The following is a 57,671-nucleotide window of genomic DNA, read 5'->3' as shown; positions in this document are numbered from 1 at the left end:
GCGCTCGCACCGACGGGCGTGCGGCGGCGGCGCGTCTGGGGACACGCCTGCTCATCCCCCTGGGCGTGTGCACACTGCCCGCGTTCCTCCTGCTCGCCGTCGCACCGATCGTGCTGGGCCTGCTCCGCTCCGGCGTCATGCCCTGACGGATCCGTCCGATCGCCACGGACCTCAGGCTCCGGACCCCGTCCCGACCTCAGACGCTCGACCTCCGTCCCTGACCCCGTCCTCGTCTCCGACCCCTGAATCCGACCCTCGCCCTCCGTCCCTGACCCCGTCCTCGTCCCCGACCCCGACCCCGACCCCGACCCCGATAAGAAGGAGAACCCATGTCCGACCTCGACCCCCGTCGCCTCTTCGCACCCGACGCCTCGACGTTCCCCCTGCTCACCGGCGCCCGCGCGCGGCGGCTGCTGCTCGACGAGCGCGGTGCCGCCACCGCCGAGTACGCCGTCGCCACGATGGCGGCGGTCGCTTTCGCCGGGCTGCTCGTCATGATCATGCGCAGCGATGAGGTGCGCGGCATCCTGACCGACCTCGTCCGCCGCGCCCTGACGGTGCAATGAGAACGCGCGGCCGGCCCGGCGCCTCCGCACTCCCTCGCCTGGGGGAGCGCGGAGCGGTCGCCGCGGAGTTCGCGGTCACCCTCCCGGCTGTGCTGATCGTGCTGACGCTGGGGGTGGGAGTGCTCGGCACAGCCCTCACGACGGTGCGTCTGCAGCATGCGGCGACCGAGGGGGCGCGACTCCTCGGCCGCGGAGACGACGCTGGGGCGGCGGCCGCTCTCGCCGCCGCCGGCGGGTCGTTGACGGTGACACGCGGCGACGGTCTCGTGTGCGTATCGACGTCCGCGACGCGCGCTCTGCCGATCGCTCTGCCGATCTCGCCCGCTGCGGCGCGGGCATGCGCCCTCGACGGCGGCAGGTGATGGCGGGGAGCGTGACGACCGTCGGCGTCGTCGCGGTGGTCGCCGCGATGACCGTTGCGCTCGACGCGGTCGGCGGCGCGGCGGTCACCGCACGACGGGTCGCGGGAACAGCGGATGCGGCGGCGCTGGCGGCGGCCGACACGGTCAGCGGTGCGGTGCCGGGCTATCCGTGCGACGCGGCGGCCCGAGTGACGGTCGCGGCGGGGTGGGAGCTGACGGAATGTCGTCTCGACGGCCTCATCGCCACGGTCACCGTCGCCGGGGCGTACGGTGGAGTTCCCCTCGATGCGCGCTCGCGAGCCGGACCTCCCGATGTCTCGAGCCCGTGAGACCTCCCGGAACCCGAACAGGGAGGCGTGTGTATGGTGTGCATCGAAGAAAGGACCCCAGTGGCAAACGGAAAGAAGCTCGTCATCGTCGAGTCCCCGACGAAGATGAAGTCGATCCAGGGATACCTCGGCGACGACTACGAGGTGCTCAGTTCGGTCGGTCATATCCGCGACCTGGCGTCGAAGAAGGAGATCCCGGCCGACAAGAAGGCGGCGTACGGCAAGTACTCCATCGACGTCGAGAACGACTTCGACCCCTTCTACGTGGTCAACGACCGCAAGACGAAGACGGTCGCCGAGCTCAAGCGCGCCCTGAAGACCGCCGACGAAGTCCTGCTCGCCACTGATGGTGACCGCGAGGGCGAAGCCATCGCGTGGCACCTGCTCGAGGTCCTCAAGCCCAAGGTCCCCGTCCGCCGCATGATCTTCCACGAGATCACGAAGGACGCCATCCGCGATGCCGCGGAGCACACACGCGACCTCGACGTCTCCCTCGTCGACGCACAGGAGACGCGCCGCGTCCTCGACCGTCTGTACGGCTGGGATGTCTCGCCGGTGCTGTGGCGCAAGGTCGGCTCGGGTCGCGAGGGCACGGCGCTCAGCGCCGGCCGCGTACAGTCCGCCGCCACCCGCATGGTCGTCGAGCGCGAGCGCGAGCGCATGGCCTTCGTGTCGGCGTCGTACTGGGACGTCGAAGCGCTCGCCTCGCAGTCGGGCTCATCGTTCACCACGCGTCTGAACCGCCTCGACGGGGCGCCCATCGCGCGCGGTGGCGACTACGACGACAACGGCCGGCTCAAGAAGGCCGTCGTCGTCCTCGACGAGGCCGCCGCCCGCGCACTGGCCGACGCGATCACCGCCGCAGGTCGAGCCTCGGTCGCCAAGGTCGAGGCGAAGCCGGGTACTCGCAGCCCCCGCGCCCCGTTCACGACCTCCACCATGCAGCAGGAGGCCGGACGCAAGCTCTCGATGAGCGCGAAGCACGCCATGGGCGTCGCTCAGCGTCTGTACGAGAAGGGCTTCATCACCTATATGCGAACCGACTCGGTGGCATTGTCCGGGCAGGCCATCTCGGCGGCCCGCGCGCAGGCGGTGGCCCTGTACGGCGACAAGGCCGTGCCGGCCAATCCCCGCGTCTATAAGAGCAAGTCGAAGAACGCGCAGGAGGCGCACGAGGCCATCCGCCCGTCGGGCGACACCTTCCGCACCCCGGCCTCGCTCGCCTCATCGCTCGACCGCGACGAGCAGAAGCTCTACGACCTCATCTGGAAGCGCACCGTCGCCAGCCAGATGTCGGATGCCAAGTACGAGACGACGACCGTCACCCTGACGGTGCAGGCGGCGGCGCAGGTCGCCGAGTTCACGGCATCCGGAACCGTCTATACCTTCAAGGGCTTCCTCGAGGCGTATGAAGAGGGAGCAGACGAGAAGCGCAACGACGACGACGCGGACCAGTCGTTGCCCGCTGTCGCCGTGGGCGACGACCTCGCGATGAGCGACGTGGAGCCGAAGGGTCACAGCACCTCCCCCAAGCCCCGCTACACGGAGGCGAGCCTGGTCAAGGCGCTGGAAGAGAAGGGCATCGGTCGCCCGTCGACCTTCGCGAGCATCATCGGCGTCATCCTCGACCGTGGGTACGTCACCAAGCGAGGGCAAGCGCTCGTCCCGAGCTGGCTCGCCTTCAGCGTCGTGCGGCTGCTCGAGGAGCACTTCGCCGACCTGGTCGACTACGACTTCACCGCCGCGCTGGAGGACGATCTCGACGCCATCGCCCGCGGCGAGCAGCGCCGCACCGAGTGGTTGAAGTCCTTCTACTTCGGTTCCGACAAGCAGGTCGGTCTGCGGCACATCGTCGACAACCTCGGGGAGATCGACGCGCGCGAGCTCAATTCGACGCGGATCACCGACACCGCCACGCTGCGGTTCGGCAAGTACGGCCCCTACCTCGAGGTCACCGACCCGACGGCGGATGCCGACGCGAAGCCGCGCATCGTGAACATCCCCGAAGACCTCGCGCCCGACGAGCTCACTCCCGAGAAGGCGCAGGAGCTAATCGATGCGCCCGTCGCCGGCGACCGCGTGCTGGGGGAGAACCCCGAGAACGGCAAGCTCGTCGTCGTGAAGGACGGCCGCTTCGGGCCCTACGTGCAGGAGGTCGACGCCGAGGAGCCCGACGAGGTCGATCAATCCACGGGCGAAGTCGTCGACGCTCCGAAGAAGCGGGGCGCGAAGAAGGAGGCGGCCCCGAAGCCGCGCACGGCGTCGCTCTTCCGGTCGATGTCGGTCGACACGATCGAGCTTGATGCGGCCCTGCAGCTGCTCTCGCTTCCGCGCGTCGTGGGCGCCGACCCGGCGACCGGCGATGAGATCACCGCGCAGAACGGTCGTTTCGGGCCCTACCTGAAGAAGGGGACCGACTCGCGTTCCCTCGACAACGAGCAGCAGATCTTCGACATCACGCTCGAAGAGGCGCTCGCGAAGTACGCCGAGCCGAAGTACGGTGCGCGTCGAGCGTCGAGCGCGTTGAAGGAATTCGACGCCGACCCGGTCAGCGGCAAACCGATCAAGCTGAAGGACGGCCGCTTCGGGCCCTACGTCACCGACGGAGAGACGAACGCCACCGTTCCCCGTGGTGAGAACGCGATGGAGATCACGTTCGAGCGCGCGGTCGAACTGATCGCCGACAAGCGCGCCAAGGGCCCCGCGCCCAAGAAGGCGACCGCGGCCCGGAAGACGGCCGCGGCCAAGACGACGGCGACCAAGACGACGGCGGCCAAGACGGCTGCAGCGAAGACGACCGCTGCGAAGTCGACCGCGGCGAAGACCACGGCGACCAAGACCGCAGCAGCGAAGACGACCGCTGCAAAGACCGCAGCGACCAAGACCGCAGCAGCGAAGACGACCGCAGCCAAGACCGCAGCGACGAAGACGACCGCAGCCGCAGCCAAGACCACGGCGGCCAAGACGACCTCGACCACCCGCAAGGCCCCGGCGACGAACTCGTGACCGGCCTCGAGCCCCGGCCGCTGCATGCCCCTCGGGCGGCATCGGCCGGGGGCCCCGGTCTGTTCGTCACCTTCGAAGGTGGAGACGGGGCGGGCAAGACGACCCAGGCGTCGATGCTCGAGGAGTGGCTCGTCGCCCAGGGCCGCGACGTCGTGCGCACGCGCGAGCCCGGGGGCACCGAGGTGGGCGCGCGGATCCGCGAGATCGTGCTGCACCACCGCGGTCACATCGCCGCGCGCGCCGAGGCCCTGTTGTATGCCGCCGATCGCGCTCATCACGTGGAGACCGTCGTACAGCCGGCCATCGCCCGCGGCGATGTCGTCATCCAGGACCGTTACCTCGACTCGTCGGTCGCCTACCAGGGGGCTGGTCGCGTGCTCGATGCCGACGACGTGCGCGCGTTGTCGCTCTGGGCGACGGGGGGCCTGCTGCCCGACCTCACCGTGCTGCTCGACCTCGATCCGGCGGCGGCGCGTCAACGGCTGGACGCCGACGACAAGCCCTTCGACCGGCTCGAAGCCGAGAAGAGCGACTTCCACGCGCGCGTGCGGGCAGGCTTCCTCGACCTCGCGCGGCGAGAGCCGGGGCGCTTCGTCGTTCTCGACGCGACCCAAGCGCCCGAGATCCTCGCGGAGCGGGTGCGGGATGCCGTTGCGGCGCGCCTGCGCTGAGGCGGGGCGACACCGACAGTCGATGCCCAGCAGCGCTGTCCGACCCCGGGATTAGGGTGGAACGCATGTCCGTCGCGCTCGAGCCGTCTTCGCGGGCCGCCGACGCGGCCCCCTTCCCGTGGGACGCCGTATGGGGCCAGGACGAGGCCGTCGCGACGCTGCGCAACGCGGCATCCGACCCCTCGGCGCTCGCCCACGCGTGGCTCATCACCGGCCCGCCCGGCTCGGGTCGTTCCACCCTCGCCTATGCCTTCGCAGCGGCGCTCATCGCCGACCCGGGCGACGAACGGGCGCAGCATCAGGTGCTCGCGCGCACCCATCCCGACCTCACGGCTCTGCGCACGGAGCAGGTCGTCATCCGCATCGACGAGGCGCGTCGTCTCGTCGAGCGCGCCTCCTTCGCCCCGTCGCTCGGCCGACACCGTGTGATCGTCGTCGAGGATGCCGACCGCATGGCCGAGCGCACGTCGAACGTACTGCTGAAAGCGTTGGAAGAGCCGCCGGAGAAGACCGTCTGGGTGCTGTGCGCACCGAGCGACGCCGACCTTCTCCCCACGATCCGCTCGCGCGTCCGCGTCCTCCGGCTGCGCGAACCCTCCGTCGCCGACGTCGCCGGCCTGATCGTGGAGCGCACCGGGGTCACGCCCGACGTGGCCGAAGAGTCGGCGCGCCATGCACAGCGGCACATCGGCATGGCTCAGCGCCTCGCCACCGACGACGACGCGCGTGCCCGCCGCGCCGAGACCCTCGCGGCGGTGCTGGCCGTGCGGGGGATCGGCGACGCCGTCGAGGTCGCCGGACGGATCGTGCGTCTGGCCACCGACGACGCCAAGGCGCTCACCGCCACTCGCGACGAAGAAGAGCGTCGGGCCCTTCTCCGCATGCTCGGCGTGGCCGAGGGGGCCGCCGTGCCCCCGTCGGTACGAGGACAGGTGAACGCGCTCGAAGACGACCAGAAGCGGCGAGCCACCCGGAGCCTGCGCGACGGGATCGACCGCGTCCTCACCGACCTCCAGTCGCTGTTCCGCGACGTCGTGATGGTCCAGTACGGACGCGAGGCCGACCTGGTCAACGTCGAGCGTCTCGACGCCCTCCGAGCGCTGGCCACGCAGTGGACGCCCGCGCGCACCCTCGGCGTGCTCGACCGCATCTCGATGACCCGTCGCAACCTCGAACAGAACGCCGCGCCGCTGCTCGCGCTGGAGAGCCTCATGATTACCGTGGCGAACGGGTCCGCACCGTGAGCGTGCGCCGGCGCCTGACCGCGGTGGTCGCGGGACTCGCGGGTGTCGTTCTCGCGCTGACGGGCTGCCTCTACGCGCAGATCCCGCCCATGGCCCCCGACGGCGGCCGCTCGCTCGCCCCGCAGACGCAGGGCGTCGAAGCCGCTCTGCTGCCCTATTACGGGCAGACCTTGACCTGGACGGCGTGCGGGAGCGCCGGGTTCGACTGCACGACGGTCACCGCGCCGCGCGACTACTCCGACCCCTCGGCGGGCGAGCTCCAGCTCGCTGTCGTCCGCCATCGCGCAACGTCGGGCGAGCCCCTCGGGTCGCTGCTGACCAATCCGGGAGGTCCGGGCGTGAGCGGGGTCGACACGGTCCGCGACTCGCTGTCGTTGGTCGCCGACGAGGCGCTCACCCGGTCGTTTGACGTCGTCGGGTTCGATCCACGCGGGGTCGGACAGTCGACGGCGGTGTCCTGCTACGACGCTGCGGGGATGGATGCCTACCTCTACGACGTCCCGCCCGGAGCGCGCGGGAGCGACGAGCGCAACGCCGCCCTCGAGCAGCGACAGGCTGGTTTCGCGAAGGCGTGCGAGGCGGGGAGCGACGGCATCCTGCCCTACATCTCCACGGAGAACGCCGCACGCGACATGGACCTGCTGCGCGCCGTGCTCGGCGACGAGAAGCTGAACTACCTCGGCTTCTCCTACGGCTCCCTGCTGGGCGCGACGTACGCCGGGCTGTTCCCGGAACGCGTCGGGCGCATGGTGCTGGACGGCGGCATCGACCCGAGCCTCGCCTCGAGCGAGAGCGGCATCGCGCAGGCCGTCGGCTTCGAGAACGCGTTGCGCGCCTTCATGGCCGACTGCCTGCGGACCTCGGAGTGCCCGTTCTCCGGGTCGGTCGACGACGCGATGGACGATGTGGCCTCCATGCTGGCCCGCGCCGACTCGCGCCCGCTCGCAGCTCCCGACGGGCGCCTCCTCGGCGCCGACACCCTGCTCACGGCCATCGTCGCCGCGCTCTACAGCGATCAGAACTGGCCGTACCTTCGCGTGGCCCTCGCCGACGTGCAGAACGGCGACGCCTCTGTCGCCTTCCAACTCGCCGACTTCTACAACGGTCGGGTCGACGGGCAGTACACCGACAACACCATGCAGGCCCTGCGCGCCTACAACTGCGTCGACTACCCCCGCGAGGACGACGCCGACGAGACGGCGATCGAGCAGGAGCTCGCGCAGAAGGCCCCCGTCGTCGCGCCGTACTGGGTCGGTCCCGACGCGTGCGCAGCCTGGCCGGCCTCGCCCACCGGCCGACCCGCCGCCATCACGGCCCCGGGGTCGCCGCCGATCCTCGTGCTGGGCACCACGGGTGACCCGGCCACGCCTTACGCCGAAGCCCAGGCGCTCGCCGACCAGCTCTCCCAGGGCGTGCTGGTCACCTACGTGGGCGAGGGGCACCTCGCTTACAACAAGGGCGACGACTGCGTGAACACAGCCGTCGACGACTACCTCATCGACGACACCGTTCCCGCCCCCGACCTGCGCTGCGAGTAGCGCCGAGGCGCCCGCGTGCGCCTACGCTTGATCCGTCACATCCCGAGGAGACCCCTATGACCGCGCCCATCGCCGACCTGGCGAGCTACATCGACCACACCCTGCTCAAGCCCGAGGCCACCCGCGCCGACGTGGAGCGCGTCATCGCGGAGGGCGCCGAACTCGGCACCTACAGCGTGTGCCTGTCGCCCTCGTTCCTGCCGGTCGAGCTGCCCGAGGGGCTGAAGCTGGCCGTCGTGTGCGGCTTCCCGAGCGGCAAGCACCACGCCGAGGTGAAGGCCGCCGAGGCGGCGCTGTCGGTGGCGCAGGGCGCGCACGAGATCGACATGGTCATCGACATCGGAGCCGCCATCGAGGGACGCTACGACATCGTCGAGGCCGAGGTCCGCGCCGTCCGCACCGCGGCGCCGGCGCCGACCGTCCTGAAGGTCATCATCGAGTCCGCTGCGCTGTCCGATGACGCCATCGTCGCCGTGTGCGAGGCCGCTGTGGCCGCGGGAGCCGACTTCGTCAAGACGTCGACGGGCTTCCACCCCGCGGGCGGCGCCACCGTCCACGCGGTGCAGCTGATGAAGCGCACGGTCGGAGACCGCGCCGCGGTGAAGGCGTCCGGGGGCGTTCGTACGCGTGCCGCCGCCGAGGAGATGATCGCCGCGGGCGCCTCCCGACTGGGCCTGTCGTCGAGCCGCGACATCCTCGCCGACCGTTCCGCGAGCGGCGATTACTGACCGCGTACCGCACGGGCCGCTGGAGCATGTAAGATCGATGATCGTGCACGCGACAGCGCGCACATGCCGCCTTAGCTCAGACGGCAGAGCGATTCACTCGTAATGAATAGGTCAAGGGTTCGATTCCCTTAGGCGGCTCCGAAGGCCCCCACCCGCTTCCACCGGGTGGGGGCCTTTCTTCCGTCCGCGGGGCGGACGGCATCCTCGGGGTAGCCGAGTGCCCCGCCAGCACCCAGCGTGCGTCCGAATCCACGGGCCAGCTGTGTGACGGACGGCAGCGAACCCACGAGTCAGCGCCGCGCGGACCCGGGGCCCGACGCCCGAGCCGGCAAGGGTTCATTCGCGGCATCCCGATAGGCTGAACAGAACCGTTCCGCGATTGCGAGACGTGTCGTCAGCCCGCAGGAGCACCCGTGTCGAACGCCCTCGATGCCCTCATCGAGATCTTCACGTGGGTGGGTCTGGGCGGCGGGTTGCTCCTCGCGTTCGCGGCGGTGTTCCTGTTGCTGCTCGACGGCACATGGATGCCGACGAGGGCCGTGGTCGAGAGCGTGGACGGCGGCCGCGTCGTCCGGTGGTTCGACGATCGAGGCGGCGTCAACGAGGCTCCGCTGTCGGCGCACGACGACGCGAAGATCGGTTCGGCCGACATGGTCGACATCTTCTACCGCCGCGGGGTCGCGCATCGCATGCGGCTCACCCGCTCCTCGCCCGTGGTGCGCTTCGTCTCCCTGCTCGCCGCCGGCGTCCTCACCCTGGGCGTCGTCGCCTTCGCGGCCTCGATCGTGCTGCTGTTCGTGCGCGGCTGAGACGATCCCCGGCGCAGACCTGCGCAGCATCCGTGGAGGACGTCGCCGCGGAGCCGAACGGCGCGGAGTCGTCCGGCACGCGTAGGCTCGTCCCATGAGCCGGGCCCTGTTCATCGTCGACGTCCAGAACGACTTCACCGAGCGCGGGGCGCTGGGCGTCGAGGGAGGCGACGAGGTCGCCGCCCGCATCTCGCGCTACCTCGACGCGCACGCCGACGACTACGCGGTCGTGGTGGCCTCCCGCGACTGGCATCACGGCGACGACGACAACGGCGGGCACTTCTCTCCCACCCCCGATTTCGTCGACACCTGGCCCGTGCACTGCGTCGGCGGCACCTACGGCGCCGACTACGACGAGGTGTTCGACACCACGCGGGTCACCCACCACCTCAAGAAGGGGCAGGGCAAGCCCGCGTACTCGCTCTTCGAGGGCGTGTCCGATGACGGCGAGACGGCCGCGCAGATCCTCGAGGCCCACGGCATCCGCGACATCGACATCGTCGGCATCGCGACCGACTACTGCGTGCGAGCGTCGAGTCTGGATGCGGTGGCGGCGGGCCGCGACGTGCGTGTGCTCACCGACCTGATCGCCGGGGTCCACCCGGACTCGAGTGCCGCGGCGTTGCGCGAGATCGAGGCGGCCGGCGCGGTCCTGGCCCGCTCAACCGACTGAGACCGCGCCGGCGGCGGGCACGTCTTCGTCGTCGGCCCGGGGGATCGTCACCGTCACCGTGGTGCCGTCGCCCGGCGTGCTGCTGATGCGCATCGAGCCGCCGTGCGCGGAGACGATCCGCCGCACGCTCGAGAGTCCGATCCCCCGTCCGCCGTCCGTGTCGACCGCGAAGCGCCCCCGGCGGCCCTCCTCGACGATCGTCGCGAGATCGTCGGGATGGATGCCGCGACCGTGGTCGCGTACGCGGACCGCGGCGCCCTCGTCGGTTTCGAACGTGGCGATGTCGATGATGTCGTCGGAGTATTTCGCGGCGTTCTCGAGGACGTTCGCGATCGCGCGTCGCAGCCCCAGCACGTCGGCTCGCACCGGGACGGCATCCATGGTCCCGAATCGCACGCGGCCGAGATCGCCCGGGAGCACGAGGGCGACGGCGCCGCGCGCGACGAGGTCGAGGGTGGCGTGGCGCCGACCGCGCTCGCTCGCCGAGTCGACGTCGGACATGAGCGTCTGGGCCATCGCCACGATGTGATCGGACGCTTCGCCCGCGAGGCGCAGCAGGCGGTGGTCCGGCGGCATCTCCTCGGCGATGAGGTCCAGATACCCGCGGAGCGCGGTAACGGGGGAGAGCAGGTCGTGGGCGAAGGTCCGCTGCAACGCGGCCCGCTCATCGGCCGCCTGCTTCTCGCCGGTGAGGTCGCGCACGATCTTGACGAAACCGAGCACCTGCCCCTGATCGCTCCGGATGGCCGAGATGGTGACGCGAGCCCAGAACTCCGAGCCGTCACTGCGCACGCGCCAGCCCGTGTCCTCGACATGGCCGTCGCGTTGCGCCGCGGCGAGCAGTTGGTCGGGCACGCCGCGCCGACGCGCCTCTTCGCGGTAGAAGCGCGAGAAGTGCGACCCGAGGATCTCGTCCTCGGTGTAGCCCTTGATGCGCTCGGCGCCGAGGTTCCACCCCCGCACGAAGCCACCGCTGTCGAGCTTGACGATCGCGAAGAGGTCCACCTGCTCGTCCCAGTCGCGCGGGATAGAGCGGCGGATACTCGTCAAGGGGTGGGCGGGGTCGACGCCGGGCGCCTCGGGGAGGGTCGGCGGCTCATCCGGCACGGAGCTCATGCGAGGCTGTCGGGGTTCGGGATGCTTGCTGAAGGCATACGTCGATCATCCCGTGACCCGACCTCGATGAACAGCGATTGACAACGCGGCGTCGACCGACCGCCCGGGTCACGAGACTGTCACGAGCGTGCGCTGCCAGCCGCTCGACCCGTCGGGTGCGATCGGCGCCTGCTCCTGGATCTGCAGGTTGCCCTGCTTGTCGGTGGCGCGAACGGCGATGTAGTGGCTGCCGGCCTCGGCGGCCCACTCGAGGCGCCACTGCACCCACGACTGATCGTTGATCGGCGTCGACAGCTGCGTCTCCTGCCAGTCGCCGTTGTCGATCTGCACCTCGACCTTCTGCACGCCCACGGGCTGTGCCCAGGCCATACCGGCGATCACGACGGTGCCGGCCGGCACGGGTGCGCCGATCTTGGGCGTGTCCACGCGCGACGACAGCTTGATCGGAGCCTGCGCCGCGTAGCCGCGGGGCGTCCAGTACGCCTCGTCCTTGTCGAAGCGGGTGACCGTGAGCTTCGTGACCCACTTCGTCGCCGAGACGTAGCCGTAGAGACCCGGCACCACCATGCGCACCGGGAAACCATGCTCGAACGGAAGGGGCTCCCCGTTCATCGCGACCGCGAAGATCGCGTCGAGGTTGTCATCGGTCAGCGCACCGAGGGGAGTGGATGCCGTGTACCCGTCGACGCTCTCGGAGAGCACCATGTCGGCATCCGATTGGACGCCCGCCATGCGCAGCACGTCGCGGATCGGGACGCCCGTCCAGATGGCGTTGCCGACGAGGTCGCCGCCGACCTCGTTCGAGACGCAGGTCAGGGTGACGCCGTACTCGTTCAGGCCCATGTTCACGAGGTCGTCGAAGCTGAGCTCGACGGGGGTGTCGACCATGCCGTCGATCTGCAGGCGCCACGTCGTGGGGTCGACGTTGGGGACCGTCAGAGCGGTGTCCACACGGTAGAAGTCGCTGTTGGGTGTGATGATCGGGCTCAGCCCGTCGATCTCCCAGTTCGCGCCCTCGGGCACGGTGACCGTGGTCTGCGGCGCGGGCAGGCGCAGGGCGTCGCGCGCCGCGGCGACCGAGGAGGTCGTGGCGTTCAGGATGCGCGATCCGACGCCCACGACGACCGCCCCGACCGCGGTCAGTCCGGTGAGCAGCAGGAACTGGCGGCGACCGGCGCGCAGACCCTCGACGTCGCGGTCCTCGGCCGCGGCGACCCAGCGCTTCAGGCGCGCGATGGTGAGGATGAGCACGACGACGCCGCCGATCGTGCCCAGCACCGGCGGCAGCCACGCCAGGGCACCGGCGCCGGCGCGCGTGATGATGGCGGCGGTGGCGAGGACGCCACCGATGCCGAGGAGCACGGCGCCGACCGGACGGAACCGGTACTGCAGCACGCCGGCCACCGCGGCGGCGACGGCGGCACCGAGGCCGACGCCCACGAGGAGCGCGATCTTGTCGGTCTCGCCGAACAGCGTGATCGCGAGCTCCTTCAGCGGGCGCGGGACGATGTCGACGATGAAGGAGCCGACCGCGAGCACCGGGCTTGCCGAGCGGGCGACGAGGGCGGCGAACAACTCGGCGATGGCCAAGAGGGTCGCCGCGGACACGATCCCGGCCAGGGCCGCCCAGATCCAGGCGTGCGGGCGGCGCACCTTCGGGGTGTCGGCGGTGCGTGCCGCGGTGTCGGTGGTCATGGCATCCTCGTTTCCGGTGCCGCGCACGCGCGACCCTGCCTCATCCCTTCTTCGGAGCGGTCGGGTGATCGGATGGATGCCGCGATGCGGGCGCGATCAGGAAGGCGCCGTGGCCAGGCGGCGGGAAGGCGCGAGAGCGAAGCCGGCGACACCCGACACGATCAAGACCAGCGCCACGACGAGTCCGGCGGTGAGGTGCTCGCCCAGCAGGGGGACGGCCACCAGCGCCGTGAGGACCGGACTCAGCGCACCGGCCGCCGCCGGGATGCTGCTACCGAGGTTCTTCACCGCGACGACGTAGCACGCGGTCGAGAGCAGCCCCGTCCCGACGCCCTGCACCAGCGCGTAAGCCGCCCATGCGGGTGCGTCGACGGTTCCCTCGAACAGCTGCGAGGGCATCACGCCGGTGGCGGCGAGAGCGACCGCGGCGAGGAGCGAGACGACGGAGACGAGCGCGATGACCCCGACCGGGTCCAATCGCGTGCGCGCCAGCCCGACCGTGTACGCCGCCCAGACGAGACCGGCCGCGAGCAGGACCGCGATGCCCCCGGCATCCACGGCCCCGGTGCCGCCGATCAAGAAGGCGCTCGCAGCGACCCCGGCGATGATCGCCGCGAGGGCGAGGAGTCGGGGCCTCGACACCGTCGCGCGCCGATGCAGGAACAGCAGCGCGGTGACGAAGAGGGGCACCGTGCTGGGCACGAGCAGCCCGGTGAGCGCGGCCGAGGTGAGGTGGGCTCCCCACGCGAACAGCAGGAAGTGCGGCAGACCCGCGAGCAGCACGAGAGCGATCACCGTCCCGCGCTCGCCGCGGAGGCGGCGGAGGGTTCGGGGGATCCAGGGCGACAGCGCGAGGGCGGGGACGCCGAAGCGCACGATGGCGGCATCCCCGACACCCATTCCCGTCGCCTCGAGCGCCCGGGTCGACAACGCGAAGGACGACCACAGGCAGACCACCGCGGCGACGGCGGCGATCCCGACCATCGTCCGGCGGGTCACGGCGGTGGGGCGGGGGAGGGTGAACGTCGTCACAGCCTCGAGCGTAGAAAAGCTGGCACAGCACAGGATTGCGAAGATTGCTTTGATCGTCACGTGAGTGGCAGAATCTGCCACGTGGAAGCTCTCGATGCGATCGATCGTCTCATTCTGACCGAACTGCAACGCAACGGACGCCTCACGAATCAAGAGCTCGCCGATCGGGTGGGGCTGTCGCCCTCGCCGTGTCTGCGGCGCGTGCGTCGACTCGAAGACGCGGGTGTGATCTCCGGCTACCGGGCCGTCGTGTCGCCGAAAGCCGTCGACCTCGAGATCACCGCCTTCGTGCGCCTGCGGTTGGCGTCGCACGAGGGGGCGACGGTGGATGCCGTGGAGGAGCGCCTGCGCGCGATCCCGTCGATCGTCGAGGCCCACCTGCTCGCTGGCGACTGGGATTACCTCGTTCGGATCGTCACGCCCACCTTCGAGGCGTACGAACGTCTCCTGCGCGAGCACCTCCGGGCGATCCCCTCGCTCTCCTCGATCGACACCACGTTCGCCTTCGGGGTCACCAAGCCGCTCTCGCCGCTGCCCGTCGACGGCGGGGGCGCATCCCACGGCCGCTGACACGCGCCTCGCTACGATGTGACCACATGTCCGTGCGACACCAGGGCCCGGCCCGCCGAGAGGAGCCCGCGACGTGGACGACCTCGCCCGCTGGACGGCGGCGTTGACGACGATGGTCGGCCTGGGGGTGACGCTGGGACTGAACCCCGCGCTCTACGCCGCCACGGCCGATGCCCTCGCCCAGAACACCCGGGTGGCCGCCCGGGTCGGGTGGATGGTTGCGGGGCTGGCGACCGGCGCGACCGTGCTCTACCTCGTGCTGCAGAGCGTCGACCCGACCGAGTTCGTCACGGCCGCGGAGCGACGAACCACGGATGCGGTGCTCGATCGCCGCGTCGACCTCGCCGCCGGAGCGGTCTTCCTCGTCGGAGCACTCGCGATGGGCCTGTGGAGGATGCGCACACCCGGGCGGATGCCGCACCGCAAGGCCCCGTCGGCGCACGCTCACGGCTGGAGCTCGTACGTGCTCGGGGTCAGCTGCTCGATCGTCGGATTCACGACGCTGCCGATCATGTACATGACGGGCCGGGTGGCCGACGGGGTGAGCGACCACCCCCTGCTGCGATGGCTGGCGTACGCGGTGTTCCTCGTCGCCCTGGCCGCACCGTTCGTGCTCCTCGCGACGGCCTGGTCGCGGTTCCCCACGACGGCGGCACGGGTGAACCACGTCTACGTGCGCATGATCGATGCCGATCACCGCATGCTCTACGCGGTCGTCCTCGCCGTCGCGGGGGTCGCGTGCGTCATCCTCGGGGTCGTGCCCGGGAGGTGACCCGCGTCAGCGCGCCCGGCGCTGCTTGGCGAGCTTCGACACCACCCGGCGACGCACCTTCTGCACCTTCGGGTCGGTCCACACGCGGTAAGCCACCGTTCCCGCGGCCACCGCGCGGCCGATCGCCGTCCGTGCGAGCACCGCTCCCGCCAGTCCCACGGCCCCGGTTCCGATCCATCGTGCAACGCCCATAGCGCCTGCCTCCTTCTGTCCGCTGAACCTCCAGCAAACGCGACGGAGGGAGGGATGCCATGCCACTTGCGCCCCGGTCGGCGGTGTGCTGTCCGGGCTCAGGCGAAGCGTTCGCCCACGCCCGCGGCGAACGGCTCGAGCGCCGCGATGATGTCGTCGGACAGCGGCGTCGTGCTCGCCGCGACGGCGTCGTCGATCTGGCCGGTGCGCGAGGCGCCGATGATCGCGGTGGTGACGACCGGGTCGCGCAGCACCCACGCGACGGCGAGTTGCGGGATCGACAGTCCGGCCTCGCGGGCCACGCCGTCGATGCCGCGGATGCGCTCGAGGTAGTCGTCGGTGAGCGCCGAGGCGTCGAGGAACCGGCTGTCGGCCGCCCGCGAATCGGCGGGCACGGTGCCGTCGAGGTACTTCGCCGTCAACAGGCCCTGGGCGAGAGGGGAGAACACGGCGCTGCCCACGGCCAGCTCGCGCAGCACAGGGAACAGCTCCGCCTCGGGGGTGCGATCGAAGAGCGAGTAGCGCGGCTGGTGGATGAACAGGCGTACACCTTCGGCGGCGAGCAGCTCGTGGGCGCGACGGGTGAGGTCGGCGGGATAGTTCGAGATGCCGACGTAGAGCGCCTTGCCGCTGCGCACGATGTCGGCGAGGGCGTGCACGGTCTCCTCGATGGGCGTCTCGGGGTCGACGCGGTGCGAGTAGAACACGTCGACGTAGTCGGTGCGCATGCGGGTGAGGCTCTGCTCGAGGGAGCGCATCAGGTACTTGCGCGAGCCGCCGTCGCCATAGGGCCCGGGCCACATGTCGTAGCCGGCCTTCGTCGACAGGAACAGCTCGTCGCGGTAGCGCCGCAGATCGCTGTCCAGCACGGTGCCGAAGGTGGTCTCGGCGGCGCCGTAGGGCGGGCCGTAGTTGTTGGCGAGGTCGATGTGCACGATGCCGCGATCGACCGCGTGGAGCAGAATCTCCCGCTGAGAGTCGAGCGTGCGGGCCGTGCCGAAGTTCTGCCACAGGCCGAGCGAGACACGGGGGAGGGGGATGCCGCTGGCGCCGGCGCGCTGGAACGGCACGTCGTCGTAGCGGGTCGCGGCGGCCTCGAAGGGCGAGACGAGGCGGGGGTCATCGGCGGCGATGGGCATGGAACTGCTCCTCGGGAGGGGGTCGGCGTGATTCGACTCTCCCATAGCGATCCGCGTTGCGGCGGGATCACTCCCGCGTGCCGAGTGGCCGCGAATCGTCCGCTTTGCCTTGCGACGACGGGGCCAGAGCCTGACCGCCGACTCGTCCTGGACCCACAGGCTGGATCGAGCCGCCAGCGAGGCGGGCCGGCACACCGCGGTGTTTCCGGCCCGCTTCCGGCGTCAGCCGGCGAGTTCTTCGCGCAGCAGGGCGGCCCCCGCGGTCAGGGCGCTCACCTTGTCGTAGGCGACGTGACGCGGGAGCGGCGCCATTCCGCAGTTCGAGCTCGGGATGAGCTTGTCGGCATCCACGAATCGAAGAGCGCGGCGGAGGGTGTCGGCGACCTCTTCGGGCGTCTCGATGCGCTCGCTGGCGACGTCGAGGGCGCCGAGCATGACCTTCTTGCCGCGGACGAGTTCGACGAGCTCGATCGGCACGTTCGAGTGGTGGCTCTCGAGCGAGACGATGTCGATGCTCGAGCGCTGCAGCAGGGGGAACGACTCCTCGTACTGGCGCCACTCGGAGCCGAGGGTGGCCTTCCAATCGGTGTTCGCCTTGATGCCGTAGCCGTAGCAGATGTGCACGGCCGTCTCGGCGCGCAGGCCCTCCGCCGCGCGCTCGAGGGCCGCGACGCCCCAATCCTTCATCTCGTCGAAGAACACGTTGAAGGCCGGCTCGTCGAACTGGACGATGTCGACGCCCGCGGCCTCGAGCTCGCGCGCTTCCTGGTTGAGGATCGTCGCGAACTCCCACGCGAGCTTCTCGCGGCTGCCGTAGTAGCGGTCGGAGAGCGTGTCGATCATCGTCATGGGGCCGGGCAGCGCCCATTTGATCGGCCGGTCGGTCTGCGCGCGGAGGAAGGCGGCATCCTCGACGAACACCGGACCGCGGCGGCTGACGGCGCCCACGACCGTGGGCACGCTCGCGTCGTAGCGGTTGCGGATACGCACGGTCTCGCGGTTCTCGAAGTCGACGCCGTCGAGGTTCTCGATGAACGTGGTCACGAAGTGCTGACGCGTCTGCTCGCCGTCGCTGATGATGTCGAGGCCGCGGCGCTCCTGCTCCTGCACCGCGGCGCGCAGTGCGTCGTGCTTGCCCTCGACGAGCACGTCGCCCTCGAGCTCCCACGGCGACCAGAGCACCTCGGGCTTGGCGAGCCAGGCGGGCTTGGGGAGGCTGCCGACGGTCGAGGTGGGCAGGACAGTGGTCACGGTGGCGGATCCTTCGGCGGTCATCGAACGGGTGCGGCGTAATCGGCGGCCCACGCGTCGAGGATGTGACGGTGGGGCTTCACGAAGTGCTCTTCGGCGTAGCGGCCCTGCGTCACGGCGAGCCGGCTGCGCTCCTCGCGGTCGTAGTCGATGCCGGTGCGGACGAACTCGGGCTCGTCGAGCGTCGGGCGATACACCTCGCCCGCGGGGCTGATGGCGTTGTAGATCTCTGGCCGGTAGATCTTCTGGAACGTCTCCATCGTCGCGATGGTGCCCGCCAGCTGCAGGTCGGAGTACTCCGCGGTGAGGTCGTCGCGGAAGTAGAACGCCAGCGGAGCCACACTGCCGCGCGGCATGAAGTATCGCACCCGCAGGCCCATGCGCCCGAAGTACTCGTCGGTGAGCGAGAACGAGTCCTGCTCGTACTCGACGCCGAGCACGGGGTGCACGACACCCGTGCGCCGATAGGTGCGGCTGGTCGACACGCTGATGCAGATCACGGGTGCCTGCGCGAACCGCTCACGGTACGCGTCGGAGTCGAGGAAGTGCTGGAAGATCTTCCCGTGCAGGATGCCGAAGTCCTCGGGCACCGTGAAACCGGTGCCGCCGGCGTTGGCCGCCGGCAGGACCACGCTGAAGTCGTAGTCGCGCAAGTAGGAGGAGAAATTGTTGCCGACGATGCCGCGGTGGCGCTCGCCGCTGCGGGTGTCGACGATGCTCACGTCGAGCACCTCGATCACGGGGAACTCCTCGTCATCCGCCCCGTCTTCGAAGCGCAGGTGCACCGAGACGATGTCGAGCTCCACGCGATAGCGGTCGGCGTCCGCCTGCACCAGTTCGTTCAGTCGGTGGTTCATCATCGACAGGGCGTTGCGGAGGTTCTCCTGACGGCCCGCGCCGCGCGCCAGGTTGGCGAAGTTCGTCGTGACGCGCGAGGACTCGGCGGGTGCGTAGTCCTCGTCGAAACGGGTGGTGGTGATGCTGAACGTGATGTCGTTCGCCATGACGGGCCAATCGGGTGCGGGGGCCGGAGGGGCCCGCGGGTGGTGGTGCTCCCATCCTGTGTCTCGGCTTCGGTCATCGGGTAATTCCCGCCGTCTATGCGGCGCTATAGCCTCGACCTATGGCAAAACGTCCGAGCGGGATCACTCTGCAGCAGTTGCAGTACTTCATCGAGGTCGCGGCCGAAGGATCCATCTCCGCCGCCGCCGACCTGCTCTACGTCGCGCAGCCCACCCTGTCGGCCGCCATGAAGGACCTCGAGACGCGCGTCGGTCGCGACCTGCTCACCCGCTCGGCTCGCGGCGTCACGCTCACCAACGACGGCGTGGAGTTCCTCGGCTACGCCCGCCAGGTGGTGGAACAGGCGGAGCTGCTCGAGCAGCGGTACCTCGGGCGGCCGCCCTCCCGGCGCCTGCTGGGTGTGTCGGCGCAGCATTACTCCTTCGTCGTCGACGCGTTCGTGCGCATGGTGAACGCCTCGGATGCCGCGGAGTACGAGTTCTCCCTGCGCGAGACTCGCACCTTCGACATCATCGAAGACGTCCGCACCCTCCGCAGCGAGCTCGGCATCCTCTTCCGCAACGACTTCAACCGCGACGTGCTCGACAAGCTGCTGCGCGACTCCGGGCTGGCCTTCCATCCCCTGTTCGTCGCGGCACCGCACATCTTCGTGTCCCGCCGGAACCCCCTGGCATCCCGCTCGCGCGCGACGCTCGACGACCTCGTCGACCTTCCCCGCCTGACTTTCGACCAGGGCGCGAACAACTCCTTCTACTTCGCCGAGGAGATCCTCTCGACCCTGTCGAGTCGCCAAGAGATCCGCGTGTCCGACCGCGCGACCATCTTCAACCTCATGATCGGCCTCGGGGGCTACACGATCTCGACCGGCATCATCAGTGACGACCTCGACCCCGAGATCGTCGCGGTGCCCCTCGACGTCGACGAGCAGATCGAGATCGGCTGGATCGGGCGCACCGCGATCCCGCTCACCGAGCAGGCGCAGCGCTACCTCGGCGAGGTGCGCGCGGTCGTCGCCGAATTCGGCGTGGAGTTGCTCGACGAGGGCTGACGGATGCCGCGGCGCTCGCCGCATGCCGGTGCGGTGGTGCGGGATGCTGCACACTGACCCGCATGCACGGGGGAGCACGACGAGGTATCGGTTCGGTGGCCATCGGCATGTCTGCGCTGCTGGCGACGGGGTGCGGGGTGATGCCATCGCCGGAGACGGAGTTGCAGGACGCCCTCGCGCGCTCGGTGGACAGGGCACAGGACACAGGACACCTTCTGGCCCTACCGCGCCGACATCGTTTCCGATCCGGAGGCCGCGATCACCCGGATCGGATTCGTCTCTGACGTCCGGCCCGCGTACGTCGACCCCGCCTTCGTGCCGGCCGGGGGGTCGTACAAGCTCCTCGGGCTCTCGGCATCCGCTGACGGGACGTCTCTGGTCCTCGCGACGTCGGCCGGGGGTCGAGACGGGCGGCGGCTTCTTCTCCGACCAGCGCAGCGCGGCGGTCTGCTTCGAGCTGCGCTTCCCGGCCGGCGAGCGGAAGATCCACACCCTCGCCTCCGACTGCACCGACGGCGCCTGCCACGGTCTCGCCGACGTCGCCGACGTCGCCGACGTCGCCGACGTCATCGACTACTCGCGGTACGGGGAGCCGCAGTCGATCGACGGTCTCGACGCGCGACGCACGGTGACCGCCGAGGACTATCCGTCGCTGCCGTGCCAGCGCGCCAGCGGCGGGACGTGCGACTGCCCGGGCGGGTGACGCGGTCGGCGCGTGACACGTGGGCTCGATGATCCGCGTGTGTCCGACGCGTCGATGTGAGCATGGGGCATGGCATTCGGGATGACCCGCGACGTGTTGCGCCCCATGGACTCGTCGCGCGCGGATCGGGTGACGTACGTCGAGCTCTTCTTCGATCTCATGTTCGTTCTCGCGCTGATGCAGTTGTTCGCCTATCTCTTCGAATCAGACTCCGCTCGGCGCCTTCGAGGGCATCATCATGGTGTGCGCACTGTGGTGGGCGTGGGTGTCGACCACCTGGGTGACCAACTGGCTCGACCCGGTGACGCTCCCCTTGCGTGGAGCGGTCGTCGCGTTGGGCTTCGTCGCGCTGGTGATGAGCGTCTCGATCGCGGAGGCCTTCGGTGATCGAGCGTGGGCGGTCGCGATCTCGTACGTCGTTCTCCAGATCGGGCGCACGGGATTCATCGTGTGGGCGACCCTCCGTCACGATCGGCGGGTCGCGCACTCTTTCGCTCTGATCCTCGGGTGGACCGTCGTCGGCGGCGCGCTCTGGATCGTCGGCGCCGTGTTGCCGCACGCGTGGCAGCTGCCGTTGTGGACGGCGGCTCTGGCTCTCGAGCTGATCGGCACGATTCTCGGCTGCCGCGTGGCGAACCAGAAGATTGGAGGCCGCCGCGCGCACGGGGATGAAAGCAGTTTGCTAGATGTGGACCGGGGGAGTCCGCTCCTGACGATGGAACGCGTGGCATACGATGACGCCGGCCGCCCGGTAGAAGTCGGGCAACATTGCTACCGGCCCGACAGGTACAGTTTCGAGACCACCCTGGTGGCGCGGTGAAACGGGCGACCCTTACTTACTGGAGCTCGGACGAGGCCCGAGGGGTCTTCGGAGGCTCGACTATATCTGACGTCGCCGCAATCTCGTCGACGCGGAGACTACGCACCGTCAGGTTGCGGAAGACCGCGCGCCCTCCCTGTGCGTACAGCCGAAGATGAGTGTCGCCCTTGAGAGGGAACACGCGGTGCGAGTGGACTACCCTTCCCTGTCCGAAGAAGACCTCGACACTCGTCTGGTCGATGAGGATTCGGACCGGTGTTGCGCTAGACCCGAAATCGACCGACGTCCGCGTCTCACCGCCCGATGGGCTGATCGTGTTGCGTCGGTCGACGTAAACGTAGGCGTCCTCCAGGGATAGGCCCGCGCGGACGAACCGGCCCCCCTGGCGTGCTCTGCAGATTTCGAACCCGACGGCGCGGGGAGCAGTCTCGGCATCCCAGGTGATCTCGCACCTGATGTCCGCGGCGAGGGACTCGATGTCGAGGTCGAAGACGTCGGCCACTTCGACATCGCCGAGCACTCGCGTATCGCCGGCGTAGTCGTCGAGTGCGGCAGTGGGTGTCGAGGCGAGGAAGTACACGCCCGCGTCGGCGACCAGTCTCACATCGCGGACGATCATGTCGTCTCCGTTGTACCCATCGGTGACAAGGGTCGGGGTGTTATGCGGGTAATCCCAGAAGTTCGCCCACCCCAATGCATGGCGGAGCGTGTCGGTCTCGCGCCCCTCGTCGTCGTGGTGCGGATAGGTCACCGCGCCGTAGAAGTCGAAGCCGTAGTCCAGCCATTCCGGTTCGGTGCGGTCGGGGAGGAAGGATTCGCCGTCGAAGTCACCGGTCCAGTACGCGTAGGTGGCAGGGAGGCCCCGGTCCTTGCCGTTCGCGCTGGTCGCGAGAATCCAATGGCGCGTTCCATCGTCAGCGGTCATGCGGAAGATGTCGGGGCATTCCAGCAGGCCGATGTCCGTGCGCTCGAAACGCCCCACCTCCGTCCACGTCCGTAGATCGGTCGATACGTAGAACCCCAACTCGAAGCCCTCGGCGTTCACCATGAACCACCGATCGCGATCGGTGTCCCAGATCACCTTGGGGTCGCGGAAATCGGGCACACCGGGGTTGGCCAGCACCGGATCATCGCCGGCCGACGCGAACGTCGCGCCGCCGTCGGTGGAGTACCAGAGGTATTGGCCCTGCACGCCTCCCGGAGCCTGGGTGATCAGGGCGACCACCGCCCCCGCGCCGAAACCGGCCGTGTTGCGGTCGTCGACCACGAGGCATCCCGACCAGCAGTCGCCGTTCACGCCGGACTTCGGTACGGCGACACCGCGGTCCTGGAACGTGACGTGGTCGCGGGTCGTCGCCCGACGCCAGGAGGTGCCGATGCGCCCTGCGATGTAGTCGGCGTTGTAGAGGTAGTAGTAGTGGTATTCGCCGTCGAGGTAGATCGGCCGCTGGGGGTCGTTCTTCCAGTTGTCCGGCACGCTGAAGTGGTAAGTCGGGCGCATGGGGTCGTCCTTTCGCGGGCGAGGTTCGGGCGCGTCAGAGGGATGCAGACCGGCCCGTGGTGCCGAGTTCCGCAGCCCACGGAAGGTCGGCGCCGGGGCGCGAGACGGTGAGCGCGGCGGCGGTGGCGGCGCGGGTGCCGAGGACTCGGAGAAGCGTCGCGTCGAGCTCGCCCGTCGAGGCGAGATAGTCGTCGATGAGGGATGCCATGAACGTGTCGCCGGCGCCGATGGTGTCGGCGACGGAAGTGGTGACGCCGGCGATCTCGACACGTGAAGACGGTCCGAGGAGGATCGCGCCGTGCGCCCCGCGCGTGCCGACCGCCAGACGCGCACCGACGGCACGCGTTCGGCGCAGTGCCTCGTCGAGGGAGAGCTCCGGGTAGAGCCACGCGGCATCCTCGTCGCTCATCTTCACGAGCGTCGCCCGCGCCGCGAGCGCCTCGAACCGCCGGAGCGCCACCGCGTGGTCGGGCAGCAGCGCGGGGCGAATGTTCGGGTCGACCGAGATCACCGGCGCCCGAAGACCGTCGAGGAAACGGTCGAGTTCCGACGCGCCGGGGTCGAGAAACAGCGCCAGCGAGCCCGTGTGCACCAGGGCGGGGTTGAGGTCCGGGACGATGGCGGGCAGGTCCCACTCGATGTCGAAGCGGTAGGAGGCTGAGCCGTCGGCTGCGAGCGTGGCGCGTGCGGTAGAGGCCGCGCGGGCGCCAAAGGAGTCCGGCAGGACGTCGACGTGCGACTCCCGGAGGTGTCGGACGATCAGGTCCGACCGCGCGTCTTGGCCCAGCCGGGTGAGGAGCGCGACGGAGCGTCCCCGTCGCCCGAGGCCGAGCGCGACATTGGCGGGGCTCCCGCCGACGTGCTCGACCTCGGCGCCGCTCGCATCCACGATGTCGACCAGCGCCTCGCCGATCACCAGCACGTCGGGATCAGACACGGAAACCTCCCTCGGCGGTCAGTTCGGTGACACTCACGTGTTCCAGACGCGTGGGAGCCCCGTCGGCGACGATGATGATCGGCGCATCGCCGTAGTCGGCGAGCGTCAGGAGACTCAGAGTCACCGCGCCTCCGGCTGCGAACACCTCGATGGAGTTGGCGTCGATCCACACGTCGAGGTCTCGAGCGCCCGGGGCGTCCGGTGGGAGCGTGGCGCGTGCGGAGGACGGGAACGCAGTGTTCTTCGCCCCGCCCGCCATGTCGTGGCGTTCGAGGAGCAGCTCGTCTCCGGTGTGCGTGAGCTCCACCACCGTCGTGCCCTCCGCGGCGGCGGTCGCCCATCGCAGAGTGACGCGCCCGGAGCCTGCTCCGATCCGAAGACGCAGGCGTGCCGCCGTCGCCACCGCGTGGGAGGGGATGACCTCTCCCGTCGAGGGGACGTCTATGTCCGTCGCCTCGAACCGAATGATCTCGAGGGGGGCGACCGCGGGCGTCTGCACGACGCGGCCCTCGCGCAGGCCGATCGTGCGGGGGAGCGCCATGCTCCCGCGCCACGGGGCGTCCGGGAGGTCGTGGGCGTACGCCCAGTTGTTGAGCCAGGCGATCATGACGCGCTCGTCCAGACCGCTGAACGTCACCCCGGCGTAGTAGTCGGGGCCGTGGTCGAGCCATTGCCACCGATCAGCGGTGAACGTCACCCCGTCGAAGTCGCCGATGAAGGCGAGCATCCCCGAGCCCCCGGCGGGGTGCCCGGGGTTGACCGACAGCGTGATCACCCATTCGTCGCCGACGCGGAACAGGTCGGGGCACTCCCAGATCCCGTCGGTCGGACCCTGCGGTCCGAAGACCGAAAGCGGATGCCAGTGAAGGAGGTCGCGCGAACGGAACAGGTGCATCTGACGGTCTACGGCCTCGACCGTGATCATCACCCAGTGGTCGTCGACGCGGAGGACCTTGGGGTCGCGGAAGTCCGCCGTGCCGCGATCGAGGACCACCCCGTGCTTCGTCCAGGTGGCTCCGCCGTCGCTGCTCCAGGCGAGGGCCTGCGCCTGACCGTCCGGTGCGGCGGCGGTGTACAACGCGACGAGCGGCGCTCGACCGGCCTCGCCGAGACCCGAGCTGTTGTCCTCGTCGCAGACCACCGACCCGGAGAAGATCTGGGCGTCATCGTCGAAGAGGAGCGCCACCGGGTGCTCCGTCCAGGTCACGAGATCGATGCTCGTGGCATGGCCCCAGCTCATGTTCCCCCACTGCGTCCCGTGCGGGTTGTACTGGAAGAAGAGGTGGTAGACGCCGTCGTGAAAGACCAGACCGTTGGGGTCGTTCATCCAGTTGCGCTGAGGTGCGAAATGCACGACGGGACGCGTCGTCGGCACGACGGACGCGGGCGAGATCTCGGTCGTCACGGGGTTCTCCTGTGTTCGCGCGAGGGCGCGAGGTCGATGTGAAGGGGCGGGTCGGTGGTCACGCGTCGGCGAGCCCGTCGGGGCTGATCCAGTGCCGGGCCGACACGAAGCGTCGATCGCTACGGGCCTCGGCCGCGGCGCGCCGCTCGACGATCGCGGAGATCTCGGCCCGGGCGTCGGCTCGCTCCACGCGGTCGAAGGGCACGGCGCGCGTCGGGTCGGGTGCGGCCGAGAGCAGCAGCCGTGTGTATGGGTGTCGCGGGTGATCCATGACTTGGGCGCTGGGACCTCCTTCGACGAGGCCGCCGCGCAGCATGACGACGGTGCTGTCCGCCACGAACCGGGCGGAGGCGAGGTCGTGCGTGATGTACAGGATCGAGATCCCGCGTTCGTCGCGCAGACGCTTGAGGAGCAGCAGAACGCCCATCCGCACGGACACGTCCAGCATGGACGTCGGCTCGTCCGCGAGGATCACCTTGGGGTTCACCGCTAGAGCGCGGGCGACCGCGACGCGCTGGCGCTGGCCACCCGACAGTTCGTGCGGGTAGCGCTCCAGCAGAGCGGGCGACAGCTCGACGGATTCCATCAGCTCGCGGGCGGCGGCCCTGCGTTGGTCCGACGTCAGGTCGTGAAGGTAGATCGCGAGGGGACGCTCAAGGAAGTGGCTGATGCGTTTAGTGGGGTTGAGGGAGCCGAACGGGTCCTGGAACACCATCTGAACGGTGCCGCGGTAACGACGAGACGCTCGCCGGGGCTCGTCCCGGAGCACGTCGCGGCCATCGACGAGGATGCGACCCGACGTGGGGCTCTCCAGCCGCGCCAGGATGCGCGCGATCGTGCTCTTCCCGCTGCCCGATTCGCCGACCAGCGCCATGATCTCGCCGCTGTGCAGCGTCAGCGACGCCCGGTCGACCGCGGTCGTGGTGCGACGGCGGAACAGTGAGCCCTGGGTGAAGACCTTGGTGACGTCTTCGAGCACGACCACCGGCTCCCCGAACGGGGACTCCTCCTCGGCATCTGCGTCGTCGACGACCGACCGTGAGCGGATCGGGGGGAACGCCTCGATGAGGCGGCGCGTGTACTCGTGCTGAGGGTTGGCGTAGATCTCACGGGAGGGCCCGATCTCCAGGAGCCTGCCGTTGCGCATGACGCCAAGGTTCTTGGTGATCTCCACCATGAGCGAGAGGTCATGAGTGATGAAGAGGATCGCGAAGCCCAGGCGTGCCTGCAGCTGCGTGATCTCATGGATGATCTCCTGCTGCACCACGACGTCGAGAGCCGTCGTGGGCTCGTCCATGATCAGCAGCGACGGTTCCAGCGCGAGGGCTATTGCAATCACCGCCCTCTGCCGCATGCCGCCCGACAACTGGTGCGGGAAAGCCGTCACGCGATCCGGGTCGATGCCCACCAGCTCCAACAGTTCGCGCGCTCGAGAGCGTGCTGCCGATCGTGACAAGTCTCGGTGCGTGATCAGAACGTCGACAATCTGTTCCCCGATCGTGAGGACGGGGTTGAGGGAATTCATCGCGCTCTGGAAGACCATCGACACGTCGCTCCATCGGAACATGCGCAGCTGTTCCCCGGACAGCGCGCTGACGTCGGTGTCTCCGCAACGGATCGAACCGCCGACGATGCTGCCGTTGCCGCCGAGCAGTTGCAGGATCGCGTTCGCGATCGTGCTCTTGCCGCTCCCGGACTCGCCGGCCAACCCGAAGGTCTCGCCGCGGCGGATCGTGAAGGAGACGTCGTCGACGGCGATGACGGGGTCGCCCGCGGTCTCGTAGGCGATGGTGAGGTTCTGCACCTCGAGGACGATCTCGCCCCGTTCGCCGCGCCCGGGCACCGCCGCGGGCTGCTCGATCGTGTTCACTTGTTGCGACCCTTCTTCTTGCGCGACACCAGGCGGGGATTCGTGATCTCGTCGACGGCGTAGTTGACGAGCGCGAGCGAGAACGCCACGAGCGCGATCGCGACGCCCGACGGCAGGAACGTCCACCAGGTGCCCCGGATCATGGATCCTTCGATGCTCGACCAGTAGAGGTTGGTGCCCCAGCTGACGGCCGAGACGTCGCCGAGGCCGAGGAACTCGAGCCCCGCCTGTGCGCCGATGCCGAAGATCACGCAGGCGAGGAAGGTGCTCATGACGATGGATGCCATGTTCGGGAGCATCTCGCGCAGCATGATCGTCACCGGGCGCTCGCCGGTGACCACGGCGGCATCCACGTAGTCCTTCCCCCGGAGGGACAGGGCCTGTGAGCGGATGACACGGGCCGAGCCCGCCCATCCGGTGGCCACGAGGACCAGCACGATTGTGCCGGGGCCCGCGGGGAGGAACGCCGCCAGGATGATCAGGAGCGGGAGACCCGGGATCAGCAGGAAGATGTTGGTCACGACCGAGAGCAGGTCGTCGATGACGCGGCCGAAGAACGCCGAGGCGAGGCCGACGAGGAGCCCCACGATCGTGGCGAGCGCCCCGACGGTGAAGCCGATCCCGAGGGAACTGCGCGCCCCCCAGATGAGGAGCGCGAAGACATCTTCGCCCTTCTGTGTGGTCCCGAGCAGGTGCGCCGCGGAGGGCGCTTCGGATCCGTCGGCGACGGCATCACGCGGACTGCCGGGGGCGAGCAGGGGAGCGGCCAGGGCGACCGCGACGAACACGACCAGGATGATGATCCCGATCAGAGCGCGACGGTCGCGGAGGAGCCTGGCGACGAAGTGGTCGCGGAAGACGGGCGTGCGTACGGGCACGCCGGGCCGCGACATGGTGTCGGTGGAGACGAGAGTCGAGCCGGAATTCTGCAGAGACATGGGTCACCTCACTCGCACGCGCGGGTCGAGGCGCACGTAGACGATGTCGATCAGGAAGTTGGCGACCAGGACGGCCGCCGTGAGAGTCAGGAAGATGCCCTGCATCAGCGGGTAGTCCAGGGCCTGCACGGCGCGGAGCAGCTGGTAGCCGATGCCGGGGTACGCGAACACCACCTCGGTCAGCAGTGCGCCGCCGACGACGAATCCGATCGACATTCCGAACGACGTCACCGAGGGGAGCATCGCGTTGCGGGCGGCGTAGCGGTACATGATGCGCCCCTCGCGCAGCCCTTTCGCGCGCGCCATCGTGATGTAGTCCTCGGCGGAGGTGGCGATCATTGTGTTGCGCATCCCGAGCATCCAGCCCCCGATCGAGATGGCGACGATCGTGCCGGCGGGCAGGACCAAGTGCCACAGCACGTCACCGATGAACGGGAAGCTGAAGGACGGCGTCCTGCCCAGGGTGAAGGCCTGCCCGACCGGGAACCACTTCATGACCACCGCGAACAGGTACAGCGCGATCATTGCGATGAAGAAGTAGGGGAAGGAGCCGATGAACACCAGGAGCGGCGGGAACACGTTGTCCAGGACCCCGCCTCGTCGCCAGGCCGCCCAGATGCCGAGGAGATTGCCGGCGACCACGGCAATGATCAGCGCGGTTCCGCCGAGGAGCACGGTCCACCCCAGCTGATTTCCGATCACCTGCGAGACCGGCGTCGGGAACTGCGAGATCGACAGTCCGAGGTTGCCGGTGAAGACGTCGCCGATGTACTGCACGTACTGCAGCAGGATGGGGCGGTCGTCGAGGCCGAACAGGTGGCGGAACTGCTGCACCTGTTCGTCGGTCACCGACCCCTGCATCTGGCCGAGCATGCGCCCGACCGGGTCGCCCGGGATCAGCCGGGGAAGCAGGAAGTTGATGGTCAGCGACGCCCAGAAGGCGATGAGGTAGTACCCCAGTCGGCGGAGAACGAAGGCCATGTCGATCGCTCCTAACGGGGTGCGCGCTCGGAGCGGGTCGGGAAGGACCGGCCGGTGCCGACGGGGGTGTCCTGATACCAGTAGGCGACGGAGGAAACGTCGTCGGCCCGCTCCACGAGGTCGGGGCCGACCTGCCCGATCTGCTGGAGCGTCACACGCAGGTTCTCGTGGAAGTAGATGGGGTCGGGCAGGTGCCAGCGGTACATCCCGTGCAGCGGCGCCATGGCCGTGGCGTAGACCGCCTGCTTCGACGTATCGCGCGTGAGGTAGGTCGGGTAGCCGACGTAGGGGGCGCTGTAGGTCAGCACCTCGGGTTCGACCTCGTTCGAGAGGCGGTCCTGGAAGGCCCACGCTCCGCCGTAATAGTCCTCCGTCCCCGTGCCGCAGATAGTGGGGAGGTCGGTGTCGCCGTCGAGGAAGAACTTCATCTCGCCTTCGCCCCACCAGTAGCGCTCGAGCGCGACGATCGACAGGTACGAGCCGAGAAAGACCCCTCGCCCCTCCACGCCATCGAGGAGCGTGTAGTCCTCAGCGATCGTCGTCGGGTTCTCGCGCCGGAACTGCGCGTGGAACCGCAGATCACCGACGTCGGCGGCAGACGGACGCTCGAGATAGTCGATCTGGTAGAAGAACCCTTCGACGTCGCGAGGGTGCTGATTCTCGATGGTGATGCGAGCGCCGTCGGAGAACGGCATCGCGAAGTACGCGTTCATCCCGCTGGTCGGGGCGACGAGCACGACCTCGGATGTCACGAGGCTGCGCTGCCCGTTGCCGTTGCAGAAGAAGTCGCCGAGGGGGACTTCGACGGCGGGGACATCGGACCCGTCCCAGTACATGCGCAGGACGAGGTCGCGCAGCACGAATCCGACCGCCTCGGTGTGATCGGACACGGTGCACCAGATGTGACGGATCTCTCCCGCACCCGCAGCGTCGGCGAGCGTCACCGTCTCGCCCGCGGGCAGCGTGATGCACGGGCTCCCCTTTCGGGTCGGTCCGAGGATGGATGCCGAGCGCCCACCGGCGCCGACCTCGGCGCGGGGGTTCTCGGCGGTGAATGAACGGGAGCGCGTTCCCGACGCGAGGTCGGCGTGCGCAGTCGTCAGCCAGGAGGGGGCGGTCATCGGTCTTCCTTCGGGGTCTGCTGCAGGGGATGGACGGAGCCGGATTCGACGACCACGGCGCCCTCTTCGACGAAGACGCCGAGCTGGCTCCCCTGGAGGTCGTAACCGCGCAGCGTCGCGGCGACGAGTCCGTTGACGTAGACGACGGTGATCTCGCCATCGAACTCGAGGGCGAGGCGGAGAGGCCCGGCGGGGAGGTCCAGCGGGCGGTTGTCGTACGGTGCGTCGGCGCCGAACCGGTCGATGCGGTCGATGCGGAATCGCCGCAGCGCGGGTTCGAACGAGACGCGATAGCCGTGGGCGCGCTCGTTATCGGTGCGGAGTTCCAGGCCGAAAACCTTGGCATCCGGGTCCAGGGTGAGGTCTGCGAACCCGGCGTGCGGCATGGTCGCGAGTGTGTGCGTGGCGTAGCCGTACGCGGACCCGACTCGTGCTCCCGCGAATTCGACCGCGGGGCCGTCGGTGGATCGCTCGAGCACAGCCCGGGCCGCTGCGTTCTGGCGGACCGCGAGACGGCCGTCCGCGAGCTGGTGCAGTTCGTGGACGATGAGGTTGCCACCCCACAGCCACGAGGCGCCGTCGACACCGCCGGTGGCGTTCGGGCACCACCCCACGAGATAGCGGGTGGTTCCGTCGGTCACGGTCTTCGCCGCGTACAGCCCCAGTCCGTCCAGCTCGTCGTCGTCGGGGGCGAGCCACGGACCGTCGAGGGAGGATGCCATGCGATAGCGGGTGACGGTGCGGTCCGTGAGTGTGGAGTAGACGAGGTACCAGTACTCGCCGATCCGGAAGAGGTCGGGGCACTCGTGCGCCGAGAAGAGGCCCGGCGCCCACAGCGGATCGCCGATCTCCCAGTCCAGACCGTTCACCGAGGTCGCCTGAACGGTCGCGCCGCGGCGGTGGGCCGGTCCGTCCCTGAGCTCGCCGGCCACGAGCATCCGGTAGACGCCGGCCTCGGCGTCGTGGAACACGGACGGGTCACGCCATTCATTCGCGTCGTAGCGCTCGGTGTCGGCGACGAGCGCGAAGTCCTGGTCCTTCTCCCACGTGAGCAGGTCGGGGCTGCGCCAACGGAGGATCGTCTGATGTCGGGCTCCCTCCGACAGCGGCTCCCGCGCGAATCCGGTGGAGTAGGCGAAGAAGGTGTCGCCGATGCGGATGACGCTGCCGGTCGCGGCGGAGTAGTCCGCGTCGTCCGGTCCGCCACGGCGGACTGCCGTGCCGACTTCGTCGAAGGCGACGAAGTCGGTGGTCGTCAGATGCCACCAGTCCGTCTGGATACGGTCGTGGGTGTCGTCCGCGTAACGCTTGAGGTAGAACACGTGGAACACGCCGTCGTGGAAGTACGGGATGGTGTCGCCCACGCGAGCGTGATCGGGCTTGAAGAAGCGTTGCATGATCGCTTTCGTCCGGGGGAGGCGAGGAAGCGGGGGAGCGGGGCGGAACCCCGCTCCCCCTTTCCCTCAGCCGCGCGGGTGAATGGTGGTCAGGACGAGTACGGTGCTCGACCCGCTCGGGGAGAGCGTGGCGTAGGGGTCGTCCTCGCTCGGCCACCCGACGAAGTTGGTGCTGTTGTACGCACCCCACTCCGGCCCGGGGAACAGCGGGACCTGCGGCGCCGTCTCGGAGTACACGGCCTGCAGCTGGTTCATGATGTCGTGCTGCGCGGCCTCGTCGGTCGCGGCAGCGAACTGGTCCAGTAGCTGGTCCGCCTTCTCGCTGCAGAAGCGGTGGAAGTTCTGTGTCGCTTCCTCGCCCACCGGCTTGACCGTCTTGCACGACATCTGGCTGCGGTAGAACTCGTACGGCGTGACGCCGGCCGCGCTCCAGGCGATGTTGCCGGTGTAGGTGCCGCCGAAAAGCTCCTGATTGATCTGCGACCAGTCCTGCACGCGCAGCGGTGCGCTGATGCCGAGATCCTTCATGTCGTCGGAGATGACCTGGGCGACCGCGATCCAGTCGGTGGAGGCCGATCCGACTCCGATGTTGAACGTCAGAGGTGTGCCTGCCGGGGTCGTGCGCATGCCGTCCGCTCCGCGCGGGTAGCCCGACGCGTCGAGCAGGGCGTTGGCGGCGGTGACGTCGTAGGTCGTCCAGTCGCAGGATGCCACGACGCTCTGGTCACGCCACGAGTCGTACGCGTCGCTGAGGCCGGTGCAGTCGGAGGGGTGCGTGTAGCCGCTCATCCCCTTCTTCGCCACGGCGTCGCGGTCGATGCCCATGCTGACGGCCTTGCGGAGGTTGACGTCGTCGTACGGCGCCTGCGTAGTGTTGAGGCTGAGCGAAATGGTGGATCCCACCGCGGGGAACCAGTAGCCGCGGTGCTCCGGGTCGACGTCGACGTACGTCTTCTGGATGTCCTGGATGAAGCCCAGGCCGAAGTCGATATCGCCGTTGATGGCCGCGATGTTCGCCGCGTCGTTGCCGCCGTAGGCGATCACGCGGATGCCGCCGTAGTCGGCCTTGTCCTTCTGCCAGTAGTTCGGGTTGCGCATAAGGTCGTACGACTGCGCCGAGAAGTTCGCGACCTGCGTGAACGGCCCGGACCCGACGGGGTCAGGGTTCTGGTACGTCGAGGGGTCGTCCACCGTCTCCCAGACGTGCTGCGGAACGACGAGCATTCCGCCCAGTTCGTACAGTCCCGGGGTATACGGCCGCGTGAAGGAGAATTCGACCGTCGTGTCGTCCGGCGCAGAGGCGGATCCGACGTAGTCGTAGGTCGCGTCGCCGAGGACCTTGCGCGAGAGGTCGAACGTGTACACGACGTCGGCGGCGGTCAGGGGCTTGCCGTCGGACCACGTGGTCCCGTCGTTGAGGGTGAAGGTCAGCGTGAGCCCGTCGGCGCTCCACTCGTAGTTCTTCGCCAGCCAGGGCACGATCTCACCCTTGGCCAGGTTGGCCACCATGAGCGGCTCGTAGACCGCGCGCTTGGACATGTCGAGTGCCGTCGGCGAGAAGGGATTGAAGTTCCGAGTGAAGGAGGCGTTTCCGATGGAGGCGACCCGGAGGATCTGGCCGTCGGTGTTCTCACCGCCTCCCGGGGCACACGCGGACAGCGAACCGGCCAGGGTTGCCACCGCCGCAGTGGCAACTAACGCGCGCCAGAAACGACGCAGAGGTGTGCGGGACATGATTTCCTTTCGACATTGAACAGGCTGTGCAGGGCGAGGCGGCGTCGGGCCGCCGTCTGGAGCCGAGCTCGGATTACACCGAATCTCGGACGATGGGCGGGCACGGGACGACGATCTGCTCGAGATGGTCGCCGTCGTGGGTCCGGGTGAGAAGCTCTGCCCCGCGGCGGCCCATCTCCCGGAAGGGAAGCGCGACCGTGGAGAGGGCAGGACGGAGATAGGAAGCGATGATCTCCTGGTTGTCGAACCCGACGACGGCGAGGTCGCGCGGGATCGCGAGGCCAAGGTCGCGCGCGGCGTCGTACGTTCCCATGGCGATACGGTCGTTCGCGCAGAACACGCCATCGACCTCGTGTCGAGAAAGGAGGTCGTGCGCAGCAAGATAGGCCGAATCGGCTTCCGGGCCACTCGTGACGATGAGGTCTCGATCGGCCTCGATGCCTGCGTTCGTCAGAGCATCCTCGAACCCGTGACGGCGGCCGCGCGCGGCCACCATGTCGGGCGGCAGGTTGATCATCGCGATGCGTCGCCGCCCCGCGTCGATGAGCATCTGCGCTGCAGCTCGACCGCCCTCGACCTCGTCGGGCAGGACGGACGGGCGCTCGCCGCGCGCGTCGAAGCAGTGCACCAGCACAACGGGGACGTGCGCGAGGGACGAGGGGAGCTCGATTGCGCGGTTCCAGGTGGTCGCGAGAAGGATGCCACCCACCCGGTGTTCGAGCATCATCTCGATCGACCGCGCGTCGGGACGCTCGGGCGTGCTGGTTCCCGCGATCAGGAGCGACTTCCCGTGGCTCCAGAACCACTCCTGGGCGCCCGCGATCAGATCGCCGCCAAAAGGAGTCGAGACGATGTCTGTCACAAGGCCGAAGAGGTCGGTCTTCTGGCCGGCCAGAGCTCGTGCTCCGGCGTTGGGCCGGTAGCCGAGTTCGGCCGCCTTGGCGATGACGCGTTCACGCGTCTCCCGCGAGACCTGCGACTCGTTGTTTAGCGCGAAAGAAACGGCGGAGCGTGAAATGCCGAGGTCACGAGCGAGATCGCTCATTGTGACGGGCTTTCTTGTCTCCATCGACATTCAACTCTCATTAACGTAGCGCGATTCACCGGATACTAACGCGCGACAGAAGGGCCGTCAACTTCATATGTTCTATACCGCTACGCATCTCGCTGGCGTAGATGCGTCGCGGTCCGCCAGGCCCACCTCCCTGCCGCCGGCTGACGCCATCGCTGGTCAGCGGCAGCTCGAAGACGCCCCCGCGATGCACGGTTCCGATGCTCGGTGACAATCAGATGCGAGGTGGCTCGTCGAAGCCTTGTCCATGCCGGGGACGTGGAGACGCAGCACTCTCAGCTTGAGCGTTTCGGCTATGGGTGGGCAGGCGCCGCGGAACCTCTGGGGCCGTAGTCCCGCGGCGCCGCTGCTCACACGGGGGTCGCGAACTCGCGGATCGTGATGCCGGTGAAGGTGGCCGAACCCCCGTCCGAATAGAACGAGATGCCGGTGTCCGTGTCCAGGAAGTGGACCTGCTGCGAGAGCACCGTGTGGCCGGCGTTGACGAACACCTCGACGCTCTGCCGGTCGACGAAGATCCGCAGGTGGACCGAGCGAGCGGCCGGATCGATCGGGGCCGCGGCACGCGTGTACGGGACGAGGGAGTACCCGCTGCGATCCGACGGCGCTCGGTCGACGTAGAGGTCGGAGCCGTACTTGCCGATGTTGGTGTGTCGGGACCCGTCCGCTGAGCGCCCCACCGAGACGCCGACGTTCGTGGCGTTGGTCCACGCGATATCGAGTTCGAGTTCGTACGCTCGTCCGCTCCAGGGGAGGACGGTGCTGCCGTTGACCGTGCGGTCGGGCAGGGTCACGGTCGACGTAGCGTGCGTAGCCAATGTCGAAATCGGACTGCTCAGCAGCGTGTATCGGCCGTCTGGCTGGTGCTCGAGACGGAGCTCCCGGACGATGGAGTTCTGACCGTTGTAGCCGTCGGTCGCGTCGGTGGGGACGTTTCGTGCGGCGTACTTCCAGTTGTTCATCCACGCGATCGCGAGGCGACGGGTGTTGGGTGCCTCGATGCTCGGCCACGTCACCGCGGCGTACCAGTCCCATCCCCAGTCCAGCCACTGGGGGGTGAGGTCGTCCGCGAGGAAGTGCGTGCCGTTCCACGTGCCCGTCCAGTACGCGTAGGTCATCGGGAGGCCGACACCGTACGCGTCCATGCTCGCCCCGATCACCCAATGCGATGTGCCGTCGCCGGCGGTCATCTGGAAGATGTCGGGGCATTCGATACCGCCGAGATCGTGATTCGGGTAGTCGAAGTTGCTCCGCCACGTCCAGTTCCGCAGGTCGGGCGACGTGTAGATGCCGGCGTATCGCGCGCGTCCGAGGATCAGGACCCATTCGTTGCGTCCTGCGTCCCAGTGCACCTTCGGGTCACGGCACCACTCGGCGTTGTCGATCTCGGCGGGGGTTTGCGCGGTGCGGCCGTCGTTGTTGACGAGCACGGGGTCGGGCAGCATCGTGAAGCTGAACCCGCCGTCGGTCGACCAGTACAGGTACTGCTCCTGGTACTTGCGGACGTTGTTCGTGGGACGCGTGGCGAGCGCGATCACCGCACCGGCACCGAAGCCCGCCGTATTGGCCGTGTCGACGACGAGGCAGCCCGACCAAACGGGCACGCCCCCCGAAATCGGCATCACGGTGCCGTGATGCGTGAAGCTCACACCGTCGGTGGTCGCGTGATCCCACCCGCCCGGACCGTTGTTGATGTTCGAGTGCAGGTAGTAAAGCTGATACTGGCCGCCCGAGACGATCGGGCGCTGCGGATCGCAGAGCCAGGCCGTCGGCGGGGTCATGTGGTAAACGGCACGCTGCGACACGGTGTCGGCGCGAGCCGCCGCGGGGCCAGCGGCGGTGAGAGCAAGGCCGAAGGCCCCGGCTCCTGCGCCCTGCAACAACGTGCGACGAGAGATCTCGAATGACATGATGCTCACTTCCTCGTTCGGTGGCGGGCGCGTCGAACTGCCCGCCGGGTGGCCCGGCGGTGGAGAGGAATCGGATCAGACGGTCGCCGGAACCGCCCGACCCTTCTGGACGACACCGTCGGAGACGACGAGGCGCACCGGGGGAGTACCCGTCCCGGTCTGGACGTGGGTCGACACCGTCACGGGGGCTGAGCCGAGGGTCACGAGGTGCGAGAGCACGGTCGCTCCGTCGTCGGCGAAGATCTCGAGGAGCGGTCCGTCGAGGATGGCAGTGATGACGCCCGTCCGGCCGTCGATGAGCGGGGCGACACGGGTGCCCGCGAAGTCGGGGTGCAGAGAGCGGGCGGCAGACCCGTCCCTCGACACGGAAAGGGTGCCAGCGGCGGGGTCATGGACGATCTCGATCGTGGCATCCCCCTCGCCCTCGAGGGTGAGTCGCAGGGCCCCGGTCACCGACGGGTCCCAACGGACATCCACGAGGGCGTGCGGCTCGAGCGTGAGCGGAGCCTCGACCGCATCCGAACGGTCGTCTCGGAGGTCGACGGACGGTCGTTGCACGAGACGCAGCTCCCCGTCGACGTCGCGGAGTCCGAGGGTGCGCGGGATCGACATCGCGCCCCGCCAGGGCGAGGAGGGGACGACATGGGCGTAGCGCCAGTTGCTCATCCAGGCGAGCATGACCGCCGCTCCGCCGGGCGCGTCGTGGAAGGTCACGCCGGCGTACAGGTCGCGACCGTGATCGAGGGGTAGGAGGGCGTCGTGATCGGCGCGGAATGTACCGTCGATGAGGTCGCCGACGACGTAGTGCATCGCCGAGCCTGCGGGGTCGGGATCCTCCCCGACGGGGTTGGTGCTCAACAGCAGCACCCACCGCTTACTGCCGGGCCGCCCTTCCACGGGAAGGAGGACTAGGTCGGGGCACTCCCACACCACGCCGTCGACACCGATCGGGCCGAAAGATCCCGACTCCCGCCACGAGAGCAGGTCGTCGGAAGCATAGAACACCACGCGTCGCTCGACCGCTTCGACGGTCAGCATGAGCCATCCGCCGTGCGGCAGCCGCACCACCTTAGGGTCGCGGAAATCGGAGCTCCCTCGGTCGATCACCGGGTTGGCGGCATCCGGGATCCAGGTCTCGCCCCCGTCGACGCTGGTCGCACGGGACTGTGCCTGAATGCCATGGGCGTAGGCGCTCGTGTAGAACGCCGTGAGCGTTCCGTCGGCGTCGATGACGGTCGAACCCGAGTAGATCTGCTCGCCCGGTCGGTACGGAAGGGCGACGGAATGCTCTTCCCACCGCAGGAGGTCGCGGCTGGACGCGTGGCCCCAACTCATGTTCCCCCAGTCGTTCCCCTCGGGGTTGTACTGGAAGAAGGCGTGCCAGCGACCATCGACGAAGACCAGACCGTTGGGGTCGTTCATCCAATTGCGGACGGGGGCGAGGTGGAACCGGGGCCGGGGAAGGTTCACAGCGACTCCCGGGGAACGGAGGGGCAAGAGATCAGCTGGCGAGCGCCCACGGCCGGAGCATCAAGTCCGAGCAGCGTCCGCACGCCGGCAGCGCCGAGTTCATAGTGCGGCAGCGCGACGGTCGACAGGGGCGGTCGGAGATGCGCCGCGATGACGTCCTGGTTGTCGAAGCCCATGACAGCCATGTCGTCGGGGATGCGCAGGCCGCGGTCACGGAGCCCGTCGTAGAGCCCCATCGCGACCCGGTCGTTGTGGCAGAAGACCCCGGTGGCGCCGGAGGCGAGCACTCCTTCGACCGCTGCGTAGCCGCCCTCCTGATCGGGAGCGGTTTCGAAGGTGAGCCCGGCGTCGAAGGTGATTCCGGCCTCCGCGAGCGCCGAACGGTAGCCGGCGAGCCGTCCGTCCCGAGCGGGCGAGGGCGTCGTGGTGTTCAGGAATGCGATGCGGCGATGCCCCGCGGCGAGTAGTTCCTCGGTCGCCGTGCGACCGCCCTGTTCCTCGTCGGGGACCACCGCCGGGAACGAGTCGTCACCGGCGAAGCAGTTCACCAGCACCGTTTCGGTGTGCTGCAGGGGCGGCGGAACGTCGATTTCGCGGTGATACCAGGTGGAGTACAGGATGCCGCGCACCTGGTGCTCCAGCATCATCGCGATCGCGTCGTTCTCAGCGGCGGCGTTGCCCTCGGTGTTGGCCACGAGGAGGACGAAGCCGTGGCGCCACGCCTCGTCCTGCGCACCGTGGATGATCTGCCCGGCGAAGGGCGTGGTGGCAATGGCATCCGCCACGAGTCCGATGAATCGAGAAGTGCCTTCGGACAGCGTCTTGGCGAGAGCGTTCGGTCGATACCCGAGCGCCGCGATCGCCTCGTGCACGCGGCGACGGGTATCCTCGCCGATGCGCGCGCCGGGCTTGTCGTTGACGACGTGCGACACGGTCGCAACCGAGACGCCGGCCGCCTTGGCGACATCGCGCATGGTGGTGGTCATGAGGGGATCCTCGCGTTCATCCCTTGGTGGCTCCGCTCTCGAGGCCGGCGATCATCGCCTTGTTCAGCACCAGGAAGACCAGCAGCAGTGGCGTCACCGTGACGCACACGGCGGCGAACGTCGCTGTCCAATCGGTGTTGCCCATCGCTCCGATGTAGTTTTGCAGGCCCAGCGGGATCGTCTTCAGTCCGTCGGACAGCACGAAGGTGTTCGCGAAGACGAAGTCGTTCCAGATGAAGATGCTGTTGACCAGCACGACGGTGATGATGGTGTTCACCGACAGCGGCGCCGTGATCTGCAGGAAGATCCGGTACGGACCGGCGCCGTCGAGCGAGGCCGCCTCGTATAACTCCCGCGGGATGTACTCATAGAACGACGAGAAGAGGTAGACGCCCATCGGGAGTGAGAACGCCGCCAGCGGCAGGATCATCGACAGGTGGGTGTCGAGCAACCCCACCTGCGAGTAGTCGACGAAGAGGGGGACGAGCGCGATCTGCACCGGCACGATGATTCCGAGCAGGAATAGCGCACGGACGAGCCCGCTGAAGCGGAACCCGAGCACCTGCAGGGCGTAGGCGGCCATCATCCCCGCCACGACGATGAGGGCGCTCGCGCCGAGGGTGACGATGAAGCTGTTGCCGATGTTCAGCGCAAGGTTGCCCGTCGCGAACGCACGCGCGTAATTGTCGAGCGTCCACTCCGTCGGAAGGGCGAACGGGTCGCCGCCCGCGAAGTCCGAGGCCGTACGAAAGCTGGTGAGAAAGAGCCACAGCAGCGGGTAGACCTGCACGACGACGATCAGGATCACGGTCACCGTGAGAAGCGTGCGCTGGACCCGCAGGCGCGGCGAGTGGTGCACCGGCCGGGGTTCAATCTCGGGATTGCGGGGGGCGGATGCCGCGGGCGCGGGGGCGAGAGTCGCGGTCATCACGCGTCCTTTCGACGGAGGAGCAGGAAGATGAGACCGACCGCGACGAGGCATTCCACCACGATGAAGACGGAGAGTGCGCTGGCATAGCCGTAATCGGTGTGCACGAAAGCGGTCTTGTACATATAGGTCGTGAGGAGCTCGGATGCCTGCCCCGGACCACCGTTCGTGAGGAGGTACGGGATATCGAATCCGCGCAGCGCGAAGGTGGTCGCCATCACGGTCGTGGTGATCCAGACGGGACGGATGTAGGGGAACCGGATGCGCCAGAACGTCTGCCACCACGATGCGCCGTCCAGCCGCGCGGCCTCCTCGAGCTCCCTCGGCACGGCGATCAGTGCCGCGTAGATGATGAGCATGTAGAGGCCCGTGAAGCGCCACCCCTCGGGAATGGACACGGCGGCCAGCACCGTCTGAAGGTTCGACAACCAGGCGGTCTGAAGTCCGTCGAGGCCGACGAAGGCGAGCAGCTGGTTGATCAGGCCCACCGGTTCGAGCGAGTAGATCCGGAGGAACAGGAACGCGATGGCCACCGTGGAGATCACGGCGGGCAGCAGGTACAGCGTCTTCACGAGCTCACGTGCGCGGGGAAGCGCGGTGAGGAGACCCGCGACGGCGAGGGCTCCACCGAGCTGCAGGACGAGGCAGATGGCGAGGTAGCCCAGCGCGTTGCCGAACGCGGTCCAGAAGACGTCGTCGCGGGTGAACATTTTCACGTAGTTGTCCAGGCCCACGAAGGTGAGACGGGTAATGCCATCCCACGAGAAGAGGCTCAGCACGAGCGACTGCACGATCGGCAGCAGAACGGCGGCCCCGTACAGGAGCAGCGGAGGCACGAGGAAGACGGCCACGGCCAGCCCGGACCGGCGGGGAAGCATCGAGGTGCTCATGGGCCGACGACGGGTGGGCCGGCCGGCCCCGGTCACCCGGGGCCGGCCGGACGTCAGGACATCAGCCACCGACGTTCTCCTTCAAGGCGGCATCCATCGTCCCCACGAACTCGTCGGGCGTGATGTCGCCCTGGACCAGCAGGGTCAGCTCCTGCTGGAGACGCGTGTTCGTGGCGGGGTCCAGCTGCGTGTCCCACGGCATTGCAATCTTGGTTCCCACGTCGCCGGATTGCGCGATCGCCCGGTCGTACAGAGGCGTCGCGTTGGACGGGATCGCGGTCTGGACATCGGTGGTCGGCGAGAGCGCGCCGGATGCGGCGACCTCGGCCGGGTAGCGCTCGAGCGCGAACTTCAGGAAGTCCCGGACCAGGGGGTCGTACGTGGCGGTGTTCACGGCCATCCCGATTCCGGAGGGGGTGACGTACTCGTTGTCGGCCGTGACCGCCCCGGGGAGCGTCGGTAGCGTGAAATAGTCGACCTTGTCGCGGACGCCCGCGTCGAGCTTGTCGGTCGCGAGGTTTCCGAGTTCCCACGTGCCGATGTTGTACACGGCCGCTTTGCCGGACGTGAACTGCGCCTGCGCGTCGGCGTATCCGGTGGAGGAGAAGCCCTCCTGGAAGCAGCCGGCCTTACCCAGCCCGGACAGCCACTCGGCCGCGGCGAGGCCGGGGGCGTCTGAGAACTTCGCTTCCCCGGTCTTGAGCTTCTGCACGTACTCGGGGCCGACCTGGCGGAACGGGTAGTACGCCATGTACCGCTCGAGCGGCCATCCGTCAGCGCCGTCCAGCGCGATCGGGGTGATGCCCTTCGCGCGAAGCGCCTGACACATCGGCGCGAAGTCGTCGAGAGTGGCCGGAACCGTGACCCCGGCCTGCGAGAGGAGATCACGGTTGTACCAGAAGAACTCGAGCTGGAACTCGAAGGGCACCATGTACAGCGAGCCGTCGTCGAAGCGCTGGTAGTTCAGAGCAGCTTCGCGGTAGGTGTCGGCGAGGCCGAGGTCCTTCAGCAGTGCGTCCACGTCGATCATCCGACCCTGCTGTGCGAGCTTCTGAGCGAACGGGGTGGCATCCGTGTCGAAGAGTTCAGGCAGCTTGTTCGCTGCGGCCAGAGTCTCGTACTTCTGGATGTAGCTTGGGCGATCGGGCGTCGTGATGAGGTTCAGCGAGAAGCCCGGGTGGTCGGCGGCGTATTCGTCGGCGATCTTTTGCATCGCGGTGATCACGCCGCCGTCGGCCGGACGCGACAGCAGCCACGAGATCTCGCGGGGTTTGATCTCCCCCTCGGGGTGAACGTCGGTCGGGTCCGCGCCGCCGCTGGAAGCGCCGCAGCCCGACAGAACGAGGGCAACGGCAGCAGCGAGGGCGACCCAGGATGCCGTGCGTGTGAGGTTAACCATAGGAATCTCCGTTGATGTGTGGTTCGGGTGGTGGGGAGAAAAAGAACGAATCAGGAGGACGCGACCAGGAGGTCGTCGCGCAGGGGGTCGATGACGTCGGGGGTCCGCGCGGACACGTCGAGTTCGAGGACGGTGACGGTCCCCTCCCCGACGAAGGCGCCGACCGCTCCCTCGGCGCGGTCGTAGAGCCGTGTACTGAGCGTCACGGCACCGTCGACGGTCGCCACGCACAGGTCGTCGTCGACGACGACGTCGAGCCGATGCCGGCCGGGCTCCAGGCGCACGGGACGTTCGAGCTCGATGGCGAACGGGACGTCGCCCGAGATCTGCCACTGCTCACCGCCGGTGCGACGGCGCGGCCAGCGATCGAAAACGAGGCGGTTGCGGCGGGGTTCGAGGCGCAGTACGTAAGCCTCGTCACCGTCGGCGCTCGCCCGCAGCAGGAGCCCGCATTCGGTGGTGTCCGGGGCGATGTCGAACTCCGCCTGGGCGCGGAAGGTGGTGGGCGCGGTCCCCGGGAGAACGAGGTCGGAATATCCGTCAGGTGCGGACAGAACGGTCGTGGATGCCAGTCCTCCGACGCCGCGATCGAAGGTCTGGAGTAGCTCCCGTGGAGGGTGGAAACGCAGGGTCCCGTCGGAATTCTGCTCTGCCTCCAGGACGGAGAGAGTACCGGCCCACTGCCAATCGCCGTCGTCGGTGGAGCCCTCCCGCGAGGAGATCCACCCGAAGAAGAAGCGGCGTCCGTTGCGGGCGGCCGATTTCGCCGCGTAGTACGCGCGCCCGTCGAGGGTGTCGTTCTCGGGCACCCTCCAGGGGCCGTGCAGGCTGCGCGAGACGCGGTAGCGCGTGGTGAAGGACTCGCTGAATTCGGAGTAGACCAGGTACCACCACCCGTTCCATTCGAACACTTCCGGGCATTCGTGCGCGAGATAACGCCGAGGATCCCAGAACGGATCGGCCGGCTCCCAGGACCGGAGGTCGTATGAGACGCACTGCGCGATGACACCGCGGCGGCGCTCCGGGCCGTGCGCGTGACGGGCGGTCACGAGCATGCGCCACAGCCCGGCTTCCTCGTCACGGAACACGAAGGGGTCGCGCCAATCGGCGGTCTCGTAACCCGCTGTGGCACCGAACGTGTCTTCCGGATGACGTTCCCAGGTACGCATACCGTCCGTGCTCGTCGCGTGCAGTACGAGCTGGAGGGGGAGCCCGTCGTTCCCGAGGACGTCCGGATTCTGTCCGGTGTAGAAGACGTGGTGGATGCCGTCGGCCACGACGACGCTTCCTGTGTAGACGTTGAAGTCGTCGGCATCGGGTCCGCCGGAGGCCAAGGCCGGGCCGGATTCGGTGAAGCTGACGAGGTCGTCGGTGACGACCCGGTGCCACGGCATGCCGATCTTGGGGGTGCGACGCGACTCGTGCAGGTAGAAGAGGTGGAACCTGCCGTCTTCTTGCCACGGGATGACATCACCGACCCAGGCTCCGGACGGTTGGAAGAACCCTCTTTGGTCCATATGGATGACTCCTCAACGAGACCTCGTATCCGATGAACCCGGCATGGTTAATCGGTTACTCAGGACGATAGCAGGGGCCGAGCGCTAAGGTCAATCGGTTAATCACACCACTCGATATCGTCACGGCACGACCCCGCTCCACCACTCCGCTGGCTGACCGAAGGGGACAGGGGATGTCCCTCGATGGCACAACGAGACCGTTCCCGCCCTCGTTGGGTGCCTCGACGGCACCAGACCCCGCAGTCGGCTTCCTCAGCCCGTGCGCCCGCGGAAAGCCTCCGATCTTCCACCCGCGGGCAGGTGTTCCCGACAAGGCGTAACCCGTCGATCGCGTCGTTCTAGCCGGAGCTGAAGAAAGTCGACCAGGCGCGGCCTACGGGAACGCCAGCGACAAGGTTCATCGACCTATGGATTAGGGGCTGCACCGGCGCGCCTATGTGGAAGCTGAAGAGGTCAGGGGAGCAGAAACATCGCCTTGCAGGACGCTTCGAGTAGCCGCCACAACTGTGGGCCCGGAGGGGCTCGAACCCTCGACCCGCGGATTAAAAGTCCGATGCTCTGCCAACTGAGCTACAGGCCCTGATGCCTCCAGCCTACCGGGACGCCCGCCCCCGGCGTGCTCATCGGCGTGAGCGGGTGACGATCCAGAAGAGGTACGCCCCGCCGACGACGCCGGTGAGCAGCCCCACCGGGATCTGCAGGGGCGCGAGGGCGCGCTGCGCGACCACGTCGGCGACGACGAGGACGGTCGCGCCGGTCAGTGCCGACCCGCGTCGCGCGACGGCCACGTTGGCGGTCACGACGCCTTCCGGATGACGAGCCACAGCAGCAGCGGAGCGCCCAGGAACGCCGCGACGATCTCCGCCTCGATCTCGCCGGGAGGAGCGATGACCCGCCCGAGGATGTCGCTCGCGAGAGCGAGCGCGGCGCCGCTCACGGCGGCCAGGGGAAGGGAGGAACGCACGTCGACGCCGATGAGTCCTCGTACGAGGTGGGCGACGAGCAGTCCGATGAAGGCGAGGGGTCCCGCGGCGGAGGTGGCCGTCGCGCACAGCAGCGTTATTGCGGCGCCGACGACGACGAGGGTCGGGGACACTCCGAGCGCGCGCGTTCCGTCCTCGACACCTGCTCGCCGCCGTGACGTCGGTGGTCCTGCTGACACTCACCGGATGCGTGGGAACCGCCGCCCCCGCGGCATCCATCGACTTCGAGGCGGGTGCGACCGGCGAGTGGGCCGTGGCGCGCGACCTCGAACCCGGGATGGGGTCGAGTGAAGCCGACGGAGTTTTCCCTCGGCGGCCCGTCTCGTGCAGACCGAGATCGTCCGTTCTCTGGAAGAAGACTGAAGAACGAACGAAAGCGAGCGCCGGACCCCCTCGCCTGGGGTCCGGCGCTCGCCGTCAGGTCCGATCGGTCATCGATCGGTCGGAAGCGTGATCACTCACGCTCCGAGGACTTACATCGGGGGCATCAGCACCGAGTCGATGAGGTACACGGTCGCGTTGGCGGTCTGGACGCCACCGCAGATGACGTTGGTCGAGTCGTTGACGGTGATCGAGTCACCCGAGCCGGCGACGGTGAGGTCCTGGCCCTCGACCGTGGCGTGCGTTCCCTCGATCTCGTCCGGGGCGATCTGGCCGGGGACCACGTGGTACGTGAGGATCTTGGTCAGCGTGTCGGTGTCGGTCTTCAGCGATTCGATCGTGGCGGCGTCGATCTTGGCGAACGCGTCGTCGACCGGAGCGAAGACCGTGAATTCGCCACCGTTGAGGGTGTCCACCAGGTTCACGTTGGGGTTCAGCTGGCCGCTGACCGCCGCGGTGAGCGTGGTGAGGAGCGGGTTGTTCGAGGCGGCGACGGCGACCGGGTCAGCGGCCATGCCCTCGACCGAACCGGCGCCCGAGGGAACGGCGGCGGCGTAGTCGGCGCAACCGGGGCCCACGAGGTTGGCGGCGGGGTCCATCATCGACGACGACGCCGACGCGGAAGGCGAAGCGGCCATGGAGGGAGCCATGGAGCTGCTCTCCTCGGTGGTGCTGCCCGAGGTGGTGCCATCCGAACATGCGGTGAGAGCGAAGGCCGAACCCAGAACGAGGGCGAGACCGGCGACGACAGGCTTCTTGTTGGTGAGCATGACATTCCTCCGAAATCGTTCGGATCGCGTCTGCGACCCGTCAGGGACACCCCGGTGCGAGGGGCGGTTCGCCGTGAAGCGGCTTACACAGGGTCTTCGGGACCCCTCGGGGATCGGATTGCGGAATATTGCGAATGGGCGCCCACCGGCACCCATCTCGGGGTGAAAACTCCTGGTCAGGGCGTTCTAAATATTCTCAAGAATATTTTCTGAACCGGCCCTCGTATGGGTGCACCTGCCGTGTCCGACCCTCACTAGCCCAACCGCGACGCGCGCGCACGTGCGTGGGACTCCCGGCGTCGGTAGGGAATGATGGATGCCATGGTGATCGACGGTTTCGACCTGCCCGAGGATGGGTCGGGAACTGTCGACCAGATCGGAAGCCTTCTCCTGCGTGTCGCCGCCGGCGACCGGGCGGCGTTCGCCGAGGTCTACGACGCTCTCTCCGCACGGGCGTTCGGACTCATCCTGCGCGTCCTCGTCGACCGCGCGCAGAGCGAGGAAGTGCTGCAAGAGGTCTTCCTGGAAGTCTGGCAATCCGCTTCCCGTTTCACTCCGAACAGAGGACAGGGAAGGTCGTGGGTTCTCACGATCGCGCATCGACGAGCGGTGGACCGCGTGCGGTCGTCGCAGTCGAGCTCGGATCGCGATGTGCGCGCGGGCTTTCGAGATATGGACGTCGCTTACGACGACGTCTCCGAGAGAGTCGAACTGAAAATGGAAGGGCGGCGCGTCGTCGATGCATTGGCGGCGCTCCCCGATGCCCAGAAGGAAGCGCTCACACTCGCCTATTTCGGTGGGTACAGCCAAAGTGAGATCGCTACCCTCGTCGGGGCGCCGCTCGGTACGGTCAAGACCAGGATGCGCGATGGGTTATCGCGCTTGAGGATGGAAATGGGGGTGGACAAGTGAACGAGAGGGATTTCGCCGACCTCGCCGTCGGACACGCGATGAACGCGTTGTCAGAGGCGGATGAACGCGCGTACCAGGAGGCGCTGGCGGGCAATCCGCACTGGGACCACCACGTCCGCGATGCGAGCGACGTCGTCGCCGCCCTCAGCGCTTCTGTGCAGCCCGTCGAGCCACCGCCGTCCGTGCGCGAAGCGCTCTTCGCCCGCATCTCGGAGCTTCCTCAGGAGACGCCTCCGCAGAACTCATCCTCCCGCGAACCATCCATCGATGGCACCCTCCCGACCGTCGACGACGAAGACTTCGCCGCCCTGGGCGCCGCGCCCGTCTCTCCCGAACGGGAGACCGTTTCGCTCGGTGCATCCGCGGCATCCGGATGGGGACCCCGCCGGTGGTTCACGCTCGCGGCCTCGTTCGCGGCCGTGCTCGTGCTCGGCTTCGGCGCCGTCACGGTGAGCCAGATCTTCTCCCCGCCGCCGGCGGTCGTGGCCCTCGAGCAGATCGAGGACGCCCCCGACGCGCAGTCGGCGACCGCGACCATGCCCGACGGCACCGTCGCGACCGCGCACTGGTCACCCTCGACCGGTCAGAGCGTGCTCGTCACCGACGGCATGCCGGCCCCCGAGGAGGGCAAGACCTACGAGCTGTGGTTCGTGCGCGATGAGACCCCGATCGCTGCGGGGACGTTCAAGCCGGATGCCGACGGCAAGGCCACCGCGGTCCTGCAGGGCGAGATGCACAGCGGCGACGTCATCGCCGTGACCATCGAGCCCGACGGGGGATCGCCCGACGGCACCCCGAGCACCGCACCCGTGGTTGCCGTCGCGACTGCCTGACTCGACGCGACCGCGGGGGCTTCGCCCCGGGGAGGGCGTCCGGGCCGTGTGGGGCGGCCCGTCCGCCCAGGGGCACGCCCTAGCCTGGAATGATGAGCGACTCACCCCGCGAATTCCACAAGCCCGTCCGGCGCCCCGCCGAGCTCTTCGACCGCCTCTTCTCGGCCGAAGACCCCGCCGAGGTGTCGAGGGTCGCGCACAGTACGGCCCAGGCGCTGCTGTCGCGTGTGCGCGCGGATCCGAGCGTCGACGTGGTGGAGCGGCTCGTCGCCTTCACCGATGATCACGGCATCGACGACATCGCCGAGCTCTGGTCTCGCTCGCCCGCCCGGTCCCTGCCGGGAGCCCTGTGGCGCCTCTACCTGTTGCAGCTGATGATCCACGACGACGCCGCCACGGCCGCACTGCTGTACGAGCGGGGTCGGGTGGAGATGTCCACCGTCGACGCGGTCGTCGCCGGTGCACCCGCGCCGGCCGGGCCGGAAGAGCTCGTTCAGCTCATCGACACCATCCTGCGCGGCCTGTTCGAGGGGGACTTCGCAGTCGCCCTCGATCGTGCAGCCGCCTTCTGCCGCGTCCAGGCCGCCGGCTCGACCCATCTCGCCGACGACTACGAGAACACCGAATCCGAGCGCGCGTCGGCGCTCACCACCCGCGCACTGCGTTTGGCCACCTACGCCGACGACCTCTCGGCCGCGGCGTCGCTCTGGCGCCGCGACGCCCTCACGTGAGCCGGACCCGCCGCTGGGACCCGGTCGCTCCGTCGGCGCCCCCTTTCCTGTCGAGTGTCCAGGACACGCCGCGAGCTCGCGGGGGGCACGGCGTGTGTTGGACAGTCGACCAGGATGCCGCGGGGAATGGGATGCGCGGGGGAGAACGGAGCGGTGGGGGCGCACGGGTCATGCCCTCGTCGGCGACGGACGCCGGAAAAGATAAGTGCCGGACCGCAGAACGCCTCTCGGCGCAAGGCCGCTCATAGCGGCAGAAGATGGAGCCCGGGGTTACTGCGGCCCGGCTATGAGAGTGTAACAAGACCGCCCCCGAGACATTCCCTCCGCGGCGCCCGTTGACAAGGCCCGGGCGTGTCGGATGCGCGTCGTAGGCTCGCTGCATGGCCTGGCGTTTCGCACTCATGATCGACCCCGCGGCATCCGCGCAGGAGAGCGCCGACTTCTCCCACTCCCTCCGCGTGCTCGATCCGTCCGTCCCGGCGCTGGAGCTCGGTGAGCTGAGCGCGCAGCGCGGCGACGGGGTCTTCGAGTCGATCGGCGTGGTCGACGGCCACCCCCACGAGGTCGGCCCCCACCTCGAACGGCTCGCGCACTCCGCGGCCCTGTGCGACCTTCCGGCACCGAACCTGGCGCAGTGGCGCGCCGCGGTCGAGCGTGTGAGCGCTGAGGCGGGACCGGGGGAGAGCGTCATCAAGCTCATCCTCAGCCGTGGCGTCGAGGGACGCCCGGCCCCCACCGCCTGGGTCACCCTCGCGACCGCGCCCGACAACGCGTCGGCGCGACGCGACGGCGTCCGCGTCGTGACCCTCGACCGCGGTTACCCGCTCGATGTGCCGGGGCGCGCGCCGTGGCTGCTCCTCGGGGCGAAGACCCTGTCGTACGCGGTGAACATGGCCGCCATCCGTGAGGCGAAGCGCCGAGGGGCGGACGACGCCCTGTTCGTCACGACCGACGGCTTCCTGCTCGAGGCGCCCACGGCATCCGTGCTCCTGCGGATCGACGGCCGCTTCGTCACTCCCGCGCCGAGCGCCGGCATCCTGCACGGCACGACCCAACTGAGCGTGTTCGCGCACCTCGAGCAGCGTGGCTCGTCGACGGCGTACGAGGACGTCCCGGCTTCCGACCTCAAGCGAGCGGATGCCGCGTGGTTGCTGTCGAGCGTGCGTCTCGCGGCGCCGATCTCCGCCGTCGACGGCCGCCCGATCGTCGTCGACCATGGGCTCACGGACGAGCTGAACGGCTTCCTGCTCGGCCGCCGCGGCTGACATCCCCGCTTTGAACGACGAAGGCCCCCGCCGGAGCGGGGGCCTTCATCGCGTGCACGAGTGCTTATCCGAAGCGACCGGAAACGTAGTCCTCGGTCGCCTGAACGGTCGGGGCGGTGAAGATCGTCGAGGTGTCGTTGTACTCGATGAGCTTCCCGGGCTTGCCGGTGCCGGCGATGTTGAAGAACGCCGTCTTGTCGCTCACGCGCGAGGCCTGCTGCATGTTGTGCGTGACGATGACGATCGTGTAGTCGTTCTTCAGCTCGGAGATGAGCTCCTCGATCGCGAAGGTCGAGATCGGGTCGAGAGCCGAGCACGGCTCGTCCATCAGCAGCACGTCGGGCGACACGGCGATCGCGCGCGCGATGCACAGACGCTGCTGCTGACCGCCGGAGAGGCCGCCGCCGGGCTTGTCGAGGCGGTCCTTCACCTCGTTCCAGAGGTTGGCGCCCTGCAGCGACTTCTCGACGAGGGCGTCGCCGTCGCTCTTCGACAGGCGCTTGTTGTTCAGGCGCGCGCCGGCGAGGACGTTCTCGCGGATCGACATCGTGGGGAAGGGGTTGGGGCGCTGGAAGACCATGCCCACGTGGCGACGCACGAGCACGGGGTCGACGCCCGGGCCGTAGAGGTCGTCGCCGTCGATGAGCACGCGGCCCTTGACGTGACCGCCGGGGATCACCTCGTGCATACGGTTCAGCGTGCGCAGGAACGTGGACTTGCCGCACCCGGAGGGGCCGATGAAGGCGGTGACGGAGCGAGGCTCGATGTCGATCGAGACGCCCTCGACCGCGAGGAAATCGCTGTAGTAGACGTTGAGGTCCTGGACCTCGATGCTCTTGGACACGAGAGGTGCCTTTCTGAACTCAGCGCGCCTTGGGCGCGAACACCGCCGCCACGATACGGGCGATCAGGTTGAAGATGACGACGAGGACGACGAGGAGGAACGCGGCACCCCAGGCGTTGGCCTGCGACGCGTCGATGTCCTGGCCGGGGAAGCTGTACGCGGTGTACGCCATGACGGGGAGGGTCTGCATCGGCCCCTCGAAGGGGTTCGCGTTGAAGTTGTCGGTGAAGCTCGCCGCGATGAAGATCGGCGCGGTCTCACCTACGACACGGGCCACCGCCAGCACGACACCGGTGATGATGCCCGAGGCGGCCGTGCGCAGCACGACCTTGATGATGGTCGCCGAACGCGGTACGCCCAGGGCGAGCGAAGCCTCGCGCAGGTCGGCGGGCACCAGGCGCAGCATCTCCTCGGTGGAGCGGATGACGATGGGGATCATCAGCACCGACAGGGCGATGGATGCCGAGAACCCGCTGAACGCCTTCGGGCCGACGATCAGGCTGAACAGCGAGAACGCGAACAGACCCGCGACGATCGAGGGGATGCCCGTCATGACGTCGACGAGGAAAGTGATCGCGCGGCGCAGCGGATTGTTCGGCTGGGCGTACTCGACCAGGTAGACGGCGGCGAGGATGCCGATCGGCACGGAGATGAGTGCGGCGATGCCGGTGATGATCAGCGTCCCGGTGATGGCCTGCCAGGCGCCCGCCGTCGCGACGACCTCGAGGGTGTCGGGGTCGAATGAGGAGCCGCCGACCTGCGTGATGAACGGCAGGTTCACCACCGCGAGGCCCTTCGAGACGACCGTGTAGAGCGTCGAGATGAGCGGGGCCACGGCGAGCAGGAAGGCCGCCGTCACGAGGCCGCGGACGACGCGGTCGACGGCCTTGCGGCGGTTCTCGACGATGGCCGAGCCGACGCCGATGGCGATCAGGTACAGCACCGCGGTGAGGATGAGCCACGCCGCGAGGTTGAAGCCGCCGAACAGCAGCTGCAGACCCGCGACGACGATCGCGACGCCCACGAGCACCATCGGCTCGATGAAGCGCGGCAGCTGACCGCTGGTGAGGGCCAGCGGCGCGGAGGGGGCCGTGACGGTCATGAGCGCTTGCCCTTCTTGCGACCCTTGGCGCCGGGGCCCGTCGCGCCGATGATGTAGCGGGCGAACATGTTGACCGCCAGCGAGATGACGAACAGCATCAGGCCGGTGCCGATGAGCGCGGAACGCTGCAGATCGGTCGCGATGGGGAAGTTCAGCGCGATGTTGGCCGCGATGGTCTGCGAGTTGTAGCCGTCGGTCAGCAGCAGCACCGAGTAGATCAGGCTCGGCGAGATGATCAGGGCGATCGCCATGGTCTCACCCAGCGCGCGACCGAGACCGAGCAGCGTGGCCGAGACCATACCGCTGCGGGCGTAGGGGAACACCGACAGGCGGATCATCTCCCAGCGCGTCGCGCCGAGGGCAAGGGCGGCCTCTTCGTGCAGCCGCGGGGTCTGCAGGAAGATCTCGCGGGTGATCGAGGTGACGATCGGAAGAATCATCACCGCGAGCACGACGCCACCGGTGAGCATCGTGGAGCCGGTCGACGACACGGGACCCTGGAACAACGGGATCCAGCCGAGGTACTGGTTGAGGAACTCGCCGACGGGCAGCAGCAGCGGGCGCATGACGATGATGCCCCACAGGCCGAACACGATCGAGGGGACCGCGGCGAGCAGGTCGACCACGTATCCGAGGGCGCCGGCGATACGGCGGGGAGCGTAGTGCGAGATGAACAGCGCGATGCCGATGGCCACCGGGGTGCCGATGATCATGGCGATGAGCGCAGCCCACACGCTGCCGAAGAGGAGCGGGCCCACGTACTCCCAGAAGTTCGACCACTGCCCGTTCTGGTAGCCGGCGAGGTCGCCCTCGCTCCAATTCGCCGTGATGGCGGGCAGGCCGCGCAGGATGAGGAAGACCGCGACACCCGCGAGGATGATCATGATCGACACGGCGGCCGTCGTCGACAGGCCCAGGAAGACGGAGTCGCCGACCCGGCGCTTGCCCACGATGCTCGTGCGGGCGGGGGCCGGATCGGTCGGACCGGTCGGTGCGGACGGGGCGGTCTCGGTGTCGGAGACGGTGTCAGTCACGGGGGACCTCACGCTCGGCACGGGTCATGGGTGCTCCTCGGTCGGGTGTTCTCTGAGGATTCGGCTCAGCGGAGCGTTCGATCTGGTCGACCGTTCCGATCAGCCCGGCCCGACCCGCACGCGAGGTGCGGGCCGGGCCGAAACCGGAGAGATGTTTACTTGATGGCGGCGAGCGTCTCGGCCGCGGCCTCGAGCACCGAGTCCGGCAGCGGGGCGGAGCCGGCGTTCTTCGCGGCGACCTGCTGGCCGAGCGAGCTGGTGACGAAGCCGAGGTACGACTTCACGAGCGCGGCCTGCGCGGCGTCCTTGAACGTGGTGCAGGTGATCGCGTACGACACGAGCGGAATCGGGTAGGTCTCGGCGGTGAGCTTCGAGTAGTCGAACTTCTTCGCCAGGTCGCCCGCGACGCCGGTGGAGGCGTCGACGGCCGCGGCCTCGAACGTCGCGGTGACGGCCTCGGCGCTGTAGGCGACAGCGGTGCCGTCCTGGATGATCGATGCGGCGTTGAGGTCGCCGATGGCCGAGTGGTCGGCGTAGCCGATGGTGCCGGAGCCGGCCTTGACGGCCTCGACGACGCCCGAGCCGCCCTTCTGCTTCGAGACGTTGCCCTCGATCGGCCAGTCCTTGCCGGCGGGCGAGGTCCACACAGACGACTGGGTCGCTGCGAGGTAGTTCGTGAAGTTCTGGGTGGTGCCCGAGCCGTCCGAGCGGGCGACGGTGGTGATGGTGCCGGCGGGGAGCGCGGTGCCGTTGTCCGCGGTGATGGCCGGGTCGGACCAGTCGGTGATCTGCAGAGCGAAGATCTTCGCGATGGTCTCGCCCGAGAGCTTCAGGTCGGTCACGCCGGGGATGTTGAAGATGATCGCGACGCCGTCGAGGTAGACGGGGATGTTGACGCCGCCCTCGGTGCACAGCGCCTCGGACTGCGCGGTCTGCTCGGCGTTGAGGGGGGCGTCGGAGCCGGCGAAGTCGTACGCACCGCTCAGGAAGTTGGTGACGCCGCCGCCGGAGCCCTGCGACTTGTCGTAGTTGATCGTGACGCCCTTGGCCTGTGCGTTGTAGGCGCTGGTCCACGCGGCCTGCGCGTTGGACTGGGCGCTGGAGCCGCCCGCGGTGATCGTGCCCGACAGGTTCGGGTCGATGCTGAACGCCACGTCGGACGACGAGGGCGATGCCGCGGAGCCCGCGGCGTCGCCGGAGCCCGAGGTGCCGGCGCAACCGGCGAGAGTCAGGGAGGCCACGGCGGCCACGGTGCCCAGCTGGGCGAGTCGGGAGAGCTTCACGATGTGAATCCTTCGCATGTTTGGGGACGGAACCCGGTGCAGGGTTCGTCGGGAACGGTAAACAGCGACTCTTAAGAGTCTGCGTTGCGCGGGTGAACGGAAGGTGAACCAGGAGGGCCCGTCCGGGGTGTTTCCCCGGGCCTTGTACTGTTCACCCCCGTGACGACCTCCGCCTCCGCAGCCCAGGCTCCGCTCGATCGAACGGATGCCGCAGCCCCCGCGCGCACGCTCATCGACCTGCTGTCGGCGGTGGCCGCGCGGCATCCGGAAGCATCGGCGATCGACGACGGATCGGGCGCCCTCAGCTACCGGGAGCTGCTGGCGCGCGTCTGGAGGACGGCGGTGGCCCTGCACGATGCCGGTGTGCGCCGCGGCGACCGCGTCGGCGTGCGCATGCCCTCGGGGTCGAAGGAGCTCTACGTCTCGATCCTCGCGGTCATGGCCGCGGGCGCGGCCTACGTGCCCGTCGACGCCGACGACCCCGACGAGCGCGCGCGGCTGGTGTTCGGCGAGGCCGGAGTGCGCGGAATCGTCGCGGGCGACGGGGAGTTCGTGCCGGGCGACGGGACAGGCGACCTCGTGCGGCTCTACGACGCTGAGGCGCCCCACCCGAGCACGAGCGCCGTGCCGATCGTGGCACCGCCCACCGTCGACGACGACGCGTGGATCATCTTCACCTCGGGTTCCACGGGGGTGCCGAAGGGGGTCGCCGTCTCGCACCGCTCCGCGGCGGCGTTCGTCGAGGCCGAGGGACGCATCTTCGTGCAGGACGAGCCGCTCGGCCCGGGAGACCGCGTGCTCGCGGGTCTGTCCGTGGCCTTCGACGCGTCATGCGAGGAGATGTGGCTCGCGTGGGGCCACGGCGCGTGCCTCGTGCCCGCTCCTCGCTCGCTGGTGCGATCCGGAGAAGACCTGGCGCCCTGGCTGCTGCGACAGGGGATCACGGTCGTCTCCACCGTTCCGACTCTCGCGGCCATGTGGCCGGCCGACTCGATCGAGAACGTGCGCCTGCTGATCTTCGGCGGCGAGGCCTGCCCGCCCGAGCTCGCCGCCCGCCTCGTCGCCGAGGGGCGCGAGGTCTGGAACACCTACGGCCCCACCGAGGCCACGGTCGTCGCGTGCGCCGCACCGCTGGACGGCTCGCTGCCCGTGCGCATCGGCCTTCCCCTCGACGGCTGGGCGCTCGCCGTGGTCGACGGCGAGGGGCAGCCGGTGGCCGAGGGAGAGGTGGGCGAGCTCATCATCGGGGGCGTGGGACTGGCTCGTTACCTCGATCCGGCGAAGGATGCCGAGAAGTACGCGCCCATGCCCACGCTGGGGTGGGAGCGGGCCTACCGCTCGGGCGATCTCGTTCGCTTCGACACCGAGGGATTGGTGTTCCAGGGACGGGCCGACGATCAGGTCAAGGTCGGGGGCCGGCGCATCGAGCTGGGCGAGGTGGAGTCGGCCCTGCAGGACCTTCCGCTGGTCACCGCCGCGACCGTCGCGGTGCGCACGACGGACGCGGGCGTTCCGGTGCTCGTGGGATACCTCGTGATGGAGGAGGGGCGCGAGCTCGATCGGCACGCGGCTCGCGGCCTGTTGGCGGAGCGGCTGCCCGCCGCGACGATCCCGCTGCTCGGTGTCGTGGATTCCCTCCCCGTACGCACGTCGGGCAAGGTGGACCGCGCGGCGCTCCCGTGGCCCCTGCCGGGGGTCGATGCCCCTGTGGCCACGGACTTCTCCGCCGACGAGTCCTGGCTCGCCGAGCACTGGCAGGCGGTGCTGGGGATGCCGGTCACCGATCGCAAGGCCGACTTCTTCGACCTCGGCGGCGGATCCCTCGCCGCGGCGCAGCTCGTCTCGCGCATCCGCGCTCGTGTGCCGGAGTTCGCCGTCGCCGACATCTACGACGTACCGCGTCTCGGGGCGATGGCCAAGGCGCTCGGGCCCCAGTTGAGCGACGAGACCCCGGCCTCGTTCCACCGCGCCACCCCGACCCCGCGTGCGACGCAGTGGATGCAGACGGTCCTCGGCGCTCCGTTGTTCATCCTCTCCGGCATCCGCTGGCTCCTGTACCTCTTGACCGCGTCGACGGTCCTCCGGCTCCTGCCCGGCTTCGACGTGCTGCCGAGCGTGTCGTGGCCCGCGCTGATCATCGGACTGCTGGTGTTCGCGACGCCGTTCGGGCGCATGGCGATCGCCGTGGCATCCGCTCGACTGCTGCTGGCGGGCGTGCGCGCGGGCGATCATCCCCGCGGGGGGTGGGTGCACATCCGGCTCTGGCTGGCCGAGCAGATCGCCGATCAGGTGGATGCCGTGGGCCTGGCGGGAGCGCCGTGGGTGTCGTACTACGCCCGCGCCCTCGGCGCGCGGATCGGGCGCGACGTCGACCTGCACGCGTTGCCGCCCGTGACGGGCCTCCTCGTCGTCGGCGACGGAGCGTCGATCGAGCCGGAGGTCGATCTCACGGGGTACTGGATCGACGGCGACCTCGTGCGCATCGGCGAGGTGCGCATCGGTGCCCAGGCGACGGTGGGTGCGCGCTCGACCCTCGCGCCGGGGACGCGCATCGGGCGCCGCGCCGAGATCGCTCCGGGCTCCGCCGTGTTCGGACGGGTGAAGGCCGACCAGTTTTGGGCCGGATCGCCCGCCGTCCGCGTCGGCGGCACCGCCAAGGACTGGCCGGCGGAACGGCCGGCGTCGCCGACGCGCTGGCTGTGGGCGTACGCGGGTTCCGCGGTGCTGCTCGCGCTGCTCCCGTTGGCCGCCTTCACCGTCGGCGGGCTCGTGCTCGCCCAGGGTATCCGCGGGTCGGCCACCCTGGGCGCCGCGGCCGGCGCGGCATTCGCCTGGCTCGTCCCCGCCGTCGCTGTCACGGGCCTCGTGTTCGCGGCATCCGTGGTCCTCCTCGTGCGCCTGTTCTCGCTCGGGCTGGTCGAGGGGACGCACCCCGTGCGCAGCCGCATCGCCTGGCAGGCGTGGACGATCGAACGCCTCCTGGATGCCGCGCGCACGATCCTCTTCCCGCTGTACTCGTCGCTGTTCACCCCCGTCTGGCTGCGAATGCTGGGCGCTCGCGTCGGTCGAGACGTCGAGGCATCCACCGTGCTGCTCATCCCGTCGATGACCCGCATCGAGGACGGGGCGTTCCTCGCCGACGACACGATGGTCGCCTCGTACGAACTGCACGCGGGGTGGCTGCGGCTCGGACCCGTGCGCATCGGCAAGCGCGCCTTCCTCGGGAATTCGGGGATGGCGGCTCCGGGTCACCGTGTGCCGCGCGACGGACTCGTCGCGGTGCTGTCGGCGGCGCCACGCAAGGCGAAGCCGGGCTCCTCGTGGCTGGGTTCGCCCGCGGTACGCCTGCGACGACTGTCGGCGGAGGGCGACGAGTCGCGCACCTACCGGCCGTCGGCGGTTCTGCGTCTCGCCCGCGCGCTGTGGGAGCTGTGCCGCTTCGTGCCGGTGGTGGTGACGTGCGCGATCGGCCTCGGCGTGATCCTCGTCCTCGCGGCGCTCTGGGAGGGTCTCGGACCGGTGTGGACCCTGCTGCTCTCGGGGGTCGTGATGCTCGCGGCGGGTGCCGTGGCCGCCGGCGTCTCGACCGCGGCGAAGTGGGCGATCGTGGGCGTCATCCGGCCGGGGGAGCAGCCGCTGTGGTCGAGCTTCGTCTGGCGCACCGAGGTGTCGGACACCTTCACCGAGATGGTCGCCGCTCCGTGGTTCGCCCGGGCGGCTGCGGGAACTCCCGCCCTCGCGGTCTGGCTGCGCAGCCTGGGCGCGCGCATCGGCCGGGGCGTGTGGTGCGACAGCTACTGGCTGCCCGAGCCCGATCTGGTGGCCCTGGGCGACGCGTCCACGGTCAATCGGGGCTGCGTCGTGCAGACGCACCTTTTCCATGATCGAATCATGAGCATGGACACCGTCGAGCTCGAGCCCGGGGCGACCCTCGGACCCCACAGCGTGGTGCTACCCGCCTCGACCCTGGGCGCGCATGCGACCGTCGGTCCCGCCTCGCTGGTCATGCGCGGCGAGACCGTGCCCGTCGGCTCGCGGTGGAGCGGCAACCCCATCGGCCCGTGGCGCGCGGTGAAGGTCCGCGCCTACCAGTCGACGACGTGAGCGGCGCCGATCCCTACGCCCCGCAGAGCGGAGACACCGCGTACGACGTGCTGTCGTACGACCTGGCGCTGAGCTATCGCGTGCGC

The 57,671-nt window shown here is 68.9% G+C and carries 52 protein-coding genes and 2 tRNA genes (2 of these 54 cut by a window edge); 22 read left to right on the top strand and 32 right to left on the bottom strand.

Annotation, left to right across the window (positions count from 1 at the left end; genetic code table 11):
• The 12 genes from B0B15_RS13555 to B0B15_RS13500 form a co-directional block, all read left to right on the top strand.
• On the top strand, window positions 1-146 hold the 3' portion of the coding sequence (locus B0B15_RS13555; RefSeq protein WP_256334308.1) for a type II secretion system F family protein. The gene continues 727 nt to the left of window position 1, outside the view; 146 of the gene's 873 nt are visible here — the last part of the coding sequence; its start codon lies off the left edge, out of view; it ends in the stop codon at window positions 144-146.
• A gap of 183 nt (window positions 147-329) precedes the next feature.
• Complete coding sequence (locus B0B15_RS13550; RefSeq protein WP_076676928.1) at window positions 330-566, top strand: DUF4244 domain-containing protein; 237 nt, start codon at window positions 330-332, stop codon at window positions 564-566.
• Complete coding sequence (locus B0B15_RS13545; RefSeq protein ID WP_076676926.1) at window positions 563-928, top strand: TadE family protein; 366 nt, start codon at window positions 563-565, stop codon at window positions 926-928. Before B0B15_RS13550 ends, B0B15_RS13545 begins: the two co-directional genes overlap by 4 nt.
• A gap of 11 nt (window positions 929-939) precedes the next feature.
• Window positions 940-1,257, top strand: coding sequence for an Rv3654c family TadE-like protein (locus tag B0B15_RS13540; protein ID WP_306169558.1), 318 nt, complete (start codon window positions 940-942; stop codon window positions 1,255-1,257).
• A 60-nt stretch (window positions 1,258-1,317) separates the two neighbouring features.
• Entirely contained in the window at window positions 1,318-4,263 is a 2,946-nt protein-coding gene (gene topA, locus B0B15_RS13535; RefSeq protein ID WP_256334309.1) for a type I DNA topoisomerase, read from the top strand.
• Window positions 4,260-4,934, top strand: a complete 675-nt coding sequence (gene tmk, locus B0B15_RS13530) for a dTMP kinase (RefSeq protein ID WP_256334310.1) — start codon at window positions 4,260-4,262, stop codon at window positions 4,932-4,934. The genes topA and tmk overlap by 4 nt, the downstream gene beginning before the upstream one ends.
• Before the next feature lie 65 nt (window positions 4,935-4,999).
• Window positions 5,000-6,178 carry a DNA polymerase III subunit delta' gene (locus B0B15_RS13525; RefSeq protein WP_076676924.1) on the top strand — a complete coding sequence of 393 codons (1,179 nt, stop codon included), beginning with the start codon at window positions 5,000-5,002 and terminating at the stop codon, window positions 6,176-6,178.
• A complete protein-coding gene (locus B0B15_RS13520) occupies window positions 6,175-7,716 on the top strand; it encodes an alpha/beta hydrolase (RefSeq protein WP_076676922.1) in 1,542 nt (513 codons plus the stop codon). Before B0B15_RS13525 ends, B0B15_RS13520 begins: the two co-directional genes overlap by 4 nt.
• A gap of 56 nt (window positions 7,717-7,772) precedes the next feature.
• Window positions 7,773-8,444, top strand: coding sequence for a deoxyribose-phosphate aldolase (gene deoC, locus B0B15_RS13515; protein WP_076676920.1), 672 nt, complete (start codon window positions 7,773-7,775; stop codon window positions 8,442-8,444).
• Window positions 8,445-8,509: 65 nt separating this feature from the next.
• Window positions 8,510-8,582 (top strand) — tRNA-Thr (locus B0B15_RS13510).
• A gap of 275 nt (window positions 8,583-8,857) precedes the next feature.
• Window positions 8,858-9,253, top strand: coding sequence for a hypothetical protein (locus B0B15_RS13505; RefSeq protein WP_076676918.1), 396 nt, complete (start codon window positions 8,858-8,860; stop codon window positions 9,251-9,253).
• Window positions 9,254-9,347: 94 nt separating this feature from the next.
• A complete protein-coding gene (locus B0B15_RS13500; RefSeq protein ID WP_076676916.1) occupies window positions 9,348-9,926 on the top strand; it encodes an isochorismatase family protein in 579 nt (192 codons plus the stop codon).
• Here the strand turns inward: B0B15_RS13500 and B0B15_RS13495 are convergent.
• From B0B15_RS13495 to B0B15_RS13485, 3 genes are all read right to left on the bottom strand, one after another.
• A complete protein-coding gene (locus B0B15_RS13495) occupies window positions 9,915-11,042 on the bottom strand; it encodes a PAS domain-containing sensor histidine kinase (protein WP_083709043.1) in 1,128 nt (375 codons plus the stop codon). The two genes, B0B15_RS13500 and B0B15_RS13495, sit on opposite strands and share 12 nt — an antisense overlap.
• A 108-nt stretch (window positions 11,043-11,150) precedes the next feature.
• Window positions 11,151-12,737: a molybdopterin-dependent oxidoreductase gene (locus B0B15_RS13490; RefSeq protein ID WP_076676914.1), complete on the bottom strand. Its 1,587-nt coding sequence runs from the start codon at window positions 12,735-12,737 to the stop codon at window positions 11,151-11,153.
• A gap of 96 nt (window positions 12,738-12,833) precedes the next feature.
• On the bottom strand, window positions 12,834-13,769 hold the full coding sequence (locus B0B15_RS13485) for a DMT family transporter (RefSeq protein WP_076676912.1): 936 nt from the start codon (window positions 13,767-13,769) through the stop codon (window positions 12,834-12,836).
• 81 nt (window positions 13,770-13,850) lie between these two features.
• Between B0B15_RS13485 and B0B15_RS13480 the strand changes: the two genes are divergently transcribed.
• Both B0B15_RS13480 and B0B15_RS13475 read left to right on the top strand, forming a co-directional pair.
• A complete protein-coding gene (locus B0B15_RS13480) occupies window positions 13,851-14,339 on the top strand; it encodes an Lrp/AsnC family transcriptional regulator (RefSeq protein ID WP_076676910.1) in 489 nt (162 codons plus the stop codon).
• Window positions 14,340-14,412: 73 nt separating this feature from the next.
• On the top strand, window positions 14,413-15,111 hold the full coding sequence (locus B0B15_RS13475; RefSeq protein ID WP_076676908.1) for a hypothetical protein: 699 nt from the start codon (window positions 14,413-14,415) through the stop codon (window positions 15,109-15,111).
• A 6-nt stretch (window positions 15,112-15,117) separates the two neighbouring features.
• On the opposite strand, the gene B0B15_RS13470 is transcribed toward B0B15_RS13475, so the two are convergent.
• The 4 genes from B0B15_RS13470 to B0B15_RS13455 form a co-directional block, all read right to left on the bottom strand.
• Window positions 15,118-15,303, bottom strand: a complete 186-nt coding sequence (locus tag B0B15_RS13470; RefSeq protein WP_076676906.1) for a hypothetical protein — start codon at window positions 15,301-15,303, stop codon at window positions 15,118-15,120.
• Between the two features lie 98 nt (window positions 15,304-15,401).
• The gene (locus B0B15_RS13465; protein WP_076676904.1) at window positions 15,402-16,442 is read right to left on the bottom strand and encodes an aldo/keto reductase; all 1,041 of its coding nucleotides are present in this window, start codon (window positions 16,440-16,442) and stop codon (window positions 15,402-15,404) included.
• Between the two features lie 222 nt (window positions 16,443-16,664).
• Window positions 16,665-17,693, bottom strand: a complete 1,029-nt coding sequence (locus B0B15_RS13460; protein ID WP_076677646.1) for a methionine synthase — start codon at window positions 17,691-17,693, stop codon at window positions 16,665-16,667.
• Window positions 17,694-17,713: 20 nt separating this feature from the next.
• Entirely contained in the window at window positions 17,714-18,697 is a 984-nt protein-coding gene (locus B0B15_RS13455) for a putative oxygenase MesX (RefSeq protein WP_076676902.1), read from the bottom strand.
• Between the two features lie 119 nt (window positions 18,698-18,816).
• Here B0B15_RS13455 and B0B15_RS13450 point away from each other — a divergent pair, with 119 nt between their 5' ends.
• Complete coding sequence (locus B0B15_RS13450) at window positions 18,817-19,764, top strand: LysR family transcriptional regulator (protein WP_076676900.1); 948 nt, start codon at window positions 18,817-18,819, stop codon at window positions 19,762-19,764.
• 896 nt (window positions 19,765-20,660) lie between these two features.
• Window positions 20,661-21,287: a low temperature requirement protein A gene (locus tag B0B15_RS16850; protein ID WP_371113262.1), complete on the top strand. Its 627-nt coding sequence runs from the start codon at window positions 20,661-20,663 to the stop codon at window positions 21,285-21,287.
• Between the two features lie 16 nt (window positions 21,288-21,303).
• Here the strand turns inward: B0B15_RS16850 and B0B15_RS13435 are convergent, their stop codons facing one another.
• The 21 genes from B0B15_RS13435 to B0B15_RS13330 form a co-directional block, all read right to left on the bottom strand.
• Complete coding sequence (locus B0B15_RS13435; RefSeq protein WP_076676894.1) at window positions 21,304-22,788, bottom strand: glycoside hydrolase family 32 protein; 1,485 nt, start codon at window positions 22,786-22,788, stop codon at window positions 21,304-21,306.
• Window positions 22,789-22,822: 34 nt separating this feature from the next.
• The gene (locus B0B15_RS13430; protein WP_076676892.1) at window positions 22,823-23,725 is read right to left on the bottom strand and encodes a PfkB family carbohydrate kinase; all 903 of its coding nucleotides are present in this window, start codon (window positions 23,723-23,725) and stop codon (window positions 22,823-22,825) included.
• Window positions 23,718-25,130 carry a glycoside hydrolase family 32 protein gene (locus tag B0B15_RS13425; RefSeq protein WP_076676890.1) on the bottom strand — a complete coding sequence of 471 codons (1,413 nt, stop codon included), beginning with the start codon at window positions 25,128-25,130 and terminating at the stop codon, window positions 23,718-23,720. Before B0B15_RS13425 ends, B0B15_RS13430 begins: the two co-directional genes overlap by 8 nt.
• A gap of 58 nt (window positions 25,131-25,188) precedes the next feature.
• Window positions 25,189-27,000, bottom strand: coding sequence for a dipeptide ABC transporter ATP-binding protein (locus B0B15_RS13420; protein WP_076676888.1), 1,812 nt, complete (start codon window positions 26,998-27,000; stop codon window positions 25,189-25,191).
• Window positions 26,997-27,893, bottom strand: coding sequence for an ABC transporter permease (locus B0B15_RS16840; protein ID WP_256334323.1), 897 nt, complete (start codon window positions 27,891-27,893; stop codon window positions 26,997-26,999). Before B0B15_RS16840 ends, B0B15_RS13420 begins: the two co-directional genes overlap by 4 nt.
• 48 nt (window positions 27,894-27,941) lie before the next feature.
• On the bottom strand, window positions 27,942-28,919 hold the full coding sequence (locus B0B15_RS13410; protein WP_076676884.1) for an ABC transporter permease: 978 nt from the start codon (window positions 28,917-28,919) through the stop codon (window positions 27,942-27,944).
• Window positions 28,920-28,930: 11 nt separating this feature from the next.
• Complete coding sequence (locus B0B15_RS13405; RefSeq protein WP_076676882.1) at window positions 28,931-30,040, bottom strand: glycoside hydrolase family 172 protein; 1,110 nt, start codon at window positions 30,038-30,040, stop codon at window positions 28,931-28,933.
• Window positions 30,037-31,437 (bottom strand): GH32 C-terminal domain-containing protein, encoded by a 1,401-nt coding sequence (locus tag B0B15_RS13400; RefSeq protein WP_076676880.1) that lies wholly within the window; start codon window positions 31,435-31,437, stop codon window positions 30,037-30,039. The genes B0B15_RS13405 and B0B15_RS13400 overlap by 4 nt, the downstream gene beginning before the upstream one ends.
• A 66-nt stretch (window positions 31,438-31,503) precedes the next feature.
• On the bottom strand, window positions 31,504-33,171 hold the full coding sequence (locus B0B15_RS13395) for an ABC transporter substrate-binding protein (RefSeq protein WP_076676878.1): 1,668 nt from the start codon (window positions 33,169-33,171) through the stop codon (window positions 31,504-31,506).
• A 73-nt stretch (window positions 33,172-33,244) separates the two neighbouring features.
• Complete coding sequence (locus B0B15_RS13390; RefSeq protein WP_218123586.1) at window positions 33,245-34,216, bottom strand: LacI family DNA-binding transcriptional regulator; 972 nt, start codon at window positions 34,214-34,216, stop codon at window positions 33,245-33,247.
• Between the two features lie 377 nt (window positions 34,217-34,593).
• The gene (locus tag B0B15_RS13385; protein ID WP_076677644.1) at window positions 34,594-36,153 is read right to left on the bottom strand and encodes a glycoside hydrolase family 32 protein; all 1,560 of its coding nucleotides are present in this window, start codon (window positions 36,151-36,153) and stop codon (window positions 34,594-34,596) included.
• A 75-nt stretch (window positions 36,154-36,228) separates the two neighbouring features.
• Window positions 36,229-37,623 carry a glycoside hydrolase family 32 protein gene (locus B0B15_RS13380; protein WP_076676874.1) on the bottom strand — a complete coding sequence of 465 codons (1,395 nt, stop codon included), beginning with the start codon at window positions 37,621-37,623 and terminating at the stop codon, window positions 36,229-36,231.
• Window positions 37,620-38,609, bottom strand: coding sequence for a LacI family DNA-binding transcriptional regulator (locus tag B0B15_RS13375; protein WP_076676872.1), 990 nt, complete (start codon window positions 38,607-38,609; stop codon window positions 37,620-37,622). Before B0B15_RS13375 ends, B0B15_RS13380 begins: the two co-directional genes overlap by 4 nt.
• Window positions 38,610-38,625: 16 nt before the next feature.
• Window positions 38,626-39,537: a carbohydrate ABC transporter permease gene (locus B0B15_RS13370; RefSeq protein WP_083709040.1), complete on the bottom strand. Its 912-nt coding sequence runs from the start codon at window positions 39,535-39,537 to the stop codon at window positions 38,626-38,628.
• Window positions 39,537-40,415: a carbohydrate ABC transporter permease gene (locus B0B15_RS13365; protein WP_076677641.1), complete on the bottom strand. Its 879-nt coding sequence runs from the start codon at window positions 40,413-40,415 to the stop codon at window positions 39,537-39,539. The genes B0B15_RS13370 and B0B15_RS13365 overlap by 1 nt, the downstream gene beginning before the upstream one ends.
• 73 nt (window positions 40,416-40,488) lie before the next feature.
• On the bottom strand, window positions 40,489-41,826 hold the full coding sequence (locus B0B15_RS13360; protein ID WP_076676870.1) for an ABC transporter substrate-binding protein: 1,338 nt from the start codon (window positions 41,824-41,826) through the stop codon (window positions 40,489-40,491).
• A gap of 50 nt (window positions 41,827-41,876) precedes the next feature.
• On the bottom strand, window positions 41,877-43,343 hold the full coding sequence (locus B0B15_RS13355) for a family 43 glycosylhydrolase (protein ID WP_076676868.1): 1,467 nt from the start codon (window positions 43,341-43,343) through the stop codon (window positions 41,877-41,879).
• A gap of 507 nt (window positions 43,344-43,850) precedes the next feature.
• A tRNA-Lys gene (locus B0B15_RS13350) sits at window positions 43,851-43,923 on the bottom strand.
• Between the two features lie 40 nt (window positions 43,924-43,963).
• Window positions 43,964-44,143: an iron chelate uptake ABC transporter family permease subunit gene (locus B0B15_RS13345; protein WP_076676866.1), complete on the bottom strand. Its 180-nt coding sequence runs from the start codon at window positions 44,141-44,143 to the stop codon at window positions 43,964-43,966.
• Window positions 44,140-44,505, bottom strand: a complete 366-nt coding sequence (locus B0B15_RS13340; RefSeq protein ID WP_083709038.1) for an iron chelate uptake ABC transporter family permease subunit — start codon at window positions 44,503-44,505, stop codon at window positions 44,140-44,142. Before B0B15_RS13340 ends, B0B15_RS13345 begins: the two co-directional genes overlap by 4 nt.
• A 294-nt stretch (window positions 44,506-44,799) precedes the next feature.
• Window positions 44,800-45,477, bottom strand: a complete 678-nt coding sequence (locus B0B15_RS13330; RefSeq protein WP_076676860.1) for a fasciclin domain-containing protein — start codon at window positions 45,475-45,477, stop codon at window positions 44,800-44,802.
• A gap of 309 nt (window positions 45,478-45,786) precedes the next feature.
• On the opposite strand from B0B15_RS13330, the gene sigK reads away from it, so the two are divergent.
• The 4 genes from sigK (at window position 45,787) to B0B15_RS13310 (ending at window position 49,218) form a co-directional block, all read left to right on the top strand.
• On the top strand, window positions 45,787-46,389 hold the full coding sequence (sigK, locus tag B0B15_RS13325; protein WP_176776656.1) for an ECF RNA polymerase sigma factor SigK: 603 nt from the start codon (window positions 45,787-45,789) through the stop codon (window positions 46,387-46,389).
• Window positions 46,386-47,222: an anti-sigma factor gene (locus B0B15_RS13320; protein ID WP_076676856.1), complete on the top strand. Its 837-nt coding sequence runs from the start codon at window positions 46,386-46,388 to the stop codon at window positions 47,220-47,222. The genes sigK and B0B15_RS13320 overlap by 4 nt, the downstream gene beginning before the upstream one ends.
• Window positions 47,223-47,314: 92 nt before the next feature.
• Window positions 47,315-47,953, top strand: coding sequence for a DNA-directed RNA polymerase subunit beta (locus B0B15_RS13315; RefSeq protein ID WP_076676854.1), 639 nt, complete (start codon window positions 47,315-47,317; stop codon window positions 47,951-47,953).
• Window positions 47,954-48,333: 380 nt separating this feature from the next.
• Entirely contained in the window at window positions 48,334-49,218 is an 885-nt protein-coding gene (locus B0B15_RS13310) for an aminodeoxychorismate lyase (RefSeq protein ID WP_076676852.1), read from the top strand.
• Between the two features lie 64 nt (window positions 49,219-49,282).
• Here the strand turns inward: B0B15_RS13310 and pstB are convergent, their stop codons facing one another.
• From pstB to B0B15_RS13290, 4 genes are all read right to left on the bottom strand, one after another.
• Window positions 49,283-50,062, bottom strand: coding sequence for a phosphate ABC transporter ATP-binding protein PstB (gene pstB / locus B0B15_RS13305; RefSeq protein WP_076676850.1), 780 nt, complete (start codon window positions 50,060-50,062; stop codon window positions 49,283-49,285).
• Window positions 50,063-50,081: 19 nt separating this feature from the next.
• On the bottom strand, window positions 50,082-51,164 hold the full coding sequence (gene pstA, locus B0B15_RS13300) for a phosphate ABC transporter permease PstA (protein ID WP_076676848.1): 1,083 nt from the start codon (window positions 51,162-51,164) through the stop codon (window positions 50,082-50,084).
• Window positions 51,161-52,198 (bottom strand): phosphate ABC transporter permease subunit PstC, encoded by a 1,038-nt coding sequence (gene pstC, locus B0B15_RS13295; protein WP_083709036.1) that lies wholly within the window; start codon window positions 52,196-52,198, stop codon window positions 51,161-51,163. The genes pstA and pstC overlap by 4 nt, the downstream gene beginning before the upstream one ends.
• A gap of 155 nt (window positions 52,199-52,353) precedes the next feature.
• Window positions 52,354-53,481, bottom strand: a complete 1,128-nt coding sequence (locus tag B0B15_RS13290; protein ID WP_076676846.1) for a phosphate ABC transporter substrate-binding protein PstS — start codon at window positions 53,479-53,481, stop codon at window positions 52,354-52,356.
• 159 nt (window positions 53,482-53,640) lie between these two features.
• On the opposite strand from B0B15_RS13290, the gene B0B15_RS13285 reads away from it, so the two are divergent.
• Together B0B15_RS13285 and B0B15_RS13280 are read left to right on the top strand one after the other, a co-directional pair.
• Entirely contained in the window at window positions 53,641-57,585 is a 3,945-nt protein-coding gene (locus B0B15_RS13285) for a Pls/PosA family non-ribosomal peptide synthetase (protein WP_076676844.1), read from the top strand.
• Window positions 57,582-57,671, top strand: the beginning of a protein-coding gene (locus B0B15_RS13280; RefSeq protein WP_076676842.1) for a M1 family metallopeptidase. Its footprint extends 1,209 nt past the window's final position; 90 of the gene's 1,299 nt are visible here — the first part of the coding sequence; its start codon is at window positions 57,582-57,584; its stop codon lies off the right edge, out of view. Before B0B15_RS13285 ends, B0B15_RS13280 begins: the two co-directional genes overlap by 4 nt.

It is taken from the genome of Microbacterium sp. RU1D, from assembly GCF_900156435.1.
GTDB lineage: Bacteria > Actinomycetota > Actinomycetes > Actinomycetales > Microbacteriaceae > Microbacterium.
The sequence above is the reverse complement of the archived record's forward strand: the minus strand, read 5'-3'. Positions and strand labels throughout refer to the sequence as shown.

What these genes read in the sequence shown, in the direction of transcription:
- B0B15_RS13550 (WP_076676928.1), top strand. Translation starts at nt 330, where the DNA reads ATGTCCGACCTCGACCCCCGTCGCCTCTTCGCACCCGACGCCTCGACG.
- B0B15_RS13545 (WP_076676926.1), top strand. Translation starts at nt 563, where the DNA reads ATGAGAACGCGCGGCCGGCCCGGCGCCTCCGCACTCCCTCGCCTGGGG.
- B0B15_RS13525 (WP_076676924.1), top strand. Translation starts at nt 5,000, where the DNA reads ATGTCCGTCGCGCTCGAGCCGTCTTCGCGGGCCGCCGACGCGGCCCCC.
- deoC (WP_076676920.1), top strand. Translation starts at nt 7,773, where the DNA reads ATGACCGCGCCCATCGCCGACCTGGCGAGCTACATCGACCACACCCTG.
- B0B15_RS13500 (WP_076676916.1), top strand. Translation starts at nt 9,348, where the DNA reads ATGAGCCGGGCCCTGTTCATCGTCGACGTCCAGAACGACTTCACCGAG.
- B0B15_RS13495 (WP_083709043.1), bottom strand. Translation starts at nt 11,042, where the DNA reads ATGAGCTCCGTGCCGGATGAGCCGCCGACCCTCCCCGAGGCGCCCGGC.
- B0B15_RS13490 (WP_076676914.1), bottom strand. Translation starts at nt 12,737, where the DNA reads ATGACCACCGACACCGCGGCACGCACCGCCGACACCCCGAAGGTGCGC.
- B0B15_RS13470 (WP_076676906.1), bottom strand. Translation starts at nt 15,303, where the DNA reads ATGGGCGTTGCACGATGGATCGGAACCGGGGCCGTGGGACTGGCGGGA.
- B0B15_RS13465 (WP_076676904.1), bottom strand. Translation starts at nt 16,442, where the DNA reads ATGCCCATCGCCGCCGATGACCCCCGCCTCGTCTCGCCCTTCGAGGCC.
- B0B15_RS13455 (WP_076676902.1), bottom strand. Translation starts at nt 18,697, where the DNA reads ATGGCGAACGACATCACGTTCAGCATCACCACCACCCGTTTCGACGAG.
- B0B15_RS13450 (WP_076676900.1), top strand. Translation starts at nt 18,817, where the DNA reads ATGGCAAAACGTCCGAGCGGGATCACTCTGCAGCAGTTGCAGTACTTC.
- B0B15_RS13435 (WP_076676894.1), bottom strand. Translation starts at nt 22,788, where the DNA reads ATGCGCCCGACTTACCACTTCAGCGTGCCGGACAACTGGAAGAACGAC.
- B0B15_RS16840 (WP_256334323.1), bottom strand. Translation starts at nt 27,893, where the DNA reads ATGTCGCGGCCCGGCGTGCCCGTACGCACGCCCGTCTTCCGCGACCAC.
- B0B15_RS13410 (WP_076676884.1), bottom strand. Translation starts at nt 28,919, where the DNA reads ATGGCCTTCGTTCTCCGCCGACTGGGGTACTACCTCATCGCCTTCTGG.
- B0B15_RS13405 (WP_076676882.1), bottom strand. Translation starts at nt 30,040, where the DNA reads ATGACCGCCCCCTCCTGGCTGACGACTGCGCACGCCGACCTCGCGTCG.
- B0B15_RS13400 (WP_076676880.1), bottom strand. Translation starts at nt 31,437, where the DNA reads ATGCAACGCTTCTTCAAGCCCGATCACGCTCGCGTGGGCGACACCATC.
- B0B15_RS13395 (WP_076676878.1), bottom strand. Translation starts at nt 33,171, where the DNA reads ATGTCCCGCACACCTCTGCGTCGTTTCTGGCGCGCGTTAGTTGCCACT.
- B0B15_RS13390 (WP_218123586.1), bottom strand. Translation starts at nt 34,216, where the DNA reads ATGAGCGATCTCGCTCGTGACCTCGGCATTTCACGCTCCGCCGTTTCT.
- B0B15_RS13385 (WP_076677644.1), bottom strand. Translation starts at nt 36,153, where the DNA reads ATGTCATTCGAGATCTCTCGTCGCACGTTGTTGCAGGGCGCAGGAGCC.
- B0B15_RS13375 (WP_076676872.1), bottom strand. Translation starts at nt 38,609, where the DNA reads ATGACCACCACCATGCGCGATGTCGCCAAGGCGGCCGGCGTCTCGGTT.
- B0B15_RS13370 (WP_083709040.1), bottom strand. Translation starts at nt 39,537, where the DNA reads ATGACCGCGACTCTCGCCCCCGCGCCCGCGGCATCCGCCCCCCGCAAT.
- B0B15_RS13365 (WP_076677641.1), bottom strand. Translation starts at nt 40,415, where the DNA reads ATGCTTCCCCGCCGGTCCGGGCTGGCCGTGGCCGTCTTCCTCGTGCCT.
- B0B15_RS13360 (WP_076676870.1), bottom strand. Translation starts at nt 41,826, where the DNA reads ATGGTTAACCTCACACGCACGGCATCCTGGGTCGCCCTCGCTGCTGCC.
- B0B15_RS13355 (WP_076676868.1), bottom strand. Translation starts at nt 43,343, where the DNA reads ATGGACCAAAGAGGGTTCTTCCAACCGTCCGGAGCCTGGGTCGGTGAT.
- B0B15_RS13330 (WP_076676860.1), bottom strand. Translation starts at nt 45,477, where the DNA reads ATGCTCACCAACAAGAAGCCTGTCGTCGCCGGTCTCGCCCTCGTTCTG.
- sigK (WP_176776656.1), top strand. Translation starts at nt 45,787, where the DNA reads ATGATGGATGCCATGGTGATCGACGGTTTCGACCTGCCCGAGGATGGG.
- B0B15_RS13315 (WP_076676854.1), top strand. Translation starts at nt 47,315, where the DNA reads ATGAGCGACTCACCCCGCGAATTCCACAAGCCCGTCCGGCGCCCCGCC.
- B0B15_RS13310 (WP_076676852.1), top strand. Translation starts at nt 48,334, where the DNA reads ATGGCCTGGCGTTTCGCACTCATGATCGACCCCGCGGCATCCGCGCAG.
- pstA (WP_076676848.1), bottom strand. Translation starts at nt 51,164, where the DNA reads ATGACCGTCACGGCCCCCTCCGCGCCGCTGGCCCTCACCAGCGGTCAG.